The sequence below is a fragment of the Kitasatospora sp. NPDC015121 genome, from assembly GCF_055562955.1.
The window spans coordinates 1-53,067 of the sequence record NZ_JBVHEH010000035.1 but is presented as its reverse complement, the minus strand read 5'-3'; the positions used below and the strand labels follow the sequence as shown (position 1 = coordinate 53,067).

The 53,067-nt window shown below is 75.5% G+C and carries 56 protein-coding genes and 1 pseudogene (1 of these 57 only partly in view); 27 read left to right on the top strand and 30 right to left on the bottom strand.

Annotation, left to right across the window (positions count from 1 at the left end):
• A protein-coding gene (locus ACZ3J7_RS35245; protein WP_465627491.1) for a molybdopterin oxidoreductase family protein crosses the window boundary here: on the bottom strand, window positions 1-2,264 show its 5' portion. Its footprint begins 37 nt before the window's first position; only the first 2,264 of its 2,301 coding nucleotides appear in the window; it begins with the start codon at window positions 2,262-2,264; its stop codon lies beyond the left edge, outside the window.
• Window positions 2,261-3,400 (bottom strand): MFS transporter, encoded by a 1,140-nt coding sequence (locus tag ACZ3J7_RS35240; protein ID WP_465627490.1) that lies wholly within the window; start codon window positions 3,398-3,400, stop codon window positions 2,261-2,263. Before ACZ3J7_RS35240 ends, ACZ3J7_RS35245 begins: the two co-directional genes overlap by 4 nt.
• Before the next feature lie 213 nt (window positions 3,401-3,613).
• Between ACZ3J7_RS35240 and ACZ3J7_RS35235 the strand changes: the two genes are divergently transcribed.
• A complete protein-coding gene (locus ACZ3J7_RS35235; RefSeq protein WP_465627489.1) occupies window positions 3,614-4,174 on the top strand; it encodes a MarR family winged helix-turn-helix transcriptional regulator in 561 nt (186 codons plus the stop codon).
• A gap of 103 nt (window positions 4,175-4,277) precedes the next feature.
• Window positions 4,278-4,991, top strand: a complete 714-nt coding sequence (locus tag ACZ3J7_RS35230) for a class I SAM-dependent methyltransferase (protein WP_465627488.1) — start codon at window positions 4,278-4,280, stop codon at window positions 4,989-4,991.
• Window positions 4,992-4,994: 3 nt separating this feature from the next.
• Here ACZ3J7_RS35230 and ACZ3J7_RS35225 read toward each other — a convergent pair whose 3' ends face one another.
• From ACZ3J7_RS35225 to mptB, 3 genes are all read right to left on the bottom strand, one after another.
• Window positions 4,995-6,137, bottom strand: coding sequence for a DUF4037 domain-containing protein (locus ACZ3J7_RS35225; protein ID WP_465627487.1), 1,143 nt, complete (start codon window positions 6,135-6,137; stop codon window positions 4,995-4,997).
• Between the two features lie 68 nt (window positions 6,138-6,205).
• Window positions 6,206-7,492: a glycosyltransferase 87 family protein gene (locus ACZ3J7_RS35220; protein WP_465627486.1), complete on the bottom strand. Its 1,287-nt coding sequence runs from the start codon at window positions 7,490-7,492 to the stop codon at window positions 6,206-6,208.
• A complete protein-coding gene (gene mptB, locus ACZ3J7_RS35215; protein ID WP_465627485.1) occupies window positions 7,486-8,913 on the bottom strand; it encodes a polyprenol phosphomannose-dependent alpha 1,6 mannosyltransferase MptB in 1,428 nt (475 codons plus the stop codon). The genes ACZ3J7_RS35220 and mptB overlap by 7 nt, the downstream gene beginning before the upstream one ends.
• 333 nt (window positions 8,914-9,246) lie before the next feature.
• Here mptB and ACZ3J7_RS35210 point away from each other — a divergent pair, with 333 nt between their 5' ends.
• The 3 genes from ACZ3J7_RS35210 to ACZ3J7_RS35200 all read left to right on the top strand — a co-directional run bounded on the left by ACZ3J7_RS35210 (window position 9,247) and on the right by ACZ3J7_RS35200 (window position 11,558).
• Window positions 9,247-10,155 carry a GNAT family N-acetyltransferase gene (locus ACZ3J7_RS35210; protein ID WP_465627484.1) on the top strand — a complete coding sequence of 303 codons (909 nt, stop codon included), beginning with the start codon at window positions 9,247-9,249 and terminating at the stop codon, window positions 10,153-10,155.
• Entirely contained in the window at window positions 10,152-11,165 is a 1,014-nt protein-coding gene (locus ACZ3J7_RS35205; protein WP_465627483.1) for a lysophospholipid acyltransferase family protein, read from the top strand. The genes ACZ3J7_RS35210 and ACZ3J7_RS35205 overlap by 4 nt, the downstream gene beginning before the upstream one ends.
• Window positions 11,166-11,291: 126 nt before the next feature.
• Complete coding sequence (locus ACZ3J7_RS35200) at window positions 11,292-11,558, top strand: metal-sensitive transcriptional regulator (protein ID WP_359781452.1); 267 nt, start codon at window positions 11,292-11,294, stop codon at window positions 11,556-11,558.
• Window positions 11,559-11,657: 99 nt separating this feature from the next.
• Here the strand turns inward: ACZ3J7_RS35200 and ACZ3J7_RS35195 are convergent, their stop codons facing one another.
• Both ACZ3J7_RS35195 and ACZ3J7_RS35190 read right to left on the bottom strand, forming a co-directional pair.
• Window positions 11,658-11,924, bottom strand: a complete 267-nt coding sequence (locus tag ACZ3J7_RS35195; RefSeq protein WP_465627482.1) for a metal-sensitive transcriptional regulator — start codon at window positions 11,922-11,924, stop codon at window positions 11,658-11,660.
• A 182-nt stretch (window positions 11,925-12,106) separates the two neighbouring features.
• Window positions 12,107-13,480 (bottom strand): rhodanese-like domain-containing protein, encoded by a 1,374-nt coding sequence (locus ACZ3J7_RS35190; RefSeq protein ID WP_465627481.1) that lies wholly within the window; start codon window positions 13,478-13,480, stop codon window positions 12,107-12,109.
• 298 nt (window positions 13,481-13,778) lie between these two features.
• Here ACZ3J7_RS35190 and ACZ3J7_RS35185 point away from each other — a divergent pair, with 298 nt between their 5' ends.
• The 3 genes from ACZ3J7_RS35185 (at window position 13,779) to ACZ3J7_RS35175 (ending at window position 15,791) form a co-directional block, all read left to right on the top strand.
• Window positions 13,779-14,153: a rhodanese-like domain-containing protein gene (locus ACZ3J7_RS35185; RefSeq protein WP_465627480.1), complete on the top strand. Its 375-nt coding sequence runs from the start codon at window positions 13,779-13,781 to the stop codon at window positions 14,151-14,153.
• Window positions 14,150-15,085, top strand: a complete 936-nt coding sequence (locus ACZ3J7_RS35180) for a TSUP family transporter (RefSeq protein WP_465627479.1) — start codon at window positions 14,150-14,152, stop codon at window positions 15,083-15,085. Before ACZ3J7_RS35185 ends, ACZ3J7_RS35180 begins: the two co-directional genes overlap by 4 nt.
• Window positions 15,086-15,215: 130 nt before the next feature.
• Window positions 15,216-15,791 carry a rhodanese-like domain-containing protein gene (locus ACZ3J7_RS35175; RefSeq protein ID WP_465627478.1) on the top strand — a complete coding sequence of 192 codons (576 nt, stop codon included), beginning with the start codon at window positions 15,216-15,218 and terminating at the stop codon, window positions 15,789-15,791.
• A gap of 161 nt (window positions 15,792-15,952) precedes the next feature.
• Here ACZ3J7_RS35175 and ACZ3J7_RS35170 read toward each other — a convergent pair whose 3' ends face one another.
• The 5 genes from ACZ3J7_RS35170 to ACZ3J7_RS35150 all read right to left on the bottom strand — a co-directional run bounded on the left by ACZ3J7_RS35170 (window position 15,953) and on the right by ACZ3J7_RS35150 (window position 20,215).
• Window positions 15,953-16,192: a hypothetical protein gene (locus ACZ3J7_RS35170; RefSeq protein ID WP_465627477.1), complete on the bottom strand. Its 240-nt coding sequence runs from the start codon at window positions 16,190-16,192 to the stop codon at window positions 15,953-15,955.
• A 156-nt stretch (window positions 16,193-16,348) separates the two neighbouring features.
• Window positions 16,349-17,179 (bottom strand): pentapeptide repeat-containing protein, encoded by an 831-nt coding sequence (locus ACZ3J7_RS35165; protein WP_465627476.1) that lies wholly within the window; start codon window positions 17,177-17,179, stop codon window positions 16,349-16,351.
• A 181-nt stretch (window positions 17,180-17,360) separates the two neighbouring features.
• Complete coding sequence (locus ACZ3J7_RS35160; protein WP_465627475.1) at window positions 17,361-18,155, bottom strand: hypothetical protein; 795 nt, start codon at window positions 18,153-18,155, stop codon at window positions 17,361-17,363.
• Between the two features lie 157 nt (window positions 18,156-18,312).
• A complete protein-coding gene (locus ACZ3J7_RS35155; RefSeq protein WP_465627474.1) occupies window positions 18,313-19,038 on the bottom strand; it encodes a nucleotidyltransferase domain-containing protein in 726 nt (241 codons plus the stop codon).
• Window positions 19,039-19,129: 91 nt separating this feature from the next.
• Window positions 19,130-20,215, bottom strand: a complete 1,086-nt coding sequence (locus tag ACZ3J7_RS35150; RefSeq protein WP_465627473.1) for a hypothetical protein — start codon at window positions 20,213-20,215, stop codon at window positions 19,130-19,132.
• 180 nt (window positions 20,216-20,395) lie between these two features.
• Here ACZ3J7_RS35150 and ACZ3J7_RS35145 point away from each other — a divergent pair.
• The 3 genes and pseudogenes from ACZ3J7_RS35145 to ACZ3J7_RS35135 all read left to right on the top strand — a co-directional run.
• A pseudogene (locus tag ACZ3J7_RS35145) lies at window positions 20,396-21,526 on the top strand (glycosyltransferase family 4 protein); the annotation flags it as partial.
• Between the two features lie 266 nt (window positions 21,527-21,792).
• Window positions 21,793-23,022 (top strand): glycosyltransferase, encoded by a 1,230-nt coding sequence (locus ACZ3J7_RS35140; protein WP_465627472.1) that lies wholly within the window; start codon window positions 21,793-21,795, stop codon window positions 23,020-23,022.
• Between the two features lie 82 nt (window positions 23,023-23,104).
• Window positions 23,105-23,998 (top strand): SGNH/GDSL hydrolase family protein, encoded by an 894-nt coding sequence (locus tag ACZ3J7_RS35135; protein WP_465627471.1) that lies wholly within the window; start codon window positions 23,105-23,107, stop codon window positions 23,996-23,998.
• Between the two features lie 258 nt (window positions 23,999-24,256).
• Here ACZ3J7_RS35135 and ACZ3J7_RS35130 read toward each other — a convergent pair whose 3' ends face one another.
• A complete protein-coding gene (locus ACZ3J7_RS35130; protein ID WP_465627470.1) occupies window positions 24,257-24,793 on the bottom strand; it encodes a GNAT family N-acetyltransferase in 537 nt (178 codons plus the stop codon).
• A gap of 190 nt (window positions 24,794-24,983) precedes the next feature.
• On the opposite strand from ACZ3J7_RS35130, the gene ACZ3J7_RS35125 reads away from it, so the two are divergent.
• The 4 genes from ACZ3J7_RS35125 to ACZ3J7_RS35110 all read left to right on the top strand — a co-directional run bounded on the left by ACZ3J7_RS35125 (window position 24,984) and on the right by ACZ3J7_RS35110 (window position 28,816).
• On the top strand, window positions 24,984-25,853 hold the full coding sequence (locus ACZ3J7_RS35125) for an NAD(P)-dependent oxidoreductase (protein ID WP_465627469.1): 870 nt from the start codon (window positions 24,984-24,986) through the stop codon (window positions 25,851-25,853).
• A 229-nt stretch (window positions 25,854-26,082) separates the two neighbouring features.
• Window positions 26,083-27,174, top strand: a complete 1,092-nt coding sequence (locus tag ACZ3J7_RS35120; protein WP_465627468.1) for an SPFH domain-containing protein — start codon at window positions 26,083-26,085, stop codon at window positions 27,172-27,174.
• A complete protein-coding gene (locus ACZ3J7_RS35115) occupies window positions 27,171-28,070 on the top strand; it encodes an NAD(+)/NADH kinase (protein WP_465627467.1) in 900 nt (299 codons plus the stop codon). Before ACZ3J7_RS35120 ends, ACZ3J7_RS35115 begins: the two co-directional genes overlap by 4 nt.
• Window positions 28,071-28,585: 515 nt before the next feature.
• The gene (locus ACZ3J7_RS35110; RefSeq protein ID WP_465627466.1) at window positions 28,586-28,816 is read left to right on the top strand and encodes a DUF6296 family protein; all 231 of its coding nucleotides are present in this window, start codon (window positions 28,586-28,588) and stop codon (window positions 28,814-28,816) included.
• A gap of 91 nt (window positions 28,817-28,907) precedes the next feature.
• Here ACZ3J7_RS35110 and ACZ3J7_RS35105 read toward each other — a convergent pair whose 3' ends face one another.
• Together ACZ3J7_RS35105 and ACZ3J7_RS35100 are read right to left on the bottom strand one after the other, a co-directional pair.
• On the bottom strand, window positions 28,908-29,900 hold the full coding sequence (locus tag ACZ3J7_RS35105; protein WP_465627465.1) for an aldo/keto reductase: 993 nt from the start codon (window positions 29,898-29,900) through the stop codon (window positions 28,908-28,910).
• Between the two features lie 124 nt (window positions 29,901-30,024).
• Window positions 30,025-30,600 carry a TerD family protein gene (locus ACZ3J7_RS35100; RefSeq protein ID WP_465627464.1) on the bottom strand — a complete coding sequence of 192 codons (576 nt, stop codon included), beginning with the start codon at window positions 30,598-30,600 and terminating at the stop codon, window positions 30,025-30,027.
• A gap of 282 nt (window positions 30,601-30,882) precedes the next feature.
• Between ACZ3J7_RS35100 and ACZ3J7_RS35095 the strand changes: the two genes are divergently transcribed.
• Complete coding sequence (locus ACZ3J7_RS35095; protein ID WP_465627463.1) at window positions 30,883-31,245, top strand: UBP-type zinc finger domain-containing protein; 363 nt, start codon at window positions 30,883-30,885, stop codon at window positions 31,243-31,245.
• A gap of 102 nt (window positions 31,246-31,347) precedes the next feature.
• Window positions 31,348-31,698, top strand: coding sequence for a MazG-like family protein (locus tag ACZ3J7_RS35090; protein WP_465627462.1), 351 nt, complete (start codon window positions 31,348-31,350; stop codon window positions 31,696-31,698).
• Window positions 31,699-31,722: 24 nt separating this feature from the next.
• On the opposite strand, the gene ACZ3J7_RS35085 is transcribed toward ACZ3J7_RS35090, so the two are convergent.
• A complete protein-coding gene (locus ACZ3J7_RS35085) occupies window positions 31,723-31,875 on the bottom strand; it encodes a DUF6126 family protein (protein WP_465627461.1) in 153 nt (50 codons plus the stop codon).
• A gap of 188 nt (window positions 31,876-32,063) precedes the next feature.
• On the opposite strand from ACZ3J7_RS35085, the gene ACZ3J7_RS35080 reads away from it, so the two are divergent.
• A complete protein-coding gene (locus ACZ3J7_RS35080; RefSeq protein ID WP_465627460.1) occupies window positions 32,064-32,846 on the top strand; it encodes an SGNH/GDSL hydrolase family protein in 783 nt (260 codons plus the stop codon).
• 91 nt (window positions 32,847-32,937) lie between these two features.
• On the opposite strand, the gene ACZ3J7_RS35075 is transcribed toward ACZ3J7_RS35080, so the two are convergent.
• On the bottom strand, window positions 32,938-33,348 hold the full coding sequence (locus tag ACZ3J7_RS35075; RefSeq protein WP_465627459.1) for an organic hydroperoxide resistance protein: 411 nt from the start codon (window positions 33,346-33,348) through the stop codon (window positions 32,938-32,940).
• 211 nt (window positions 33,349-33,559) lie between these two features.
• Here ACZ3J7_RS35075 and ACZ3J7_RS35070 point away from each other — a divergent pair, with 211 nt between their 5' ends.
• On the top strand, window positions 33,560-34,039 hold the full coding sequence (locus tag ACZ3J7_RS35070) for a MarR family winged helix-turn-helix transcriptional regulator (protein WP_465627458.1): 480 nt from the start codon (window positions 33,560-33,562) through the stop codon (window positions 34,037-34,039).
• 39 nt (window positions 34,040-34,078) lie between these two features.
• Here ACZ3J7_RS35070 and ACZ3J7_RS35065 read toward each other — a convergent pair whose 3' ends face one another.
• Window positions 34,079-34,363: a DUF2630 family protein gene (locus ACZ3J7_RS35065; RefSeq protein WP_465627457.1), complete on the bottom strand. Its 285-nt coding sequence runs from the start codon at window positions 34,361-34,363 to the stop codon at window positions 34,079-34,081.
• Between the two features lie 184 nt (window positions 34,364-34,547).
• Between ACZ3J7_RS35065 and ACZ3J7_RS35060 the strand changes: the two genes are divergently transcribed.
• Window positions 34,548-34,937, top strand: coding sequence for an SCO5389 family protein (locus ACZ3J7_RS35060; protein WP_465627456.1), 390 nt, complete (start codon window positions 34,548-34,550; stop codon window positions 34,935-34,937).
• A gap of 81 nt (window positions 34,938-35,018) precedes the next feature.
• Here the strand turns inward: ACZ3J7_RS35060 and ACZ3J7_RS35055 are convergent, their stop codons facing one another.
• Entirely contained in the window at window positions 35,019-36,458 is a 1,440-nt protein-coding gene (locus ACZ3J7_RS35055) for an MFS transporter (RefSeq protein WP_465627455.1), read from the bottom strand.
• A gap of 406 nt (window positions 36,459-36,864) precedes the next feature.
• Between ACZ3J7_RS35055 and ACZ3J7_RS35050 the strand changes: the two genes are divergently transcribed.
• Window positions 36,865-37,446: a TetR/AcrR family transcriptional regulator gene (locus ACZ3J7_RS35050; RefSeq protein ID WP_465627454.1), complete on the top strand. Its 582-nt coding sequence runs from the start codon at window positions 36,865-36,867 to the stop codon at window positions 37,444-37,446.
• 7 nt (window positions 37,447-37,453) lie between these two features.
• Here the strand turns inward: ACZ3J7_RS35050 and ACZ3J7_RS35045 are convergent, their stop codons facing one another.
• Both ACZ3J7_RS35045 and ACZ3J7_RS35040 read right to left on the bottom strand, forming a co-directional pair.
• Complete coding sequence (locus ACZ3J7_RS35045) at window positions 37,454-38,059, bottom strand: TIGR03086 family metal-binding protein (protein WP_465627453.1); 606 nt, start codon at window positions 38,057-38,059, stop codon at window positions 37,454-37,456.
• 60 nt (window positions 38,060-38,119) lie between these two features.
• Window positions 38,120-38,686, bottom strand: a complete 567-nt coding sequence (locus tag ACZ3J7_RS35040) for a DJ-1/PfpI family protein (protein ID WP_465627452.1) — start codon at window positions 38,684-38,686, stop codon at window positions 38,120-38,122.
• Between the two features lie 278 nt (window positions 38,687-38,964).
• Between ACZ3J7_RS35040 and ACZ3J7_RS35035 the strand changes: the two genes are divergently transcribed.
• Entirely contained in the window at window positions 38,965-39,759 is a 795-nt protein-coding gene (locus ACZ3J7_RS35035) for a tyrosine-protein phosphatase (RefSeq protein ID WP_465627451.1), read from the top strand.
• Between the two features lie 6 nt (window positions 39,760-39,765).
• Here ACZ3J7_RS35035 and ACZ3J7_RS35030 read toward each other — a convergent pair whose 3' ends face one another.
• Both ACZ3J7_RS35030 and ACZ3J7_RS35025 read right to left on the bottom strand, forming a co-directional pair.
• On the bottom strand, window positions 39,766-40,263 hold the full coding sequence (locus tag ACZ3J7_RS35030; protein WP_465627450.1) for a VOC family protein: 498 nt from the start codon (window positions 40,261-40,263) through the stop codon (window positions 39,766-39,768).
• A gap of 222 nt (window positions 40,264-40,485) precedes the next feature.
• The gene (locus ACZ3J7_RS35025) at window positions 40,486-41,484 is read right to left on the bottom strand and encodes a PHP domain-containing protein (protein ID WP_465627449.1); all 999 of its coding nucleotides are present in this window, start codon (window positions 41,482-41,484) and stop codon (window positions 40,486-40,488) included.
• A 142-nt stretch (window positions 41,485-41,626) separates the two neighbouring features.
• Between ACZ3J7_RS35025 and ACZ3J7_RS35020 the strand changes: the two genes are divergently transcribed.
• Both ACZ3J7_RS35020 and ACZ3J7_RS35015 read left to right on the top strand, forming a co-directional pair.
• Window positions 41,627-42,553 carry an AurF N-oxygenase family protein gene (locus ACZ3J7_RS35020; RefSeq protein WP_465627448.1) on the top strand — a complete coding sequence of 309 codons (927 nt, stop codon included), beginning with the start codon at window positions 41,627-41,629 and terminating at the stop codon, window positions 42,551-42,553.
• An 83-nt stretch (window positions 42,554-42,636) separates the two neighbouring features.
• Window positions 42,637-44,145, top strand: coding sequence for an MFS transporter (locus ACZ3J7_RS35015; protein ID WP_465627447.1), 1,509 nt, complete (start codon window positions 42,637-42,639; stop codon window positions 44,143-44,145).
• Window positions 44,146-44,278: 133 nt separating this feature from the next.
• Here ACZ3J7_RS35015 and purB read toward each other — a convergent pair whose 3' ends face one another.
• A complete protein-coding gene (purB, locus tag ACZ3J7_RS35010; RefSeq protein WP_465627446.1) occupies window positions 44,279-45,709 on the bottom strand; it encodes an adenylosuccinate lyase in 1,431 nt (476 codons plus the stop codon).
• Window positions 45,710-45,882: 173 nt separating this feature from the next.
• On the opposite strand from purB, the gene ACZ3J7_RS35005 reads away from it, so the two are divergent.
• On the top strand, window positions 45,883-46,239 hold the full coding sequence (locus ACZ3J7_RS35005) for a DUF6204 family protein (protein ID WP_465627445.1): 357 nt from the start codon (window positions 45,883-45,885) through the stop codon (window positions 46,237-46,239).
• Between the two features lie 11 nt (window positions 46,240-46,250).
• Here ACZ3J7_RS35005 and ACZ3J7_RS35000 read toward each other — a convergent pair whose 3' ends face one another.
• The 4 genes from ACZ3J7_RS35000 to ACZ3J7_RS34985 form a co-directional block, all read right to left on the bottom strand.
• Window positions 46,251-47,198 (bottom strand): DUF2797 domain-containing protein, encoded by a 948-nt coding sequence (locus tag ACZ3J7_RS35000; protein ID WP_465627444.1) that lies wholly within the window; start codon window positions 47,196-47,198, stop codon window positions 46,251-46,253.
• A 29-nt stretch (window positions 47,199-47,227) separates the two neighbouring features.
• Window positions 47,228-47,704, bottom strand: coding sequence for a MarR family winged helix-turn-helix transcriptional regulator (locus ACZ3J7_RS34995; RefSeq protein WP_465627443.1), 477 nt, complete (start codon window positions 47,702-47,704; stop codon window positions 47,228-47,230).
• Window positions 47,705-47,810: 106 nt separating this feature from the next.
• Complete coding sequence (locus tag ACZ3J7_RS34990) at window positions 47,811-48,215, bottom strand: DUF3037 domain-containing protein (RefSeq protein ID WP_465627442.1); 405 nt, start codon at window positions 48,213-48,215, stop codon at window positions 47,811-47,813.
• The gene (locus ACZ3J7_RS34985; RefSeq protein ID WP_465627441.1) at window positions 48,215-48,970 is read right to left on the bottom strand and encodes a HipA family kinase; all 756 of its coding nucleotides are present in this window, start codon (window positions 48,968-48,970) and stop codon (window positions 48,215-48,217) included. Before ACZ3J7_RS34985 ends, ACZ3J7_RS34990 begins: the two co-directional genes overlap by 1 nt.
• 255 nt (window positions 48,971-49,225) lie before the next feature.
• On the opposite strand from ACZ3J7_RS34985, the gene ACZ3J7_RS34980 reads away from it, so the two are divergent.
• Complete coding sequence (locus ACZ3J7_RS34980; protein ID WP_465627440.1) at window positions 49,226-50,584, top strand: NAD(P)/FAD-dependent oxidoreductase; 1,359 nt, start codon at window positions 49,226-49,228, stop codon at window positions 50,582-50,584.
• An 80-nt stretch (window positions 50,585-50,664) separates the two neighbouring features.
• On the opposite strand, the gene ykgO is transcribed toward ACZ3J7_RS34980, so the two are convergent.
• Together ykgO and ACZ3J7_RS34970 are read right to left on the bottom strand one after the other, a co-directional pair.
• Window positions 50,665-50,787 (bottom strand): type B 50S ribosomal protein L36, encoded by a 123-nt coding sequence (ykgO, locus tag ACZ3J7_RS34975; RefSeq protein WP_014139854.1) that lies wholly within the window; start codon window positions 50,785-50,787, stop codon window positions 50,665-50,667.
• Between the two features lie 164 nt (window positions 50,788-50,951).
• Window positions 50,952-52,268 carry an aminotransferase class I/II-fold pyridoxal phosphate-dependent enzyme gene (locus ACZ3J7_RS34970; protein ID WP_465627439.1) on the bottom strand — a complete coding sequence of 439 codons (1,317 nt, stop codon included), beginning with the start codon at window positions 52,266-52,268 and terminating at the stop codon, window positions 50,952-50,954.
• A gap of 34 nt (window positions 52,269-52,302) precedes the next feature.
• Here ACZ3J7_RS34970 and ACZ3J7_RS34965 point away from each other — a divergent pair, with 34 nt between their 5' ends.
• Window positions 52,303-52,971: a pyridoxamine 5'-phosphate oxidase family protein gene (locus tag ACZ3J7_RS34965; RefSeq protein ID WP_465627438.1), complete on the top strand. Its 669-nt coding sequence runs from the start codon at window positions 52,303-52,305 to the stop codon at window positions 52,969-52,971.
• Window positions 52,972-53,067 lie beyond the last annotated feature (96 nt).

The window sequence follows — 53,067 nt, the reverse complement described above, 5'->3', positions numbered from 1 at the left end:
GTCGGCGGCAGCGGGTCGGTCCGGGATACCTGGGCCTCCGGGTAGGCCTCGCGGCCCGGCGGCACCGGCGGCGCGGGCACCGGGTCGATCGCCCCGGCCCGTTCGATCCGCACCGCGCACACCTTGTACTCGGGGATCTTCGAGCGCGGGTCGAGGGCGTCGATGGTCAGCGCGTTGGCGGCGACGGGGTACGGCCAGTGGTAGGGCACGAACACGTGGTCGGGGCGGATCGCCTCGGTCACCAGCGCGGGCAGCACCTCGCTGCCGCGCCGGGTCACCACCCGCACCGCCTCGCCGTTGCGGAACCCGTGCGAGGGGTGCACCTCGACCCACGGGCGGGGCGTCTGCTCGACCAGGCCGCCCAGGCGCCGGGTCTGGTTGCCGGACAGGAAGTGCGCGACGGTGCGCCCGGTGGTCAGCGCCATCGGGTACTCGTCGCTGTACGGGTCGGCCGGCGGGTGCCACTCCACCACCTGCATGTGCACCTTGCCGTCCGCGTGGTACGTCCGGCCGTCCTCGAACAGCCTCGGCGTTCCCGGGTGTTCGAGGCTCGGGCAGGGCCAGGCGATGCCGCCGGTCCGCTCCAGCCGTTCGTAGGTGATGCCGTAGTAGTCGATGACCGTGCCGGCCGAGGCGCGGCGCAGCTCGTCGAAGACGTCCTTGGAGCCCTCGAAGGCGAACTTGCTCCCCTCGCCGAGGCGTCGGGCGATCTCGCACATCACCCAGGTGTCGGTGCGCACGCCGGGGGGCGGCTCCTGGGCCTTGTTGTGCTTGACCACCCGGGCTTCGGCGTTGGCCATCACGCCCTCGTCCTCGGCCCAGGTGGTGACGGGGAAGACCACGTGCGCGTTGGCGGCGGTCTCGGAGAGGAAGAAGTCGAACTGGGCGTGGAACTCCAGCTTGTCGTAACCGTCCTTGACCACCGCGTAGTTGGGCAGTGAGACGAAGGGGTTGTTGCAGACGCCGATCAGGCCGCGGATCTCGCCGCGCTGCATCTGCCAGACCATCTCCATCATCGAGGTCCCGGCCTGCGGGAGTTCGGACTCCTCGATGCCCCAGATCGCGGCGACCTGGCGGCGGTGCGCCGGGTCGTTGATGGAGCGGCCGCCGGGCAGCAGGTCGGACTTCTGGCCGTGCTCGCGGCCGCCCTGGCCGTTGCCCTGGCCGGTGAGGGTGCCGTAACCGGCGCCCGGGCGGCCGAGGTTGCCGGTGGCGGTGCACAGGTTGATGACGGACAGGCAGTTCTCGACGCCCTGGGTGTGGTGCTCGATGCCGCGCGCGTGGCAGGCCATCGCCCGCTCCGCCCGCCCGAACACCCTTGCCACCTGGACGATCTGCTCCTCGGGGACGCCGCAGATCTCGGCGGCCCGGCTGGGCGGGTACGCCTTGACGGTGGCCTTGACCTCCTCCCAGCCGGTGGCGTGCGCGGCCAGGAACGCCTCGTCGGTCAGGCCCTCCTCGACGATGACGTGCAGCACGGCGTTGAAGAACGCCGAGTCGGTACCGGACTTGAGCGCGACGTGGATGTCGGCGGTGCGGGCGACCGCGGTCTCGCGCGGGTCGACGACGATCAGGGTGGCGCCCCGGTCGCGGGCGCCCCACACGTACTGGGTCAGCACCGGGAAGCACTCGCCGACGTTCGCCCCGGCGATCAGCAGGCAGTCGGTCTGCAGGATGTCGGAGAACGGGTTGCCCGCCCGGTCGATGCCGAAGGCCAGCTTGTTGGCGCCGGCGGCGCTCACCATGCACAGCCGGCCGTTGTAGTCGACGTGCCGGGTCTTCAGCGCGACCCGGGCGAACTTGCCCACCAGGTAGGTCTTCTCGGAGAACAGGCTGGCGCCGCCGAGCATCCCGAACGCGTCCCGGCCGTGCTCGCCCTGGATGCGGCGGATCTCGGCGACGGTGAGGTCCAGCGCCTCGTCCCAACTCGCCTCGCGGAAGGGCTCGTCACGGCTGCGGCGGACCAGCGGGGCGGTCAGCCGGTCGGGGTGGTTGACCTGCTGGTAGGCGTTGATCCCCTTGGGGCACAGCCGCATCCGGTTGATGTCGTGGTTGCGCGGCTCGACGCCGAACACGTTGCCGCGGCCGTCCACCCGCAGGTACATGCCGCACTGCACGCCGCAGAAGCAGCAGTGCGTGGGGACGAGGGTCTGCTCGGTCTGGTCGGCCCGCCAGGCGGCGGCGGGCAGGCCGCCGGCGTCGCGGAAGTCGCGGGTCCCGAGCGGGGCGACGCTCGGGTCCAACGGGACGTGCTCGTGGCTCACTTGAACCCCCGCTTGACGTTCGACAGGTAGGCGTTGCCGCGCAGCACCCGCTTGCAACGGGGGCAGTACTCGGCCCACTCGTCGAAGCCCAGGTGCAGGTCGCGCATGGTGGCGCGCAGGTTGTCCACGGCCGCGACGGTGTCGATCGGCCGGCCGCAGCGCTTGCAGGCCCGCAGCTCCTGGGCGTCCGAACCCTTGCGCCGGGCCGTGTACTTGAACAGCTGCATGCCGACGGCGGCCGGGCGCTGCACGATGTGGAAGAACTTGCCGAACGGCAGGTAGACCAGGGTGAGGACGACCGAGGCCATGTGCAGGATGGCCAGGAACTCGTAGCCGCCGCCGTGCAGGAACATCTCGGAGAAGGTGAGCAGCAGGCCGGTGACCGAGATGGTGAGCAGGGCCAGCAGTGGCAGGAAGTCGTAGCCGAAGCGCTGCCCGGTGGTGGCGGCGCGGTCGCGCATCCGCCGCCAGAGGAAGTACCCGGCGCCGCCGATCACCATCACGGCGGCCAGGTCGAGGCCGTGGTAGAGCGCCCAGCCGAGGAAGCTGCCGGAGTCGAAGCCGAACAGCTTGAAGCCCCACAGGCGCATCTCGTAGCCGGGGCCGGCCGCGCTGGCGGAGGTGAAGGTGAACCAGCCCCAGGTCAGCGGGAAGGTGATCGCGGCGGCCAGCAGGCAGCCCCAGAAGATGAGTTGGTGCGCGGCCCAGCGGGCGTGCGAGCGGGCGCCGAGGAACTTCTGGAAGCCCAGGTAGGTGGCGGCCATCTTGGGCAGCGCGGCGGGCGAGCGCTTGAGGTTCTCCCAGGAGAGCGCGGCCTTCCAGCCCTGTACGAAGAGCCGGCGGGCGGCGGGCGCGGAGACCCACACCACGTAGCGGTAGACCACGCCGAAGGTGAGGAAGACGCTGGCCACCGCGTACGGGACCAGGGCCGAGTCGAAGTCCCGCAGCAGCCTGCTGCCCAGCACGATCGCGACCACCAGGAGCAGGCTGGCGACGGCGGCGACGGCCGAGGCGCGCACCGCCGTCGACCTGGTCGCCGAGGCCACCACCCCGGCGGCCCCGTCCCCGCCCGGGCCGCCTCCCGCCGGACCGCCACCGATCGGTCTGCCCTCCCGGGGCGGCGCTGTTCCGGCCACGCCCACTCTCCTCAGCGCTCGACAACCACTCGATCCGACGTCCTCTCAGCCGGACGGTAGCGATCACCCCTGCGGGGTGCCCGCCCACTGCGCCGCCTGCGGCGCGTCGCTGAGCCGGACGGGTGAGCGGGCGGCGCGCCCGGCCCGGCGGCCGGGGCTGGACCGACGGCCGGGGCTGGACCGACGGGGCGTCAGCGATTACGGTAGTGCTTCATGTTGAAGGACGTACAGAATTCCGCCCCGGCCGAGGACACGGACGGCCACCTCTACGACCCCGGCGCGCGCGCCGCGATGGGCGCCTTCGCGCTCGGCGGCGACACCCTCGCCCTGGAGGCCGCCGCCTCCGTCCGCTCCGCCGCGCAGGCGATCGACCGGCTCCGCGCGCACGGCGCCGGCGGGCGCGGCCTCAGCTCCGGGGCGCTCGACGTGCTCGTCCGGCTCGGCAGCGCCGCGGAACCCGGGCTGAGCATCGGCGAGCTGGCCCGGGCCGGCGGCGTCAGCTCGCGCAACGTGACCGGGCTGGTCGACACCCTGGAGAACGAGCGGCTGGCCCGCCGCACCCAGGACCCGGACGACCGGCGCTCCGTCCGGGTCACCATCACCCCCGAGGGCCACGCCTGGCTGGAGTCCTTCCGGGTGCCCACCCAGCGCGCGATGGCGGCGGTCTTCCGCGGCTTCAGCCCCGAGGAGCTGACCGCCTTCCGGCACCTGTGCCTGCGCGTGGTCGCCAACCAGCGGCAGCTGGAGCAGCACCTGGGACAGACCGGGCAGTGAAACCGGGGGCCTCCCCCGTTTCCCTCCGCACCGGGCGGCCACCGCCCGACCCGCTCCGTCCACCGACTGGGCGGAGCTCAACCACGCCAACCGGGACGCCCGGGTGCCCGTCCGCGTCGGCGGGGCGTTCTACGACCTCCCGGGCTCCGTCGTCGGGGCGGACACCCTGCTCGACTTCGAGCCCGCCGAGGTCGGCGAGGTCACCGGCACGCACCTGCCGCACCTGCAGTGCCACCTCGGACTGGACACCCTCTCCTGGGCGCGGCGCGGCGCGCTGGTGACGGGGCTGGACTTCTCCGGGCCCGCGGTCGCGGAGGCCGCGAAGCTCGCGCGGCGGATCGGCGCCGACACCGCCCGGTTCGTCGTGTCGGACGTGTACGGGGCGATCGAGGCCCTGGAGGGCGAGGTCTTCGACGTCGTCCACACCGGCCGGGGCGCGCTGCCCTGGCCGCCCGACCTGGACCGCTGGGCGCGGACGGTCGCGGCGCTGCTGCGCCCCGGCGGGTTCGTGTACCTGGCGGAGTTCCACCCGCCGGCGGACCTGGTCGAGGAGGATCCCGGCGTCCTGGTGGAGGACTACTTCCAGCGGGCGCCCCACCTGGTGGACGCGCCGGGCAGCTACGCCGACCGGACGGCCGAGCTGGCCTCGACCCGGACGGTGCAGTGGCAGCACGGCGTGGGCGACGCGGTCAGCGCGCTCGCGGCGGCCGGCCTGCGGCTGGAGTTCCTGCACGAGCACGCGCACGGGCACTTCCGGCTCCCGGCCGGCCCGCGCCTCCCGCTGGTCCACTCGCTGCGGGCCACCCGCCCGTCCTGACGGTCAGCGGCCCGCGCCCAGCGCCTCGACGGCCGCCCGGGCGGCTTCCGGACGGGCGGGCAGGTCGGTGCCGTCGGCCCACTGGTCGACGGCACCGGTCAGCGGCCGGTCCCGCAACTCCGGTGCGGTGACGGTCTGTTGCAGGGCCCGGGCGAAGCGGTCGGCGTGCAGGACGAGGTACGGGCGGCCGTGGTAGCGGCGGCGGGCCGGGTCGACCGGCTCGGTCAGGCCGAGCGCGTTGTGGGCGCGGGCCGCGGCCTCGTACGCGTCGCACAGGTGCCGTTCGCGGGCGGCCGGGTCGGTGGCGGCCAGTGCGGCGCGCAGGTGCGGGGAGAGCTCCGGGGCGGCGGGCAGACGCTCGAAGGCGGTGCCGAGCCACTTGCCGTACGGGGCGTAGCGGCGGCCCATCAGGAAGGCGAGCCGGATCAGGTCGCGGACCAGGCGGGCGGTGAGCAGGGCGGCGCCGAGGTCGTCGCCGGTCTCGGCGCAGCGGCCGACGAAGGCCTCCTCCTGGGCGATCCGCTGCCACTGGCAGGCCAGGAGGTGGCGCCACACCTGGTCGGGGTACCAGTGCAGGCGGGCGCGGGCGGCGGTGAGGGTGCCGGGGCCGTCGTGGAAGACCGCGCCGGCGGTGAACTCGGCGAGGCGCTGCTGCGGGAGGGCCAGCCAGTCGGTGGGGCCGGGCCCGGTGGCGGCCCAGGCGGCGGCGGGCGGGCCGAAGTGGCCGGCGAGCCAGTTCGGCAGGTCGTGGACGGCGACGCGGTGGTCGACGGGCCCGGCGGGGGCCGGTTCCAGGTGGCTGACCGGGTCGTTCGGGTCGCCGGTGCGGCGGTAGTGGGTGGACCAGCCGCCGATCCGCCGGGGCAGTCGTTCGGCGAGCAGTTCGCGGATCGCGGGGCCGTGCCGGCGGGCGTCGGCCGGGTCCAGGAAGAGCAGCAGGCGCGGTCCCCAGTCGTGGTCGGTCGAGCGCGCGGTGTCGAAGCCGAGCACCTCCGAGCCGGGGCCGACCAGGGCGGCCGCGTGGCGCAGCCCCGGGTGGCTGCGGGCCAGGATCGGGCGGACGGCCTCCTCGTACAGCGCCCGGGCGAGGTCGATGCCGGGCAGGAAGGGCGGGTCGGCGGGGCCGGGCGGGTCGGTGGCGGTCATGCGGCCCACTGTGGCGGGGCGGACCGGGCGGGTCCACCGTTTATCCGCCCGTCCCGCACCGCCCCGGGTCAGCTGACGGGGGCCGGGCGCTTGCCGAGCGCCTTCGACGCCCGGGCGGACACGGGGACCGGGACGGTGGCGGTGGCGGTGGCGGATCCGGCGGGGGGTGCGGGCGGGCCGTCGGGTTCCCCGGGGCGTCGCCGGATCGGTACGGCGAGCAGCAGGCCAAGGGTGGCCAGGGCGTACGCGCTGCCGCCGAGCAGGGTGCCGAGGTCGCGTCCGTCGGGGTGCCAGAGCCACACCATGCCGCTGGAGACGACGAGTTGGAGCAGCCAGCAGAGGGTGAGCCACCAGCCTCGGCGCCGGGTGCGGTCGAGGGCGGCGTCGGCGAGGACGACCAGAGCGGGCAGCATCCACACCAGGTGGTGCACCCAGGTGATCGGGCTGACCAGGCAGCAGGCGAGGCCGGTGAGGCTGTACGCGGCGAGGTCGTCGCCGGCCCGGGTGGCGCGGCGCAGCCGGTACGCCCAGATCGCGAGGACGGTCAGCGAGGCGGCCACCCACAGGGCGCGGCCGGGCAGTTGGGGCCCGAGCCGGGCGATCAGTCCCTGCAGGGACTGGTTGGACATGTTGGCGAAGCCGCCGACCCGGTCGGTGTCCCACAGGGTGACGGTCCAGAACTGGCGGGAGACTTCGGGGCCGATCAGGAAGCCCGCGCCGGTGGCGCCGAGCGCGGTGGCGGTCGCGGTCGCGGCGGCCCGCCACTGTCGGGCGAGCAGCAGGTGGACGATGAACAGCGCCGGGGTCAGTTTGATCGCGGCGGCCAGCCCGGTGCCGACTCCGGCGAGCAACCTCCATCGTTTGTACGAGAGTTGACGAAAGGTCAGTTCGCGATCGGCGAAGACCAAGGCGACCAGCAGCAGGTTGACCTGGCCGAAGCTGAAGGTGTCGCGGACCGGGTTGGTGAGGCCGCACAGGCAGGCCGCCAGGCCGTAGGCGTACCAGCGGCACCAGCCCCGGCGGCGGGCGATCGGGTCGACCAACCAGTACAGCAGCAGCGCGGTGGCGACGGTGGAGAGCGCGACGCCGACGGCGATCGCCGGGTGCCAGCCGAACAGCCGCATCGGGAGCATGCAGACGGCGGCGAACGGCGGGTAGGTGAACCCGTAGACGGTGCCGGGCCGGACGTAGTCGTAGAGCTGCCCGGTGGCGGCCCAGTGGCGGACGGTGCCGTAGTACACGCCGACGTCGAACCAGCCCCGGTGGCCCGGGATGAACGCCAGGACCAGGGTGGTGGCGAGGACGGCGGAGGCGAGGACCGCGCTCCTGGCGGGGGTGGTGCCGCGGGTCAGCAAGCCGGCTGCCTTTCCAGGAAGGACATCTGACGTTCGGTCAGCAAGATGGCGGCCACTCCGGCCGCGATGCCGCCGGCGGCGAGCACCGTCTCGGCGGCGTCCGGCCCGAATCCGTCCGGCATCACGGTGAACGCCATTGCGGCGCAGCCGAGTTCGGTGGCGAGGCGGGCGGTCGCGGAGCGTGCGGCGTACGCGGCGGGCAGCACGCACCACAGCGCGTACCAGGGCCGGAAGGCCGGTCCGAGCAGGACGACCGCGCCGAACCCGAGCGCCAGGGCCGCCGTCGGTTCGAGTCCCCGGCGCGCCACCCTGGCCGCCAGCAGGCAGAGCGCGCCCGCCGCGACGGTCAGGCCGAGCAGCCGGACGGTGCCGACCAGCCGCTCCGGGTCGGCCCCGGCCAGGTGGGCGAGCAGCCGCCCCAGACTGCTGGTCGGCGACCAACTGCTCGCGGTGGCGGGGGTGGTGAGCGCGGCGACCCAGCCGTAGCCGGTGCCTGCGGCGGCGGTGACGGCGGCCGTGGTCGCGGCGGCGGCCAGCAGCGACGTCCCGGTGGTGAGCAGCCGCGTCCGGCCCGGCGCGGGGAGTGGCCCGGATCCGGCGCGCGGGGTGGTGGCGATCCAGCAGGCGACGGGGAGGGCGAGGGCGGCGGGGGCCTTGGTGAGGGCGGCGAGAGTGATCAGGGCGGCCGCGAGGTGCGGACGGCGGTGGACGGCCGCGAGCAGGCCGGCGAGCATCAGGGCGAGCGGGGCGGCGTCGTTGTGCGCGCCGGCCACCAGGTGCAGCAGGACCAGCGGGTTGAGCGCGCCCAGCCGCAGCGCGGTGGCGGGGTCGGTGCCGAGGCGGCGGGCGAGGACGGGCAGCAGGGCGGCGAGCGCGGCGACGGCCAGGACGGCGGCCAGCCGCAGCACCAGCGTTCCGGCGTACGGGTGTTCGGCGAGCGGGGCGACGGCCCGGGCCAGTAGCAGGAAGCCGGGCCCGTACGGGGCGGGGGTGTGCTGCCAGACCGGGGGGACCTGCTGGGCGGCGGGGCCGCCGAGCGCGGCCGGGCCGTCCGCGTAGACGTCGAACCCGCTTGCCAGCATGGCGCCTTGGGCGAGGTAGCTGTAGACGTCGCGGCTGAACAGCGGGGGCAGGAGCAGCAGCGGGGCGGCCCACCAGGCCAGGGTGGCGGTCAACCAGCGGGTGCCGGGCGGGCGGTGGCCGTCGGCGGGGCGGCCCAGCAGCAGCCAGGCGGCGGTGAGGACGGTCAGGCCGGCGAAGGCCAGGACGGTGCCGGCGCCGCCGGAGGCGCGCAGGGTGGGGCCGGTGGCGGCGGCGGGCAGGGCGCCGGAGGTGAGTCCGCCGGCGGCGAGGGCGAGCGAGCCCAGGAGTCCGAGCCACCGGTACCGGCCCGGGTAGGCGTTCGCGCCCGTGTTCGGCATGTCGGGAACGCTCGCAGAACGGCGTGGCCCGCGGGGGAAGAGTCGGCGTCCGCCGGGTGGCCGCGGGGCGTCCGGACCATGCCGTGCGCAGGCCGGGGCGGGTGTGCCCGCCGGGGCGCCCGGGGCGGGCCGAACCGGCCATTCAGCATGTGCACATCTGATCTCCCTCGGGCGTCCACCTGAGGGTTGTCCGGGTCGGGGAGACATACGGGGGCCGCCCGTGGCCGGTGCCGCCCGACCGGCGGTCCGGGTGCGAGCGCTCCTGTCGTTGCGTGTCGTCCCGTGCCGTCCGCCGCCACCCTATCGCGCCCCGAGAGACCGGAGAGTCCCGCCATGACCACCGCCCCCGCCCGCACCGGACAGATCCCCGCCCAGACCGCCTCCCGGCTGTCCTCGGGCCACCCCTCGAAGCCCGAACAGCCCTCGTACCAGCTGGTGTTCGCCCGGACCGCGGAGGAGGTGCGGGAGGCCCAACGGCTGCGCTACCAGGTGTTCGCCCAGGAGATGGGCGCGGTGCTGGACACGCCGGTGCCGGGGCTGGACGCCGACCCGTTCGACGAGTTCTGCGACCACCTGCTGGTGCGCGAGCAGCCCACCGGCGAGGTGGTCGGCACGTACCGGCTGCTGCGGCCCGAACAGGCGCGCCGCGCGGGCCGGTTGTACTCCGACAGCGAGTTCGACCTGGCCCGGCTGGGCGGACTGCGGGACGGCCTGGTGGAGGTCGGGCGGTCCTGCATCGCCGAAGCGCACCGCGGCAACGGCGCGGTGATCAACCTGATGTGGGGCGGCATCGCCCGCTACATGACCGCCACCGGCAACGCCTGGCTGGCGGGCTGCTGCTCGGTGCCGCTGGCCGACGGCGGCGCGACGGCCGCCGGGGTGTGGGACGCCGTCTCCGCCAAGCACCTGGCCCCGCAGCAGTACCGGGTCGCCCCGTTGCGCCCGTGGTCGGCGGAGGGCGTGACCCGGCAGGGCCGCACGCCCGTCCCGGCGCTGCTGCGCGGGTACCTGCGACTGGGCGCCTGGGTGTGCGGCGAGCCCGCGTACGACCCGGACTTCAACGTGGCGGACCTGTACGTGCTGCTGTCGCTGGAGCGCACCGACCCGCGCTACCTGCGGCACTTCCTGGCCGCCGCGGCGGACCTGCCGCTCTCCGCGATCACCGGCGGGACGGGGGCCGCCCAGGACGCCGGCTCCACCTCCGGCGGCGGGGCTTCGCACGGAACGGCGACCGCGGCATGAGTGCCTGGCTGCCGACCGCGCCGTGCACGCCCGACGACTGCGTGACGGTCGCCGGGCCCCGGGCGGGCCTGCCGCGGCGGGTGCTGCGGCTGGCCGCCTGCCTGACCGTGCTGACCGCCGGGGTGCTGGCGACACCGCTGGTGCGCGCGCTGGGCCGGCTGCCGGCGGAGCGGCTGGTGCGCTGCTGGGCGCGGCTGCTGCTGGCCGTGCTGGGCGTGCGGGCGCGCGCGCTCGCCGCACCGGCCCGGGGCCGGGCTCGGGGCCGGGCGCGGGCCCGGGCGGCGGGGGGCGCGCTGGTGGTGGCCAACCACGTCTCGTGGCTGGACATCCTGCTGGTGGCGTCGGTCCGCCCGGGCCGGATGCTGGCGAAGACCGAGGTCGGCCGCTGGCCGGTGCTCGGGCCGCTGACCTCCTGGGGCGGGACGATCCTGCTCGACCGGGACCGGCTGCGGGCGCTGCCGGGCACCGTCGAGGAGATCGCGGCGGCACTGCGCGCGGGTGGCCACGTGGTGGTCTTCCCGGAGGGCAGCACCTGGTGCGGACGCGGCGGCGGCCGGTTCCGCCCGGCGCTGTTCGAAGCGGCGGTCCGGGCCGACGCCCCCGTGCAGCCGCTGGTGCTGCGCTACCGCACCGCGGACGGGCGGCCCAGCACCGCACCGGCCTTCGTCGGCGAGGACGGTCTGCTGGCCTCGCTGTGGCGGGTGGTCTCGGTGCGGGAACTGACCGCGGAGGTCGAGTTCCTGCCGCAGCTCCCGCCCGCGCTGTTCCCGAGCCGCCGCCACCTCGCGGCGGCGGCCCAGCGGGTGGTGGACCGGCACCGCTACCCGGACGGCGTCCCCGGCGGCGCGCCCGACCCCGCCGCACCGGGCTGCGCGACCTGCGCCCACCCCTTCGAGGGCCCGGTGCGCGTCCCGGGCGAGGACCGTCCCGCCGGCCGACGGGTCCCGCAGCGGAGCGGCCCGGGGGCTCCTACGGTTCCGGCGGCCGTTCCGGTGGGGGCCGGACGGTAACCGGGCAGGTCGGGGCCGATCCGGCCGTCCGTTGCGCGCCGAGGCCGGGGGTGGCGGCCGGGGCGGGCCCGCGGAGCGCCTCCCGTATGATCGGGCGAGTTCAAGAAAAGGGCGAGGAGGTGCTCGATGCAGGTGGACGAGGAGGCCGTGGGCGCGGTGCTGAACCGGCTGCGCCGGGCACAGGGCCAGCTGGCCGGCGTGATCGCGATGATCGAAGCCGGACGCGACTGCAAGGACGTGGTGACCCAGCTCGCCGCCGTCTCGCGCGCGCTGGACCGCGCCGGGTTCAAGATCCTCGCCAGCGGCATGCGCCAGTGCCTCGCCGAGGCCGAGGAGGGGGCCGCGCCGATGAGCGAGGCGGAACTCGAGAAGATGTTCCTCACCCTGGCCTGACCGCCACGCGGCCGGTCGACCTCGCGCAACACGCATGACGCAACACCCATGACGCAACACGCACCGCGCTGGAGCGCGGTGCGTGTTGCGTCGCAGGGCTCAGGCGAGCGCCAAGAACAGCTTCTCCAGCTCGGCCTCGCTCATCGGCGCCGCGCCCTCCTCCGCCTCGGCCATGCACTGGCGCATGCCACTGGCCACGATCTTGAACCCGGCGCGGTCCAGGGCCCGGGACACGGCGGCGAGCTGGGTCACCACGTCCTTGCAGTCGCGTCCGGCTTCGATCATCGCGATCACGCCGGCCAGCTGGCCCTGCGCCCGGCGCAGCCGGTTCAGCACCGCGCCCACGGCCTCCTCGCCCACCTGCATCGGGTCTCCTCCTCGCTCTCGGCGGGTCGGCCGGTCACCGCCCGCCCCCGTGTTCCGTGCCGGATGCGGAACACCCGGCGAGGTCCTGCTCATACCCCCTCCCGTATCAACCTGTCCGGCGGACGGCGCATTCCCCCACGCTCCGGCGGCCCGCCGGCGGTCAGGCCGGGGTCAGTCCGGGGTCAGGCCGCTGCTTCCCAGGCGCCGTAGCCGCCGAGCAGGTCGGAGGTCTGCGGGTGGCCGTGGTGGCGCAGCAGGCTGGCGGCGATGGAGGAGCGGTGACCGCCGGCGCAGTGCACGACGACGGGGCGGTCCTGCGGTATCTCGGCGAGGCGGTGCGGGAGTTCGGCGAGCGGCAGGTGGACCGAGCCGGGGATGCGGCCGTCCGCGCGTTCGCCCTCGCCGCGGACGTCGAGGACCAACGGGGGCTCGGCGCCGGTGAGTTCGGCGCGCAGGTCGGCGACGGTGCGGCGGGGGGCCTGGCGCATCTGCTCGGGAACGGCGCGGAAGGTGGTCTCGGGGTCGGCGAGGTAGCCGGCGACGCGGTCGAAGCCGATCCGGGCGAGTCGGGTGACGGTCTCCTGTTCGCGGCCCTCGGGAGCGATCACCAGCAGCGGCCAGGCCGGCTCGAGGATGGTGCCGGCCTGTTCGGCGAAGCGGCCGTCGGCGGGCACGTTGATGGCGCCGGCCAGGTGTCCGGCGGCGAACTCCAGCGGGTCGCGGGCGTCGACCACGACGGTGCCGGCCTCGGCGCGGCGGCCCAGGAAGGCGTCGGCGTCGAGCGGGACGGCCGACACGGCGGGGTCGAAGAGTTCGCGGTCGCGGCGGTTGAGGTCGGCGTCGTAGCCGAAGTAGCCGGGGGCGGCGGGCTGTCCGGCCGTGACGATCGCCACGAACTCGTCCTCGGTCATCGGCGCGCAGGCGTAGTTGGTGGCGCGCTGCCGGCCGATGGTGGACTGCCGCTCGGTGGAGAGGTTCTTCCCGCACGCGGAGCCGGCGCCGTGCGCGGGGAAGACCCGGACCTCGTCCGGCAGCGCCATCAGCTTGTGCTGGACGCTGTCGTACAGCATCCGGCCGAGCTGGTCTGCGGTGACGCCGGTGGAGGCGAGCAGGTCGGGGCGGCCGACGTCGCCGATGAACAGCGCGTCGCCGGTGAGCACCCCGTACGGGACGGTGTCGTCGGCGTGCTCGCGGACCAGGACGCTGATCGACTCGGGGGTGTGCCCGGGGGTCTCGACGATCTCCAGGACGACGTCGCCGAGGCTGATCCGCTCGCCCTCGGCGAGCTTGCGGATCGGGTACTCGGTCTCGGCGCGGCGGCCGTAGCCGATCCAGGCGCCGGTGCGGTCGGCGAGTTCGAGGTGGCCGGAGAGGAAGTCGGCGTGGAAGTGGGTGTTGATGACGCCCTCGACCGTGAAGCCGCGGGCCTCGGCCTCCGCGAGGTACTCGTCCACGTCCCGGCGCGGGTCGACCACCACGGCACGGCCGGTGGTCTCGTCCGCGATCAGGTACGAGGCCTGGGACAGGCAGTCGAGGTAGTACTGGGCGAAGAACACGGGAGTCCTCTTCTCTGCGTTGGCTGCGTCGGCTGGGCGCGCCGCCGGGGCGCGCCGGAGGGGGTCCGCGGCCGGGGGCGTCCTGATCGGACGCCGCTCCCGGGCCGGGCGGTCTTGGATACCCCCCTAGGTATTATTGCAGGCAGTTTCCGGCGATCGGCCTGGCTGGTCGATACCGGCGGGGGTATATGCTCGACACCAACGATATACCCCCGCCGGTATCTTCCCCAGGACGGTCCGTCGTCCCGGAGCCCGCCGGAACCCCCCGCACCCTCACCCTCAGCCCCAGGAGGACACCGTGGCCTGGACCCCTCAGCCGCCCGCGCCCGCGCAGATCGACCCCGCCGAGGCGCACCGCCTGGCCGCCGCCGGCGAGGCGCTGCTGCTCGACGTCCGCGAACCCGAGGAGCACGCCGAACTCCACGCGCCCGGCGCGGTCCTCGTCCCGCTCGGCGAGCTGGGCGGCGGCGCGGGCCTGGAGGCCGTCCGGCTGGCGGGCGACGGACGCTTGGTGCTGGCGGTCTGCCGCTCCGGGAGCCGCTCGCGGACGGCCACCGAGCTGCTGAACGCGCACGGGCTGCCGACGGTCAACGTGGTCGGCGGGATGCGCGACTGGCTGCGGGCCGGGCTGCCCGTGCACGACGGCGCGTGTCGCTGCGGCGGCACGATATGAGCGTCGCCCTGCTCGCGCTGGCCGCCGGCGCGGTGGTCGGCATGGCGCTGGGCGGGCTCGGCGGCGGCGGCAGCATGCTGGCCGTCCCCGCGCTGATCTACCTGATCGGGCTGACGCCCGGCACCGCGACCACCGCCAGCCTGCTGATCGTCGCCGTGACCTCGCTCACCGGCCTGGTCGCCCACGCCCGGGCCGGACGCGTCCGCTGGCGCGAGGGACTGCTGTTCGGCGCGGCCGGTCTCCCGCTCGCCGCGCTCGGCGGCGCGCTCTCCCGCCACCTGCCCGGCGCCGCCCTGACCGGCGCGTTCGCCCTGCTGGCCGCGCTGGCCGCCTGGCGGATGCTGGCGGGCGGACGGCGGGCGGCGCAGGCGCACACCGGGCGGCTCCCCTCCGCGCTCGGCTCGCCGTCGGTCGCCGCGCTCGTCCCGGCGGGCGCGCCCGTCGGCGGCGCGGCGACGGCGGCAACGGCGCCGGTGCCGGCACCCGCGGCACCGGCGATCCCTCCGGACGCGGGCCCCGACGTGTGCCCGCTCCCGGCGGCTTCCGGGACGGCGGGCCGGGCGCCGGTGCCGGCCCGGCGGTCCGCGCTGGCGGGTGCCGGGCTCGGGGCGGCGACCGGGGTGCTGGGCGTCGGCGGCGGTTTCCTGGCGGTGCCCGCGCTGGTGTCCTTCCTGGCGTTCCCGATGGCCGAGGCGATCGGCACCAGCCTGCTGGTGATCACCCTGAACTCGCTGGCGGCGCTGCTGCCCCGGCTCGGCGCGGCCGCCGAGATCCCGTGGGCCACCGTCGGTCCCTTCGCGGCCGCGGCGGTCCTCGGCGCCTGGGACGGCAAGCGGCTCGCGTCGAAACTGTCCGGCCGCACGCTGCAGCGCCTGTTCGCCGGGGCCCTGCTCGCCGTCGCCGCCCTGATGCTGGTGGACGCCGTGCTCTGAGCACGCCGCCCGGACCCTCCGGCGCAGCGCCGCGCCCCGCTCCCCACACCTTCTTCCTCCCCCCACCCACCATGCCCGGCTCGTCCGCACGCGCCGGGTCCGCCTCCTCCCGAAGGGTTCGACCCGTTCCATGACCACTCCCCTGAGCGTCGACCAGCTCCAGCCCCGCCTGCACCAGCTGACCGTGATCGACGTCCGCTCCCCCGGCGAGTTCGCGGGCGGCCACATCCCCGGCGCCCACAACGTGCCGCTCGACCAGCTGGCGCGGGCCCTGCCCGCGCTGCGGGCGGCCGCCGGGCGCGGCGAGCTGGCCGTCGTCTGCGCGTCCGGCGCCCGTGCGCTGAACGCCTGCGAGCAGTTGTCGGCGGCCGGCGTACCGGCGCTGCTGGTCGACGGCGGGACGTCCGCCTGGAGCTCCAACGGCGGGACGCTGGACCGGGTGCCCGGTCAGAAGGTCCGCTGGGCGATGGACCGGCAGGTCCGGCTGGTGGCCGGTTCGCTGGTGCTGGCGGGCGTCATCGTCGACGTGGCCGTTCCCGGCGTGCGCTGGGTGTCGGCCGCGGTCGGCGGCGGCCTGCTGTTCTCGGCGGTCAGCAACACCTGCGCGATGGGCGCGATGCTGGGCAAGCTCCCGTACAACCGCCCGCGCGACTCGGGCGCCGCGCTGGAGGCGACACTCACCGCACTGCACGACGGCGACAAGTGACGTCCGGCGGTCAGCAGGTGGCCGACTGACGCGTCGGACACGGCGGCTCTGATCTGACGGTACGTCAATTCCTGCTGGCTTGAAGGCCTTTTGTGGCCCCTGGTGCCCGTCCCGACCGGGGTGGGCACCAGGGGGCTCCAGCCCGGGCGCCGCGCGGCGGCTCAGCGGCCGGCGGCCGCGCCCTGGGGGCTGGGGGTCGCCGTTCCGGCGGTGGGGGTGCAGGAAGCGGCGGGGGCTGCGGTGTCGTGGTGACTGGCCAGCCAGAAGCCGGCCAGCAGACCGGCCACGCCGAGTGCCTTGTGGCGGTTGCGCTTCCACCACGAGGGTGTGCCGGCGGCCATGAACCGCAGTTGGGTGAAGTCCGGATGCTCGCTGGGGGGTGCGTCCTTGAACATTCCCATCGCGGATGATCCTCCTCTCGCGTCGGGGAGTTCATGACCATACGCCCGGTTCCGCCCTGACCGCAGGCAATTAATCCCGTTTCACGGGTCTGCGCGCGCCCCCGCGCGCCCCCCTACGCGCCCGTCCCGCGCCGGCTTCGCGTCCGGTCGCCGGTCTCACCAGTGCGCGGGGCGGGCCAGTCCGGCGCTCAGGCGGGTCGCCGAGTCGCCCTTGGCGGCGTTGAGTTGGGCCTGGGTGAGGTACAGCGCCCCGGTCAGGTCGGCGCCGCGCAGGTCGGCGTCGCGCAGGTCCGCACCGATCAGGTCGGCGTCGCGCAGGTCCGCGCCGGAGAGGTCGGCCGCGATCAGGTAGGCGCCCCGCAGGTTGGCCCCGCGCAGGTCCGCCCCGCGCAGGCGGGCGCCGATCAGGTCGGCGCCGCGGTGGTTGCGCTTCTTGCCGGGCAGCGCGTCGCGGGTCAGTTCGCTGGCCCGGAGCAGGAGTTCGCTGGTCTCGGCCCGGATCGCGGGCACGTCGGCGGCGACCAGCTCGGCGGCGTCCCGGCGGGTCAGCTCCTCGATCCGGTCGAACGTCCGACGCAGTTCGGCGTGCACCGGTCGGGCCCTGGGGAGTTCCAGCGCCTCGGCCAAGTACCAGAGCAGTTCGTGCAGTTGGCGCACCACCGGGAACGCCTCGAACATCTGCCGGGCGGTGTCCGGGTCATCGCGCCAGCTGCGACCGCCGAAGGTGTGCCGGGAGATCTTCTGGCCGGCCCCGAAACAGTCGAAGACCGTGCAGCCCTGGTAGCCGCGTTCGCGCAGGACGGGGTGGATCCCGCAGCGGTCGTCCGCCTGGAGGTTGCGGCAGGGCGTGCCCGCGTTCTTGTTCGCCGCGAAGTCGGCGGACTTGGCGAAGGGCAGGGCGACGCAGCACAGCCCGAAGCAGGCGGAGCAGTCGGCGAGCAGGTCGAGTCGACGGCCGGTCGGGGCGGAGCGCTGCTGGTCGGTCACGGTGCGGGGTCTCCTACGGCAGGGGGTGGTCGCTCCATTCTCCCTCGCCCGGCCGACCGCTCCCGACCGGCCCGGCGAGGACCCGGAAGGCCTCGGCGGATCGGTCGACGGCGCGTCTCGGGTGGCGCGCAGCGCGGGTTCGCCGGAACCCGGGGACGAGGCGCCACGGGTGCGCCCCGGATCAGGCGGGCCGCGGGTCGGCGTCCACCGGCTGCGGTTCCGGGCGTCCCCGGCGCGCCCACGAGACCAGGGCGGCGATCAGCACGCCGAACGCGACGCCCCAGACGGCGAGGAAGGCGGTGGCCGACTCGTTGACGTGCCCGCCGTTGCCCTGCGGGGCGGGCGCGCCGCTGGACGTGACGAGCGGCAGCAGGAGCAGGGCCGCGCCGGTCAGGGCCAGCAGCGGCCGGTTCAGGGCGTTCGGCCGGGCGCGCCGGGCCGTGACCCGGGCGCCGACCGTGAGCAGGAGCGCGCAGGCCAGGGCGGGCAGCACGGTGTAGGTCAGCCACTCGGCGAGCAGCGGCGACCAGTACCACTCGGCGTCGGGGCGGGGCTGGTCGTAGGAGTACAGGGTTCTGGGCTGAGGCGTGCCGAGGAAGTCGCGGACGCTGCCCGGGGCGAGGCCGCCGAGCAGGGCGCCGACAGCCACCGGGGTGCTAGGCCGGCGCTCGGGGGTGGCGACCAGGCGGAGCGCCAGGGCCGCGCACCAGCCCGCCAGGGCGCCGAAGAGCACGCCCTTCACGGCGCCGTAGCCGATCGGGGTCCAGGTGTTCCACGGGTAGTTCGCCGTGTGGGCGGCGCGCCAGGCGCCCGCGAGGCCCCAGGTGAGCGCGCCCGCCGCCACTCCCCACGGCACCACGCCCGTGATCCGCTGCCGCGACCGGGGCCGGGGCGTTCCGGTCGGTGCGCCTTCCGGGGAGGGCCCCGGGGGACGCTCCGGGGAGCCGGTCTCGACGCCCTCCACCGTCTCGGCCATCGTCGGCCCCACCTGCCTCGTCTGCCTCGTCCGTTTGGCCTGCTCCGGCGCGCTCACGTGCTCGGCGGGTTCGCCGCGCCCGGTCCCCGGTAGCCGGGACGCGGTCGCCGGACCTCCGGTTCCGGCCGGTCGGAGGGTGTCGGGCGGCGGCGGGCCGCTACGCCCTGTCGGCGGCGGGCCAGTCGCGGCGGTAGCCGGCCGAGAGGGGGCCGCCGACCAGGGCGAGCACCTCGTCGGCGGCGGCCAGCAGGGCAGTGGGGTCGCCGGTCTCGGACAGGGTCCGGTGGGCGCCCAGGAGGCGGGCGCCGAGGTCGGGGTCGGCGGCGAGCAGGCGGCGCGGGAACCACTTGCCGGTGCCGGTCCAGGCCCGGTGGTGGTCGCTGAGCAGGTCGGCGGCGGTCCGGACGGTCTCGGCGGCGGTCGCCAGCGCCTCCAGGCGGTCCGGGGCGTCGTCGAGGTCCGCCAGCAGGTCGGTCAGCGCGTAGCGCAGGTCGTCGCGGCGCGCGTCCCCGAGCGGGACGGGGCCGGCCAGTAGTTCGGCCCGGCACTCTTCGACGAGCCGGGCGGCGTGGCCGTCGCGGTCCAGCAGGACCAGCCCGGTCGCGTACATCTGCTGGATCGGCGCGCGGCGGCAGGCCGCGTCGAAGGCCCGCAGCTCGCCGAGTCCGACCAGGGTGTGCGCGAACACCTCGACCGCTCTGCCCTCGTGGCGCAGCGTCTCACGGTGGGTGGGGTGCCCGTCCGGCAGCAGGACGGCCAGGTCGAGGTCACTGCCCGCCCGTTCGCGTCCGGCCGCCACGGACCCGGCCAGCACCACGGACCGCGCCTCCGGGTAGCGCTCGGCGGTGAGTCTTCTGGCCTGGTCGATCAGCGCGTCTCGCATCCGGGCAGTTTTCCATGCCGGCGTTGCCACGCTCGGCGGGCGGTACGGATCCCCGACCGGCGACGGATTCGGGAGTCGACCTGACCGATCGTCAGCCGGACGCCTCGCCCGCGCCGTCACCACCGCGCCCGCCCTTCGACCTTCGCGAGCCGTGCGGGCCCCGCGAGGCCCGGGGACCGCGCGCGCCCCGGGCGCGGCGGGCCCGGTCGGCGGCGAAGGCCGCGCCCGCCGCGAGGGCGACCAGGGCGGCGGTGGCCAGGCGTCCACCGGCGAGGTCGAGGCCGAGGAAGAGCACGAACAGGAAGGCCGCGACCGGGAGCAGCAGGGCGAGCAGGGTCTGGCCGAGGACCGCGATGGTGGCGGTGCGGGCGTACGCCTCCCGGGGCGGGGGTCCGGCGCCGGTCCGGTCGGCCTCCCCGGGCCAGTAGAAGGCGGTGGCGCGCTGGGCGAGGGCCGTGGTGGCGCGGACGTTGGCCCGGCCCATGACGGGGATCCACACCACGGGGAAGGCCAGCCCGAAGGCCACCAGGAGGGCGGTGCCGGTCCAGCCGAGGATCCGGCGGAACCGGCTGCGGTGGTCCTCGCCGATGGCGACCAGGCCGAGCAGGTAGACCATCCGCCGGACCATGTCGAACCGGGAGGCCCGGGACGCCTTGGGCGGCGGCCCGCTCCGGGGCGCGGCGGCCGCGGCGGCGGCGTCCTCGGCGGCGGTGGCGGCCAGGGCGGCGCGGGCGTCCGGGACGGTGGGGTGGACGCCCTGCAGGACGAGGAGTTCGGCGGCCCGGTCGTTCTGGTCGCCGTCCGCCCCGGCGAGGGCGGCGAGCGCGAGGACCATCCGGGCCTGGGCGAGCATTCCGGCGCAGAACGCCACGGGGACGAGCAGGATGAGCGGCCCGCCGACCACGCAGCCCTCGACCAGGGTCAGCCGGATGCCGTGGGTGATGACGGCGGTGCGCCGCTCGGCGACCGTGCCGGAGAGGGCCGCGACGGCCTTCGCGGCCGGAGCCGACTCCTGGTGCACCGCCAGCTCGGCCAGGTGCTCGGGCAGCCGCACGGGGTCGTGCCGGACGGCCCGCCACAGCTCGCCGGCCGCACCGCCGTTCGACGTCGTCGGCGGCGGCGATGTCGGCGACGGCTCGTCGGCGGGCCGGGCTGCCTCCCCTCCCGCATGGTCCATTCCGCCAGCCTACTCGGACAAAAGGTGACACAACACGCATCAGACATGATTTCGCCCGGTCTGCGGCGCCCGGGCCCGCTCCACCCCCTCCACACACCCGTGCGGAAATGGCGGCAGACGTTCGCCTGCGCGAAAGATCCCTTTGGCTGACCGCACGCCCGGATTGGCAACAACGTTGGCATGCGAGTCGCCATCGTCACCGAGTCCTTCCCACCCGAGGTCAACGGCGTGGCCCACAGCGTGCTGAGGGCCGCCGAACACCTGGTCCGGCGGGGTCACCAGCCCCTGGTGATCACCCCCGCCCCGGCCCGGGGCGCGCACTGCCCGCCGCAGTCCTTCGGCCCGGACCGGGAGCCGCTGCCGGTGGTGCGCGTCCCCTCCGTCCCGTTGCCGCGCTACCCGCAGGTGCGCATCGCGCTGCCCAGTCGCAAGCTGGCCGCCGCGCTGACCGCCCACCGGCCGGACGTGGTGCACCTGGCCAGTCCGTTCATCCTCGGCGCGCGGGCCGCCCGGCTCACCGAGCGCCTCGACCTGCCGACCGTGGCGGTCTACCAGACCGACCTGGCGGGGTACGCGCAGGCGTACCGGATGGGCCGCGGGGTCGGCTCGGCGATCGCCTGGGCGCGGATCCGCTCCGTGCACCGTTCCGCCGCCCGCACGCTCGCGCCGTCGACCCCGGCCGCGCAGGACCTGACGGCGCACGGGGTGCGCCAGGTCCGGATCTGGGCGCGCGGGGTGGACTCGGCGCGCTTCCACCCCGGGCACCGTGACGAGGCGCTGCACCGTGCGCTGGCCCCGGGCGGCGAGGTGCTGGTCGGGTACGTCGGGCGGCTCGCCCCGGAGAAGCGGGTGGACCTGCTGGCGGAGGCGTCCCGGCTGCCCGGGGTGCGGGTGGTGGTGATCGGGGACGGTCCGAGCACGCCCGCGCTGAAGGCGGCGATGCCCGGCGCGGTGTTCCTGGGCCGCCGCACGGGCGCCGAACTCGCCCGCTGCTTCGCCTCGTTGGACCTGTTCGTGCACACCGGCCCGCTGGAGACCTTCTGCCAGACCATCCAGGAGGCGATGGCCAGCGGCGTCCCGGTGGTCGCCCCGGCGGTCGGCGGTCCGCTCGACCTGGTCGGCCACCGGCGCACCGGACTGCTGGTCGCCCCCAGGGACGCGGGCGCCGTCGCCCGCGCCGTCGCCGAACTCGCCGTCTCCCCCGAACTGCGCGCCCGCTACGGCGCGGCGGGCCGGGCCGACGTCACCGACCGCACCTGGGAGGCGGTCGGCGACCAGCTGATCGAGCACTACGCGGAGGTGCTGGCCGAACACCGGAGCCACGGCCCGAGCCGCGACCGCTCCGCCGAGCCGTCCACCGCCGCCACCGCCACCGCCACCGCCACCGCCACCGCCACCGCCTCAACCGTCCCCGTCCAGGCCGCCTTTGACACCCCGCTCCCGGCGGCGGCCATCCCGACCGGGCAGCCGCTGCTCGGCTGCGTCCCCGCGCCCCGACCGGCCGAGGCCACGGAGAGCCTCGCGGCCCCCGTCCACACTCCCGTGCCCGTTCCGCTCTCGGTCGAGGAGCAGCCGGCGTGAAGCGTGGAACGGCCCGCACGGACGGCGGATTGTGCATCGTCCGGGTGGCGAACTTCGTCACCCCGGTGTCGGGTGGCCTGCGGACGGCGCTGCGGCACCTCGGCGCGGGGTACCTGGCGGCGGGCCACCGGCCCGTCCTGGTGGTGCCGGGGGCCGCCCACCGCGACGAGTGGACCGAGCAGGGCCGGGTGATCACCCTGCCCGGCCCGCGCGTGCCGGGCACCGGCGGCTACCGGGTACTCCGCGACAGGCGCCGACTCGCAGCGCTGCTGGAGGAGTTGGCGCCGGACCGGCTGGAGGTGTCGGACCGCGCCACGCTGCGCTGGACGGGCGCCTGGGCACGGGCGCACGGGGTGCGGTCGATGATGGTCTCGCACGAGAGCGCCACCGGCGTGCTCGGCGCCTGGGGCGTGCCGGCCGGCACCGCACGGCGGCTCGCGGACCGGCTCAACTCCCGTACCGCGCGGAACTACGACACGGTGCTGTGCACGACGGCCTGGGCGGCCGGGGAGTTCGAGCGGATCGGCGCCGGGAACGTCGAGCGGGCGCCGCTGGGGGTGGACCTGGCCGTGATGCGGCCCGAATGCCACGACCCTTCGCTGCGGGCCGGGTTGGCCGATCCGCAGCAGGTGCTGCTGGTCATGTGCTCGCGGCTGTCCGGTGAGAAGCGGCCCGAGCGGGCGCTGGAAGCACTGGCCGAGCTGCGCCGCCACCACCGGGTGCCGGCCGTGCTCGCCGTCGCCGGAACGGGGCCGCTGCGTGGCCGACTGGAGCGCCGTGCCGCCGAACTCCGACTGCCGGTGCGCTTCCTGGGCCATCTGGCCGAACGTTCCGAGGTGGCGGCCCTGTTGGCCACGGCGGACGCGGCGATCGCCCCGGGCCCGGTGGAGACCTTCGGGCTGGCCGCACTGGAGACACTGGCCTGTGGCACCCCCGTCGCGGTCAGCCGTTCCTCCGCACTGCCCCAGGTGATCGGCCGGGCCGGCCTCGCGGCAGCCGACACCGGGGCCGGATTCGCCTCCGCGCTGCGGGAGCTGCTGGAACGCCCGGAGGCGGAACGGCGGGCGGCGGCCCGCGCCCGGGCGGAGGAATTCAGCTGGGACGCCGCCACCGCCGCCTTCCTCGCTGCCCACCGAGCCAGTACCCCTGCCCCTGCCCCAGCCCCTGCCGCCGCCGCCCCGACCGGCGTGTCCGCGTCCGGTCCGACCGCGTCCACCGCCGGTTAACCGGCGACCTGCCCCCGCTCCCCCGCTCCCCCGCTCCCGCAGTCCAGTTCCAGGACCTTCCCAGCCCCACCGGAGGGACGTGATGACGGTTCGATTCGCTGCGCTCGGCGACTCCCTCACCGAGGGTGTCGGTGATCCGGTGCCCGGAGGGTGGCGGGGCTGGGCTGCGCTCCTCGCGCCCGCCCTGTCGCCGGAGCCCGTCGAGTTCCGCAACCTCGCCAACAGCGGTGCGCTCTGCCGCGATCTGCTGGTCTCCCAACTGCCCACCGCGCTCGCGCTGCGCCCGACGTTCGCGGGCGTGCTGGTCGGCGGCAACGATACCCTGCGGGCGTCCTTCGACATGGAGACGACGGCCCGACAGTTCTCTTCCGTGCTCCGCTCGTTGACCTCGGTCGGGACCGTTCCGCTGACTGCCTGCCTACCCGACCCGGGGCGACTGCTGGGCCTGCCCGCTCCGCTGGCCCGGCCGCTGGCCCGGCGGATGCGGGGCGTCAACGCGGTGGTGCACGCCCTGTCGGCGCACTACGGCGCGGCGCACCTGCACCTCGCCGAACTGCCTTGGACGGAGCAGCGGGCACTGTTGAGCGTGGACCGGCTGCACCCGAGCGCGGCGGGGCACCAGGTGATCGCCCGGGAGTTCCACGCCCTGCTCGCCGGGGCCGGACATCCGGTCGGGGCGGCGCCCGCCCCGCTGGCGGTACGGGTGCCCGGCCGCGGGGCGGACCTGTGGTGGATGGCGACCCAGGGCACCCGCTGGGTCGCGGCTCGTTCGACCGACCTCCTGCCCGGGCTGGTCGCGCTGGCCGCCCTGGAGGCACGCCACCTGCTGCGCGGCTCCGCCCGCCGACTCGACCTGGCCGAGGACCGGGCCACCGCCGCGCTCATCGCCCGCCTGACCGCCGAACCGCCCCCGCATCCGTCCCCCGCCACCACGGCGACTGCCGTGCCGACCGACGGGCACGCCCAGCAGCACTGAGCGTCACCACAGTGCGACCGCCATCGAAGTGTGCCGGCGGCGGCGCCGGCCTTGAAGGTGACGGTCACGGCGAGTGCGGGCTCGACCCGAAGCGTCCGGAGCTGGTCAGCGAGCGGCTGCTGGAGTCCTTCGCCTCCTGCCCCCGGGGCACGCCCCGCCGAGGCCGGGCCGGGCGCACCAGTCGGGCGCACCGGACGCGCGCACCGGACGCGCGCACCGGACGCGTGCGGGCGGAGTGCCTGGGCCGGGCGCCGCGGATCACCACAGCTCGCCCTCGCGCCAGTCGCAGACCAGGTCGGCTCCGGCGTCCAACTCCCGCTCGCCGCCCAGGAGGTAGATCCAGCCGTCCTCCTCCTCGGTGCGCTGCCGTCCGTCCGGGCCGAGTGCCCAGGTGGGGCCGGGCCAGGGGCGCCAGCCCCGGGCGAGGTAGAACGGGGCGCCGGCCTCGCTGGCGCCGAGCGCGCCGAGTTCGTGGGCGGTCCGGACGATCCGCTCCGCCTCGTCCATCAACTGTCCGCCGATGCCCTGCCGTTGGAGGTCTCGGCGCACGACCACGCCCTCCAGGTAGCCGGTGCGCAGGATGCGCGCGGCGTTCATCAGGCGGCGCTGGACGACCGCCGCGTGGCCGACCAACTCGCCGTCCTGCCAGGCGAGTACGTGGAGTCCGCCGAGGCAGTGCGACCAGTCCTGCTGGGTCATGTCGTCCGGGCCGAACACCTCGTACAGCAGCGCCCGGACCGCTCGCCGTTCCGCCGCGCCGAGGTCCGCCGTGTGTACCGTCCGCACCGTCGCCATGTCCGGCATCCTCGCAGAACCGGCGGCGCGGGACGACACCGTTCGCCGCGCGGACGGTTCCGAACTCCCGCCCGCGCGCGCCGTAACATCGCTCCCGAACCACCGGACAAGATCCACCGGACAAGGACCACGGGATCCATCGGCGGGGCCGCCCGGACGGGGTCCTGCCCGGAACTGGGAGGCAGTGCGCATGGACGTCGGTTTCATCGGTCTGGGAGGCATGGGACGGGCGATGGCCCGCCGACTGTTGGCGGCCGGGCACGCGGTGCGGGTGTGGAACCGCTCGCCGGGCCCGGTGGCCGAGTTGGTCGCCGCGGGCGCCTCGGCGGCCGGGACGCCCGCCGAGGCGTTCGGGGCGGAGGTGGTGGTGTCGATGCTCGCGGACGACCGGGTGGTCGAAAGCCTGCTGCTGGACGAGGGGTTGCTGTCCGGCGCGCGGGCCGCCACGCACGTCAACATGGCCACCGTCTCGCCGGAACTGGCCCGCCGGGCGGCCGAGTTGCACGCCCGGCACGGCATCGGGTACGTCGCGGCGCCGGTGCTGGGTCGCACCGATGTCGCGGAGGCCGGGAACCTGAACATCCTGGCGGCCGGTCCGGCCGCCGAACTCGACCGGCTGGCGCCGCTGTTCGAGGCGATGGGGCGCCGCACCTGGCCGCTCGGGGAGGATCCGGCGGCCGCCAACGTGGCGAAGATCAGTGCCAACTTCCTCCTGGTGTCGGCGATCGAGGCGTTCTCCGAGGCCGCCGCGCTCGCCGAGGCCAGCGGGCTGGACCCGGCGGCGCTGCTCGACGTGCTCACCAACTCGCTCTTCCCCGGCCCGGTGTACGCCGGCTACGGGTCGATGATCACCCAGCAGACCTTCGAGCCCGCCGGGTTCCGGCTGGCGCTGGGCCTGAAGGACGTGAACCTCGCCCTGGAGGCCGGCGCCGCCGCCCGCGTCCCGCTCCCGCTCGCCTCGCTGCTGCGCGACTCGCTGCTCCAGGCCGTCGCCCACGGCCGCGGCGAACAGGACCTGTCGGCGGTCTCCACCACCGCACGCACCCGCGCCGGCATCTGACCGGCCCACCACCTCGGGCGCCGGGCGGCCACTCCGCCCGGCGCCCGGCCCGACATCCCACCCGACACCCCCAAGGAAGCCCAGAGGAAGCCCCGAGGAAGCCCCGAGGGCGGCACCGACCACGCCGACGGCCCGCCGAGATCACCCCACTCCCTTTTCGTCGCATTGACGACAAGGGGGTCCTCTCGTTATCGTCATAGCGACGAAAAGAAAGGACGGCGTGACTCCCATGGCCGACATCACCCGCCGCTTCGGCTTCCGCCACCTGCGCTCCAACCCCACCAGCCACATCCGCCACCTGCGTGGCGGCCGGCTCGCCCACGAGGGCACCGGGCTGGCCTTCTGGTTCCGTCCGCTCAGCGCGGCGATATCGGAGGTGCCGGCGGACGACCGCGAGTTGGCGATGATGTTCCACGCCCGCACGGCGGACTTCCAGGACCTCGCGGTGCAGGCCACCGTCACCTACCGGATCAGCGACCCCACCACCGCCGCCACCCGGCTGGACTTCGGCATCGACCCGGACACCGGCAGCTGGCGCGCCGAACCGCTCGCCCAGCTCGGCGCCCTGCTGACCGAGACCGCCCAGCAGCACGCGCTCCAGCTGATCGCCCGGACCCCGCTCGCCGACACCCTGGTGGACGGCGTGACGGCCGTCCGCGAGCGGATCACCGAGGGCCTGGCGGCCGAACCCCGGCTGGCCGAGATCGGGGTGGCGGTCCTCGCGGTGCGGGTCACCGCCGTCCGCCCGGAGGCCGAACTGGAGCGGGCGCTGCGCACGCCGGCCCGCGAGCTGGTCCAGCAGGAGGCCGACCGGGCGACGTACGAGCGCCGGGCCGTCGCGGTCGAGCGGGAACGTGCGATCGCCGAGAACGAGCTCGCCAGCCAGATCGAACTGGCCCGCCGCGAGGAGGAGTTGGTCTCCCAGCAAGGCACCAACGCGCGGCGGGAGGCGGAGCAGAAGGCCGCCGCGGACGCGGTCCGCACCGACGCGGAGGCGGCCCGCCGCACCAGGATGGCGGTCGCCGAGGCCGAGGCCGCCGGTACGCTGGCCGCCCAACAGGCCGAGGCCACCCGGACGTTGGGCGAGGCGAAGGCCGCCGGCGAGGCCGCCTGGCTGGCCGCGCACCAGCAGGCCGGGCCGGAGGTGCTGCAGGCCCTGGCCCTGATCCGGCTGGCCGAGCACCTGCCGCGGATCGACAGCATCACCCTCACCCCGGACGTCCTCACCGGTCTGCTCACCCGCCTCGCCACCCCCGGCGCCGTCGGCGCCCCCACCACCCCCGCCGAGCCCGCCGACACCGCCGCGGGGAAGGGCCGGTGAGCCTGGCCCCGCGCGTGGTCCTGGTCCACCGGCGCACCGAGTACGAGGAGCTGATCGCGCGGCACGGCACCCGCGGCCAGGCCGAGTTCTTCCTCTCCCGGCGCGGCCGTTCGCTCGCCGAGGCCGAGCGGCGCCACCACCTGGCCCGCGCCGCGGTCGCGGCGGTGTCCGCGGCGGTGCCGCTGGACTGGCGGCAGACCCGGGTCGAGCGCGCCGACCTGGACCGGTTCCTGTTCGGCCCGGAGGACGTGGTCGTGGTGGTCGGCCAGGACGGCCTGGTCGCGAACGCCGCGAAGTACCTGGCCGGCCAACCGGTGATCGGCATCGACGCCGAGCCGGGCCGCAACCCGGGCGTCCTGGTCCGGCACCGGGCCGAGCAGGCCGGGGCACTGCTGCGGGCGGCCGTACTGCCGGGCGCGGAGCGGCGGCTGGAAGCGCGCACCATGGTCGAGGCGGTCGCGGACGACACCCAGCGGCTGTTCGCGCTGAACGAGGTCTACCTCGGGCAGCCGGGCCACCAGACCGCCCGCTACCACCTGGCGGCGCCCGGTGGCGCGGCCGAGTCGCAGGCCTCCTCCGGGGTGCTGGTCGGCACCGGCACCGGCGCCACCGGCTGGTGCCGCTCGGCCTGGCTGGAACGCGGCAGCCGGCTGGAGCTGCCCGCGCCGACCGCGCCGCGCCTGTCCTGGTTCGTCCGCGAGGCCTGGCCGTCCCCGGTGACCGGCACCTCCCGCGTGGAGGGCCTGCTGGACGCCGACCAGCACCTCGCGCTGACCGTCGAGTCCGAACTGCTGGTCGCGTTCGGCGACGGCGTCGAGTCGGACGCCCTGCACCTCACCTGGGGCCAGACCGTCCGGATCGGCCCGGCCGCGCAGCGCCTGCACCTGCTCGTCTGACCCCCGGCACCACCCTGTGCCAGGTTCCGGCCCCGTGGAGCTCCCCCCTCCCTGTCCGACCTCGACCGGGTCGACTGGTCGCGCCCGCGGCACCCCGACCGGAACGCACGCCGACCGCCCCACGGACACCGACCGACACACCGACGCCGCCCCGGACGCAGGCACCGACCTGACCTCGGCCGCCGCCCGGAGCGCCGCGCCGGACCTGCCGGCGTCCGTCGCGGCGAGCACCGAGGAGTACGGCCTGCCCGCCCCGGGCGCCGGCGGCCGTCGAACCGCTCACCCCGCCCCAGCCGGCCGTCATGCGTCGGGTGGCCACCGACGACGCCCGGGCCGCCCGCGCCCGGCCCGGACCGAGCTGAACCCGGGCCCCCGCCCGCCCCGCCGTCACGCACCGTCACGCACCGTCACCCACCACCAGGCCGCCGGTTCGCGACCGCCCGCCGCCGCTCCGCCTACGATGGAACGGCGCCGACGTGGCGCCGACGAACGCACGACGGGAAGAAGGCCCGGCCATGACTCGACGATTCGCACTCACGTTCCCCGGCGAGACCGGCGGCCACGCCGAGCAGGACGTGGTGGTGGTCGAGGCGACCGGCGCCCGGGGCCCGGGCGGCCACCCGGTGTACGCGGACCCGTCCGGCATCGTGCAGGCCGAGATCAGCGACCTGGGCGAGGTCCGGATGCTGGCCAGCGGCGGCCACCAGACCCCGCGCACCCCGCTGCACGCCGAACCACTCCCCTAGCACCAGAAGCACCAGGAGCAGCAGCACCAGAACGCGACGCGGCGGGGCCCCCGTCACCGGGTGCCCCGCCGCGACCGCGTGCCCGCCGCGCCTACCAGCGCGCGTGCACCTGGGCCCGCAGCCGCCGGTCGTACAGGTCGCGGACGGCCCGCAGGGTCGGCTCCGGCAACGGCGGCAGCGCCATCGTCTCGGCGTTCGCCCGGGCCTGCTCGGGGGTGCGGGCGCCGGGGATGACGGAGGTGACGCCGGGCTGCTGGACGATCCAGCGCAGTGCGGTCTGCGCGGCACTGGCGCCGGGCGGGGCGAGCCGGGCGAACTCGTCGGCGGCCTCGACGCCCGTCTCGAAGTCGATGCCGGAGAAGGTCTCGCCCTGGTCGAACGCGGCGCCGTCCCGGTTGTAGGTGCGGTGGTCGTCCGCGCCGAACAGGGTGTCCTTGGTGTACTTGCCGGACAGCAGGCCGGAGGCCAGCGGCACCCGGGCGATGATGCCGACGCCCGCCTTCTCGGCGGCGGGCAGCACCGCGTCGAGCGGCTTGAGCCGGAACGGGTTGAGGATGATCTGCACGCTGGCGACGCCGGGCCGGGCGATCGCGGTCAGCGCCTCCTCGCAGGTCTCCACGCTGACGCCGTACGCGGCGGTGCGGCCCTCCTCGACCAGGGTGTCGAGCGCGTCGAACACCTCGTCGCTGGCGTAGACGGCGGTGGGCGGGCAGTGCAGCTGCACCAGGTCGAGCCGCTCGACGCCCAGGTTGCGGCGCGAACGGTCGGTCCACTCGCGGAAGTTGGCGAGGGTGTAGTTCTCCGGCAGCTGCGGCAGCCGGCGGCCGAGCTTGGTCGCGACCAGCGGGACGTCACCGCCGTCGGCCCGGCGTTCCTTCAGGAAACGGCCGATCAACTGTTCGCTGCGGCCGTCGCCGTACACGTCCGCGGTGTCGAAGAAGGTCACCCCGGCGTCCGCCGAGGCGTTCAGCACCGCGAGCGCGTCGTCCTCCAGCACCACGCCCCAGTCGGCGCCGAGCTGCCACGTTCCGAGACCGATCACCGAGACCGGGCGGCCGGTCCTGCCAAGTACACGCTGTTCCATGCGCCGAGCCTGCCACAGCCCCGCGCGCCGCTCGAACGCCGACACTCCCGGACGGCCGCGCGCCCGGGCCGCCCCGGCCGCGTGCGCGGGGCGGGACGGCCCGGGCGGGCGGAAGCGCGGCAGGTCAGACGTTGACGCCGTAGTCGAGGGCGATGCCCCGCAGGCCGGAGGCGTAACCCTGGCCGATGGCACGGAACTTCCACTCGGCGCCGTGGCGGTACAGCTCGCCGAAGACCATCGCGGTCTCGGTGGACGCGTCCTCCGAGAGGTCGTAGCGGGCGACCTCGCCGCCGTCGGCCTCGTTGACGATCCGGATGAACGCGTTGCGGACCTGGCCGAAGCTCTGGTGGCGGTTCTCCGCGTCGTAGATCGACACCGGGAAGACCACCTTGGCGACCTGCGGCGGGACGGCCGCCAGGTCGACCTTGATCTGCTCGTCGTCGCCGTCGCCGCCACCGGTCAGGTTGTCGCCGCTGTGCTCGACCGAACCCTCGGGGCTGCGCAGGTTGTTGTAGAAGACGAAGTGCTGGTCGCCGAGCACCCGGCCGTTCTCGCCGCACAGCAGCGCGCTGGCGTCCAGGTCGAAGTCGGCGCCCGTGGTGGCCCGGACGTCCCAGCCCAGGCCGACGATGACGTTGGTGAGCCCCGGGGCCTCCTTCGTCAGCGAGACGTTTCCGCCCTTGGCGAGCGAGACTCCCATGTGTGCCCTCCTGTGTTCTCCCCGTACCGGGCCCGGTGGTTCGGCCGGTTTCGGCGCGGCGGCCGTCACCCGGCCCCCTCGGTCGGGCTCGGCCCCGAGCTGAATCTACAGCACTGTAGATCGGGACGGAATCCGCCTCCGCACCGAGGGTTTCCTTCCCCCGGAACGGCCCGTCACCCCCTCCCGGGCCGTCTCCGCGCCGCCCCGTCACCGCGCCGCGCCGGACCGGCTTCCGCCGCGCGCGCACCGCCCCGGGCATACCCTGGCCGGGGAGGTTCCACGATGAGCGACGACACGACGATCCCCGGTATCGACCCCAGCGTCCCGCCGAGCGGCGACGGCTGCGTGGAGTGCCTGGCGGGCGAGGGCCAGGGCTGGTGGTTCCACCTGCGCCGGTGCGCGGCCTGCGGGCACATCGGCTGCTGCGACTCCTCGCCGTCCCAGCACGCCACCGCGCACGCCCGCGCGGCCGGGCACCCGTTCCTCACCAGCTTCGAACCCGGCGAGGACTGGTTCTGGAACACCGAGACCGAGCAGTTCTACGAGGGCCCGGCGCTGACCGGCCCCACCGCCCACCCGGTCACCCAGCCCGCTCCCGGCCCGGCCGGCCACGTCCCGATCGACTGGCAGCAGCGACTGCGCTGACAGCGCGTCGACCCCGCCGGTACGGTCGGTCCGGTCCGGCGCGCGGACGGGTCGCCCGGCCCGCCCGCGGACGGCCGGCCACGGGACGAGGCGGCGGTGCGGGTGGACGAGCGGCAGTGGGCGACGGTGCGGCGGCTGGCCGACTGGCTGGCCGAGGGCAGCACCCAACCCCCGGAGATGCAGCGGGTGTTGCAGTGCCTCAAGCTCTCCGAGGAGGCCGGCGAGGTCGCCGAGGCGGTGATCGGCGCCCTCGGCCAGAACCCGCGCAAGGGCTTCTCGCACACCTGGGACGACGTCGCGGACGAGCTGTGCGACGTGGTGATCACCGCGCTGGTCGCCCTGGTCCGGGTCCACCCGGACCCGCCCGCCGCGTTCGACGCCCACCTGGCGAAGGTCGCCCGCCGGGTCCTGCCGCCGCAGACCCCGGTCCAGCCGACACAGACCCCGGCCTAGCCGGCGCAGGCCCGGCCCCGACCGTCAGTGCCGGCCGCCGACCGCGAACAGCAGGATCACGAACCCGGCGAACAGGTGGGTCCCGGCGATGTAGATCAGCGCCCGGACCAGCATCTGCCTGCGGCGCGCGCTCTCCTCGCGCACCCCTTCGCCGGTCGCCGCCGCCTCGCCCGCCATCGCCGTCCTCCCTTCCCGTCGCGTCCCGTCGTGTCCCGTCGTGTCCCGCCCGGTGGCCGGTCACGGTCCCGCTCGGCCTGCCGGAGCCCTTGCAGGGTACCGGCCGCGGGCCCCGTGGCGGAGATCACGCTGCGCTACCGGGCACCTACGGTGGCGTAAGTCACTTCACAAGGTGAAACATCTCCTGCATGGCCGACTACCAGGAGACCCTCGACCTCAGTTCGTACGCCGCCCTCGGTGACAGTTTCACCGAGGGCCTCAACGACCCCGGCCCCGGCGGCCGGCACGCCGGCTGGGCCGACCGCCTGGCCGGGATGCTGGCGGAGCGCCGGCCGGAGCACGACTTCCGGTACGCCAACCTGGCCGTCCGCGGCCGGCTGCTGGACCAGATCGTCAGCGAACAGGTCCCGAAGGTCCGCGTGCTCCGGCCCGACCTGGTGACCCTGTGCGCGGGCGGCAACGACATCCTGCGCCCGGGCAGCGACCCGGACCTGATCGCCGAGCACTTCGAGGCGGCCGTCCTGGAACTGCGCGAGAGCGCCGGGAGGGTGCTGATCTGCACCGGCTTCGACACCCGCAACGTCCCCGTGCTGCGCCACCTGCGCGGCAAGATCGCCACGTACAACGCGCACCTGCGGGCGATCGCCGACCGCAACGGCCTCGCGGTCGCCGACCTGTGGTCGCTGCGGGCGGTGCACGACCGGCGGGCCTGGTCCGAGGACCGGCTGCACCTGTCGCCGGAGGGCCACCAGCGGGTCGCACTGCTGGCGGCGCGCGCGCTCGGCCTGCCCGTGGACACGGACCCGGAGGCCGCCTGGCCGCCCGCGCCCGTCCTCACCGCGGCCGACCAGCGGCGGGAGAACCTGCTGTGGGCCCGCACCTTCCTGCTGCCCTGGGTGGGCCGTCGGCTGCGCGGCGAGTCCTCCGGCGACCACGTGGAGGCCAAGCGCCCGGAGCTGCTCCCGCTCTGATCCGGCGCCCCGCGGCGGACAGCGCTGCGGGCCGCCTCCACCCCCACGTGGACGCGGCCCGCAGACCCCGGGTGAGACCCCCTGCCTCGCCCTATTCGACGACCAGCTCCACCGGAATGTTCCCGGCGGTGGCCCGCGAGTACGGGCAGACCTGGTGGGCCTGCTTGACCAGCAGCTCACCGGTCTCGCCGGCCAGCTCCTGCGGCAGCTCGACCCGCAGCACGACGGCGAGGCCGAAGCCGCCCTCGTCCTTGCCGATGGTGACCTCGGCGGTCACCGAGACCTCCGAGACGTCGACCTTCTGCTGCCGGGAGACCACGCCGAGCGCGCCCGCGAAGCAGGCCGCGTACCCGGCGGCGAACAGCTGCTCGGGGTTGGTGCCCTCGCCGTCGCCGCCGAGCGCGGGCGGCGGGGAGAGCTTGAGGTCGAGCCTGCCGTCCGAGCTGACGGCGCGGCCCTCGCGGCCGTTCGCGGTGGCGACCGCGGTGTAGAGCGGGTTCATCCCGGTTTCCCCTTACGTCTTCCTGGTGCGTCTTCTCGGTCGTGGTCCTGCGTGCCGTCGGCGCGCGGACCCGGCTCCCGTCGGGGGTGCGTCTCCGTACGGGTCCGGGCGCCGCGTGCCGTCCGGTCCTGCTTCGCCCACAACTACAGCACACAATTAAATTGCGCACAACTGAATGGGCCGCGCGGCGCCCGCTTGCTACCCTTGCCCCATGACCAGGCACGGCGAGGACCCCCGCCCCCCGCACGGCGAGGACGCGGACCTGCTGCTGCTCGACCAGCAGATCTGCTTCTCGCTGAACGCCGCCTCCCGCGCGTTCGGCGGCGTCTACCGCACCGCGCTCAAGGACCTCGGCCTGACCTACCCGCAGTACCTGGTCATGCTGGTGCTCTGGGAGGACGGGGCGGTGCCCGTCAAGCAGCTCGGCGAGCGCCTGCGCCTGGACTCCGGCACCCTCTCGCCGCTGCTCAAGCGCCTGGAGGCGGCCGGCCTGGTGACCCGCGAGCGCAGCCCGGAGGACGAGCGCTCGGTGATCGTCGCCGCCACGGCGGCCGGACGCGAGCTGCGCGAGGGCGCGCTGGCCGTCCCGCGCCGGATCCTGGCCGCCGCCGGCCTGCCGCTGGACGACTTGCGGGCGCTGCGCGGGCTCCTCGACCGCGTCACCGCCAACCTGGACGCCGCCGGGGCCTGAGGCCCGCCGCCCGGCGTCCGGGGGCCGCGCCCCGCGCCGCTACGACTCGTAGCGCTCGACCTCGTCGACGCTGCGCACGCTCGCCCCGTCCGGGTCGTCGCCCGCGCGGACCCGGGCGCGGCGCTGGCGGAGCAGGTCCCAGCACTGGTCGAGCTGCTCCTCGATGTCCTTGAGTTCGCGGTGCTCGGTGGACTGGTCGATGCGGCCCTCAGCGAGGGCGGCGCGCAGGCCGCGTTCGGCCTCGACCATCTCGCTGATCCGCTCCAGGATGCGGCGGTCGGTGCCGCTTCCCTCGCCGTGCCCGGTGTTCGGGGACTCGCTCATCGAAAGGTCTCCTCGCGGTCGTCCTGCCCTCCACTCTAGGAAGGGGCGGGGGCGACCGCGAGCCGGGCGGCGCGGGGACGTTGGGCCGAACGGGGGAGGGTGTTTGACAGGGCGTCAGGGGGGCGCCAGGATCACTTATTGAAAACGACTACCAGTATCACCCACTCGGAAGGCCCGGTCCCCCATGTCGCTGGACGTCTCCCCCTCCCTGCTGGCCCTGGCCGAGCGCGACGAGGTCGCCGACGCCGACTTCCTCGCCACCGTCCGCACCTCGCTGCCCTACGCGTACCGCCTGGTCAACGACCTGACGGCCGAACTCGCCGTCACCGACGCCGAGTTCGCCGACAACACGGTGGCCCCCAGCGAGGCCGAGCGGGCCCAGCTGCTGCGCGCGCTGGCCAGCGACTCGATCCGCGGCGCGCTGGAGCGGCACTTCTCGGTGAAGCTCGCCTTCCAGAACTGCCACCGCCTCGCGGCCTTCCACCCGCACGCCGAACACACCGCCGCCTACCGGGAGTTCACCTCCGCGCGGGCGCAGCTGCTGAACCAGTCGCCGGAACTGCGCGACTGCTGAGCCGCCCCGGACGAGCGCGTGCGAGCCGGGCCCGGAGGACCGCGCGGTCCTCCGGGCCCGGCTCGCACGCCGCGGGGGCGGTCAGCCGCCGACCGGCTCCGGCCGCGCCTCGGCGCGCTCGGCCGCCGGTGCCTCCACCGGCGCGGGCCCGGTGGCCCGGCGGGCCGGGACGAGCAGCGCGGCGAGCGCGGCGGCCAGGCAGAACGCGGCGAGCAGCGCGAACCCCTGGGTGTAGCCGGTCTCGGCGGGGCGCCCGCCGGCCTGCAGGTGGCCGGAGACCAGCCCGGTCATCAGCGCGACGCCGATCGAGCCGCCGATGGTGCGGATGTTGGCGTTCATGCCGGTGGCGGCGCCGGTCTGGGCGGCGGGGACGGCCTGCACGATGAGGTTGCTCATCGAGGCGAAGGCGAGTCCGATGCCGAGGCCGAACACGCCCGCGGCGACGGCCACGTCGGCGGAGCTGCCGTGCCGGGCGGCGAGCAGCCCGCAGGCGACGGCGCCGAGCAGGGCGCCGGTGGTGAGCTGGGCCTTGGCGGGGAAGCGCCCGGCCAGCCGGCCGCCGAGCACGCCGGCCACGAACATCGCGGCGACCATCGGCAGCATCAGCAGCCCGGCGCCGGTGACGCTGGCGCCGAAGCCGTAGCCGGCGCCGGTCGGAGCCTGCACGAATCCCGGAAGGAAGGCCCACACCGCGTACATGCCGGCGCCGAACAGCAGGGCGGCGGTGTTGGTGGTCCACACGGCGGGCAGCCGCATCACCCGCAGGTCGATCAGCGGGTTGCGGGAGCGGGACTCCTGGAACAGCCAGAGCGCGAACAGCACGACGGCGACGGCGAGCAGGCCGAGCACCTTGGGCGAGCCCCAGCCCCAGTGGGCGGCCTGGCTGACCGGCAGGAGCAGGGCGACCAGCCAGCCGGAGAGCAGTGCGGAGGAGAGCCAGTCCACGCCGCCCTCGCCGCGGGTGGGCGACTCGGGGACGTAGCGGTGGGCGAGCAGGACGGTGCCGGCGAGCACGATGACGGGCAGCCAGAACAGCCAGCGGTAGTCGAGCGCGCCGACGATCGGTCCGGCCAGGACCATGCCGAGGCCGCTGCCGACGGCGATCAGGGCGGACATGTTGCTGATGCCGCCGGCCACCCGTCCGGGCGGGAACTCGTCGCGGATGATGCCGAAGGAGAGCGGGAACAGCGCGCCGGCGATGCCCTGGATCACCCGGGCGACGATCAGCACGGTGATGTTGGGCGCCAGCGCGGCCACCAGGCAGCCGACCAGCAGGGCGACCAGCGCGCCGACCAGGGTGCGCTTCTTGCCGACCAGGTCGCCGATCCGGCCGAGGATCGGGGTGAAGACCGAGGCGGAGAGCAGGTAGGCGGTCATCACCCAGGTGACGGTGGACTGCGAGGTGTGCAGTTCCCGCTGGACGACCGGGAGGGCGGGCGTGATCAGCGACTGGAGCAGCGCGTACACGCCGGCGCCGGTGGCGAGGACGCCGAAGGTCAGGCGGGGGGAGTGGCGGTTCATCGGACCCTCTCGGGGGTTCGGGCGGGCACGCGGGCAGCACGGGGCGCGCCGCGGCGGCGTGGCGACGGAACGGCAGGACGGCAGGACGGGCGGACGGGCGACGGGAGGAGCGGGCGCGCGGGCGGTGCCGCGCGGGCGCCCGGCGGTGTGGTCGGGCGGGCGGGCGGTGTGCGGGCGCGCCGGCGCGGGGCACGGCGGAGCGGCGGATCCTGCCGGTGGTCGGCAGGCCGGAGTTCACGCCCCGGTGCTAAAGTCGAGGCATGCCTCCAGATTAGCGGAGGCACACCTCCGGTTCAATCCGGTTTCCCGGATCGTCCGGAAGCGGCCCCGCCGGCCGACCCCGCCGGCCCCACTGCTCCCCCCAGTCCCGCCAACCCCGCCCGGACGTGTCGAGAACGAGGTCCCCGTGTCGGATCAGATCGTGGTGAGCGAGTTCCTCGCCGCCCAGCGCCCGCGCCGCGCGGACGCCGCCCGCAACTTCGACGCGCTGCTGCTCGCCGCCCGCGAGGCCTTCGCCGAGCACGGCGCCGAGGCCTCGCTGGAGGACGTCGCCCGCCGGGCCGGGGTCGGCATCGGCACCCTCTACCGCAACTTCCCCACCCGGCGGCACCTGTTCGAGGCGGTGTACGCCGCCGAGGTCGACGACCTGTGCCGGGTCGCCGCCGAGGTCGCCGACCTGCCGCCGTGGGAGGCGCTGGCCGCCTGGCTGCGCCGCTTCGTCGAGTACGCGATGACCAAGCGGGCGATCCGCGAGGCCATGGCGGGCGAGGAGTCCGGCATCTTCGCGGCCTGCCTGCAGAGCATGTACGCGGGCGGCAGCCCGCTGTTCGTCCGCGCCCAGGAGGCCGGTGAGGTCCGCCCCGACATGGGCATCGACGACCTGCTGCGGCTGGTCTCCGGCATCACCTCGGTGAGCTACCCGGAGGAGGGCCAGCGCGACCGGGTGCTCGCCATCGCGCTGGACGGGGTGCGCGGCCCGCGCCGCTGAAGCACCCTCAGCGCCGCCCCAGCGGGTGGGCCGGGTCGCGGCCGACCAGGCCCAGCAGCCGGGTCGCGGCGTCCGCGTCGGCGGGCACCGGCACGGGGTCGGCGAACAGCCCGGAGGCGGCCAACGCCTCGGTCTGCGGGGCGACTTCGGCGAGCGCGAACTCGGCGGCGGCCGGGTCGACGGTGGCGTCCGCGCCGATCCCCTGGGCCAGGTCCCAGGCGTGCACGATCGCGTCCATGGTCATCTCGCGGACGTACCCGGCGGCCTCCCGGTCCCCGTACGAGAGGTGCACGGTGCGTTCCAGCGCGCCCGGTTCGGCGAGCACGGCCAGCGCGTCGGTCGCGGCGGCGGCCCAGGCGGCGGGCGGGTCGTCGCCCAGCACGTCGCCGTCGAAGCGGTCGCCGATCTCGGCGACGGTGGCCCCGGCCAGCAGCGCGGGCACCCACAGCTGCTCGGAGGTCAGGTGGGCGACCAGCTGCCGGACCGTCCAGTCGGTGCACGGGGTGGGCGCCTGCCAGGCGTCGTCGGGGACGGCGCGGACCAGGTCGCCGAAGTGCGCCAGGGCCCGGGCGTGCAGCGCGAGCAGGGCCGGTCCGTCGAGGTGAGCTGCCATGGGTACACGCTTGCCCGCCCGGGGCCGGGCGGGCAAGGCGACACCCCGGCGCGGGGGCGGTTATTCGACCGGGGCCTTCTCGCGCAGCAGCTTGACGAAGGCGCGCATCCAGGACGGGTGGTCCGGCCAGGCGCGGGCGGAGACCACGGTGCCGTCGACCACCGCGTCGCCGTCCACGAAGTCCGCGCCGCCCGCGGCCACATCCGGCTCCAGCGCCGGGTAGGCGGCGGTGCGCCGGCCGGCCAGCGAGCCGGTCCGCAGGGTGATCAGCGGGCCGTGGCAGATCTGCGCGAGCGGCTTGTCCTCCTCGACGAACGCGGCGACGATCCGCTGCACCTCCGGGTCGTTGCGCAGGTACTCGGGCGCCCGGCCGCCGGGCAGCACCAGCGCCACGTACTGCGCCGGGTCGACGTCCGCGAACGCCAGGTCGGCGGGCCAGGTGTAGCCGGCCTTCTCGGTGTACGTGTCGTAGCCCGGGACGAAGTCGTGCACCACGAACTGCAGGGTCTTCCTGGTCGGCGCGGCGATGTCGACCTGGTAGCCCTCCTCCAGCAGCCGCTGGTACGGGTAGAACACCTCCAGCGACTCCGCCGCGTCACCGGTGATGATCAGGATCTTCGCTGCCATCCGGGGGTTCCGTCCCTCTCCTCGTGCCGGGCACCGCCCGCGCCCCCGCGGGGCCGGGCGCAGCCCACCCTGCCCGCTGACGCCGTGTCAATCAAGGGGCGCGCGGGGCGCGGCGCGCCGCCGGGGCGTGCGCTCCCCCGGCCGGGGGTGCCCGCTCCCCCGTCCGGTGCGGCGGTCCGCCCGGGCGGGGGTACTCCGGGGGCGACCCGCCCGGGGCGCGCCTAGCGTGCTGGCAGGGTCCGCCCGTTCGCACGGGTTCCAGCACCAGGGAGGCCGTCATGCAGCACTCGCACCTCGTGGACGCCGCCACCGTCGCCAACCTGCGCGACCTCGGCGGCATCGACCTGCCCGGCGGGGCCCGGGTCCGGTCCGGAGTCGCCCTGCGCTCGGGCCAGTTGGACCGGCTCGACCCGGCCGCCGACCCGTTGTTCGACGCGCTGGGCGTGCGCACCGTGGTCGACCTGCGCACCGCCGCCGAGCGGGCCGCCTTCCCCGACCGCGTCCCGGGCGGGGCGCACCTGCTGGTCGCGGACGTGCTGGCGGACGGGGCGGGCAGCGGCGCGACGGCCGCGCTCGCCTCGGCGCTCGCCGACCCGTCCGGCGCGAACCGGGCGCTGGGCGGCGGCCGGGCGGCGGGCGCGCTGCGCGCGGACTACCGGGCGTTCGTGACCTCGGCCTCGGCCCGGCAGGCCTACAAGCAGCTGCTCACCGCGCTCGCCCACCAGGGCGGCGGGCCGGTGCTGTTCCACTGCACGGCCGGCAAGGACCGCACCGGCTGGGGCGCCACCCTGGTCCTGCTGCTGCTCGGTGCGGACGAGGAGACCGTCCGCACCGAGTACCTGTCGGTCGACCCGGCGGTCCGCACCCGGTACGCCCCGCTGGTGGAACGTTTCGTCGCCGCGGGCGGCGACCCGGAGATCGCGGAGGCGGTGTTCTCCGTCCGCGCCGAGTACCTGGCCGCCGCGCTGGAGGCGCTCGCCGAGCAGTGGGGCGACGTCGAGAGCTACGCCCGGGCCGGGCTCGGGCTCAAGGACGACACCCTGGACAGCCTGCGCGAACGCCTGACCGCCTGAACCCCCTCACCCCGCGGCGCCCGCCGCGCCGACGCAGGCCTCGTTGCCCTCCGGGTCGGCCAGCACCCAGTGGTTGGGGGCGTGCTCGTCGGTGACCAGGCGGCCGCCGGCGGCGATCGCGGCGGCGATCCGGGCCTCGGCAAGGTCGTGCGGGACCCACACGTCCACGTGCACCCGGTTGCGCTGCGGGCGGGGCTCGTCCATCCGCTGGAAGTAGAACGGGGCGCCGCGCCGGGCCGGGTCGATCAGGTCCTCCGGGCTGCCGGAGCGGTCCCGGTAGCCGAGCAGCGCCTGCCAGAAGGCGACCACGGCGGGCACGTCCAGCGCGTCGACCGTCACCTGGACGGTCTGCAGGCCGGCCGGGTCCGCGACCGCGCCGAGCTCCCGGGCGGTGGCCGAGACCAGCCGGGCCAGCTCGACGTGCCGCTCGGTCAGGCCGTAGTACTCCGCGCCGACCTCGATCAGCCGGACGGTCACGCCCTCCGGCCGCAGGTCCGCGTCCACCGTGCCGACGCCGGCCAGCGCCTCGCCGATCGCCCCGACCAGCCGGGCCCCGGCCTCGAACGACCCCGTCCGGAAGAAGGCGCAGGCCCCCTACCCCAGCACCCGCCAGTCCTCGGTTCCGCCCGCCGCGTGGAACGCCAACGGCCTGATCCCCACCACTTCGTGCACATCAGTCATCCGGGCAGCGTACCGACCGGCGCTGACAGCACGTCACCCCCGGTCTCAGCGCGCGCCCGCCCACGCCAGCAGGTGGTCCACCGACCAGGCCGTGATCACCCGCTCCGCGTCCAGCCCCAGCGCCGCCGCCCGGCCGCAGCCGTCGAGCTGCCGGTCGAGCTGGCCCGGGGCGCGCGCGTCGGTGTCGATCGCGAACAGGCAGCCGAGGTCGGCGGCGCGGGCCAGCAGGTCGTCGGGCGGGTCGCGGCGGTCGGGGTGGCAGTTGATCTCGACGGCGGTGTCGTGTTCGCGGCAGGCGGTGAAGACCGCGTCGGCGTCGAACTCGGCGGGCGGGCGGGGCCGTTCGCCGAGCCGGCGGCCGGTGCAGGAACCGAGGACGTCGACCAGCGGGTTGCGGGCGGCGGCGAGCAGCCGCCGGGTCGTCGCGTCCGGGTCCGGGTCCGGGTCGGGGTCCTGGTCCTGGTCGGGGTGGGCGGTGGCGACGACCACGTCCAGGCGGGCGAGCAGGTCCTCGTCCTGGTCGAGCGTGCCGTCCGGGCGGATCGCGCACTCGGTGCCGGTGAGCAGGCGGAACGGGGCGAGCCGGGGGTTGAGCTCCTCGATCAGGTCGAGCTGCGCGCGCAGGCGGTCGGGGGCGAGGCCCCGGTCGGTGAGGACGGCCCAGTGGTGGCCGAGGGCGCGGGCGGTGCGGGCCATCCGTTCGACCGGGGCGGTGCCGGCGGACCAGTCGGAGTGCAGGCGGCAGTCGCCCTGGAGCTTCTCGCGCAGGCGGATCGCGCCCGCGGTCGGGGCGGGTCCGGCGGCGGCGCGGGCCTCGGTCTCCAGCAGGTACCGGGGGGTGCGGCCGACCGAGGCGTCGGCGATCACCCGGGCGGTGACGGCGTCGACGCCGGGGAGGCGTTCGGCCCGGGCCGCGTCGATCGGTTCGGCCGGCAGCGCGGCGGCGGTCTCGGCGGCGGTGCGGAAGGCCTCGATCCGCCGCGGGGCGGCGAGTTCGCGTTCCAGCAGGAAGGCGATGCGTTCCAGGGCGGTGACCGGGTCCATGCGGCCAGTCTGCGCGGGGCCGGGCGGGGCCGCACCCGGACGGGGCGCGGCCGCTGATCTGCCCGAACCCCTTGTTGACACTCTGTCTCATTGGTTTACTCGTCCCGGAGCCCCACCGCCCCCCACCCTCCGGAGCCCGCCCGTGTCCGACACCGCCGTACCGCCGCAGACCCCCGCCCGGCAGCGCAACGCCGACCGCGAGCTGAACGCCGCCCGCCTGCTGCGCGCCTCCGCCCGGCACTCGTACGACCCGCTCACCGAGATCGACTGGTCCGCCCCCGTCGACCCGGACCACTACGCGCTGCCCGCGCACCGCGTCGCGCTGTACGGCACCCCGCTGTGGGAGCGGCTGGACGAGCGCGGGCGGGCCCGGCTGAGCACCCACCAGTTCGCGTCCACCACGGCCGCCGGGATCTGGTTCGAGCTGGTCCTGATGGAGGGCCTGATCCGGCACGTCTACGCGGGCGACCTGACCACCGGGCACGCCCAGTACGCGCTGACCGAGGTCGCCGACGAGTGCCGGCACTCCACCATGTTCGCCCGCTACATCACCGCGACCGGCTACCCCTCGGCCCGGCCGACCCGGCGCGCGGACCGGCTCGGCCGGCTGCACTTCCTGCTCAACGACACCACCATGACCTTCGCCGGGGCGATCTTCGTCGAGGAGTTCACCGACGCGATGCAGCGCGAGATGGTCCGCGACGAGTCGCTCCAGCCGCTGGCCCGCTCGGTGGCCCGGATCCACGTGGTCGAGGAGGCCCGGCACATCGGCTACGCCAAACCGGAGCTGGAGCGCCGCTGGTCCGCGATGACCCCGGCCCGGCGGGCGCTGTTCCGGCGGGCGCTGGCGCTGCTGGCCCGGCAGGCGGTCGCCGAACTGGTGCACCCCCGGGTGTACGCGCTGTCCGGCCTCGACCCGGCCGAGGCCCGCCGCGCCGCCGAGGCCAACCCGCACTGGCGGCAGGCCCGGATCGACTGGGCCCGCAAGGCGCTGGAGTTCTTCGCCGACCTGGGCGTCCTCACCCCGGCCACCGCCCGCGCCTGGCGCCGCGCCGCACTGCTGCCCTGAGCCCGCCCGCCCCGCCTGCCCCGGCCGCCGGCCGCCCGCGCGCCGCCCCTCCTCCCCCGGCCCCGCTGCCCGAGACTCGGAGCGTGAGCGACAACGGGAACGGCAGCGGGAACGGCGGCTCGATCCGCCTCGGCACGGGCCGCGGCCGGTGGGTGGTGGCGGCGACGGCGCTGGGCTCCGGCATGGCGATGCTGGACGGCACGGTGGTGAACGTCGCGCTGCCGCGGATCGGCGAGGAGCTGGGCGCGGACCTGTCCGCCCTCCAGTGGACGGTCAACGCGTACATGCTGACGCTGGCCGCGCTGATCCTGCTCGGCGGCTCGCTCGGCGACCGGTACGGGCGGCGGCGGGTGTTCCTGCTGGGGGTGGGCTGGTTCGCCCTCGCCTCGGCCGGCTGCGCGGCCGCGCCGAACGTCGAACTGCTGGTGCTGGCACGGGCGTTGCAGGGCGTGGGCGGGGCGCTGCTGACGCCGGGTTCGCTGGCGATGCTGCAGGCGGTGTTCGCCGAGGAGGACCGGGCGGGCGCGGTCGGGGCCTGGTCGGGCCTGGGCGGCGTCGCGGCGGCGGTCGGGCCGTTCCTGGGCGGCTGGCTGGTGGACGGCCCCGGCTGGCGGTGGATCTTCCTGCTGAACCTGCCGCTGGCCGCCGTGGTGGTCGCGGTGACGGCCCGGCACGTCCCGGAGAGCCGGGACCCGGACGCCTCCGGCCGCTTCGACGTGCTCGGCGCGCTGCTGGCGGCGCTCGCGCTGGCCGGGATCACCTACGCGCTGACCGAGGCCGGCTCCGGCCTGACCCCGGGCGCGCTGGCGGCCGGCCTGGCGGGCCTGGCGCTGACCGGGGCGTTCGTGCTGGTCGAGCACCGCTCGCCGAACCCGATGCTGCCGCTGTCGCTGTTCCGCTCCCGGCTGTTCACCTCGGTCAACCTGGTCACGCTCTGCGTGTACGGGGCGTTCAGCGCGGTGTTCCTGCTGCTGACCGTGCAGTTGCAGATCGTCGCCGGGTTCACCCCGCTGCTGTCGGGCGTGGCGCTGGTGCCGATCACCGTGCTGATGCTGCTGTTCTCCGGCCGGGCGGGGAAGCTGGGCCGGGCGGTCGGGCCGCGGCTGCCGCTGACCGCGGGACCGCTGCTGGTGGCCGCCGGGGTGCTGCTGATGCTGCGGATCGGGCCCGGCGCGAACTACTGGCTGGACGTGCTGCCCGCCGTCACCGTGCAGGGCGCCGGGATGACGCTGCTGGTCGCCCCGCTGACCGCGACCGTGCTGGCCGCCGTGGACGTCCGCCGGGCCGGCATCGCCTCCGGCGTCAACAACGCGGCCGCCCGCGCGGCCGGCCTGTTCGCGGTCGCCGCCATCCCCCCGCTGGCCGGTCTGACCGGCGACGCCTACCGCGTCCCGGCCGAGGTCGACTCCGCCTTCACCACCGCCATGCTGATCTGCGCCGCCCTGCTCGCCACCGGTGCCGTCCTGGCCTTCGCCACCGTCCGCGCCGACGCCCTCACCCCGCCGCACCCGGTCGCCGAACCGGACTGCGACTGGTACTGCGCCCCGACCACGCCCCCGATCCACCCGCAGCAGGGCGGCGACGCGCGCTGAACGGCGGCGAGGCCCGAACGGCGGCGAAGCCCGGACGGCGGCGCGCGCTGAACGGCGGCGCGCTGAACGGCGACGGCCCGCCCCGGAGGAGTTCTCCGGGGCGGGCCGACCGCGGCTCACCGCTGACGGATCGTCAGAGGATGTCGCCGGGAGCGTACTTGGCGGCCTCCGGGTGGGCGGCGGCCACCTCCTCGATGCGGCGGACGAGTTCGCCGACCTGGGCGGCCGCGGCGCCGGTGAAGGAGAGGCGGTCGGCCAGCAGCGCGTCGAGCGCGGCGTGGTCGAGCGGGATGCGCGGGTCGGCGGCCAGGCCCGGGACGAGGGTGTTCTCGCGGGCGCCCTCGCGCATCGCGAGCGCGGCGGCCACCGCGTGCTCCTTGATGACCTCGTGCGCGGCCTCGCGGCCGACGCCGGCCCGCACCGCGCCCATCAGGACCTTGGTGGTGGCCAGGAAGGGCAGGTAGCGGTCGAGCTCGGCCTCGATGACGGCGGGGAAGGCGCCGAACTCGTCGAGGACGGTCAGGAAGGTCTCCAGCAGGCCGTCGAAGGCGAAGAACGCGTCCGGCAGCGCGACCCGGCGCACCACCGAGCAGGAGACGTCGCCCTCGTTCCACTGGTCGCCGCCGAGCTCGGCGGTCATCGAGGCGTAGCCGCGCAGGATGACGGCGAGGCCGTTGACGCGCTCGCAGGAGCGGGTGTTCATCTTGTGCGGCATCGCCGAGGAGCCGACCTGGCCGGCCTTGAAGCCCTCGGTGACCAGCTCGTGGCCGGCCATCAGGCGGATGGTCTTGGCCAGGCTGGACGGGCCGGCGGCGAGCTGGACCAGGGCGGAGACCACGTCGTAGTCGAGCGAGCGCGGGTAGACCTGGCCGACCGAGGTGAAGACGTTCTCGAAGCCGAGGTGGCCGGCCACCCGGCGCTCCAGCTCGGCGAGCTTGTCGGCGTCGCCGCCGAGCAGGTCGAGCATGTCCTGGGCGGTGCCGACCGGGCCCTTGATGCCGCGCAGCGGGTAGCGGGCGATCAGCTCCTCCAGCCGGACGTAGGCGACCAGGACCTCGTCGGCGGCGGTGGCGAAGCGCTTGCCGAGGGTGGTGGCCTGCGCGGCGACGTTGTGCGAGCGGCCGGCCATGACCAGCTCGCCGTACTGGGCGGCGAGGCGGCCGAGGCGGACCAGGACGGCCACCGTGCGGTCGCGGACGTGCTCCAGCGACTGGCGGATCTGCAGCTGCTCGACGTTCTCGGTGAGGTCGCGCGAGGTCATGCCCTTGTGGATCTGCTCGTGCCCGGCGAGCTCGGAGAACTCCTCGATCCGGGCCTTCACGTCGTGCCGGGTGACCTTCTCGCGGTTGGCGATGGACGCCAGGTCGACCTGGTCGACGACCCGCTCGTAGTCGGCGATCGCGGTGGGCGGCACCTCGATGCCGAGGTCCTGCTGCGCCTTGAGGACGGCCAGCCACAGGTGGCGCTCCAGGACCACCTTGTGCTCGGGGGACCACAGCTGGGCCAGGGTCGCCGAGGCGTACCGGGAGGCCAGGACATTGGGGATCTTGGGCTTCGCGCTCACGTTTCGCAAGCCTAACAGTCGAGGTCGGGCCAGCACGAAGCGCGTCCGCCGGGCGGACGGCCGCGGGTCGCGTCCGGGCGGACGGCGGGAGGCGGGTCCGGGTGGGCGGCCTCGGGTCGCGCGGACCGGAAACCGGGGTGAGCGGCGGGGGGCGGGCGGGTTAGGGTCCGGGCATGACCAAGCGCACTTTCCGGATCACGGTCCGCGGATCCTTCGACGCCCTGACCGACGGGCAGCGGGCCGAGCTGCAGGCCGCGGCCGCCGAGCACGACGTGCTGCGCGCGGAGTTCACCGAGGAGGGGCACCTGACGTACGACCTGGCGGCGCGCCCGTTCTTCACCTTCCGCTTCCTGGAGCACGGCGAGGCGGAGGAGGACGTGGTGGCGGCGTCGGTACGGGCCGAGACCGCGGCGGAGCTGTGGCTGACCGACCGCGGCTACGGCTACAAGAACCTGAAGTCGCAGGCGCAGGACATGGCGCTGGCGGCGCCGGGGGCGCGGCAGAAGCAGGAGGCCCGCAGGAAGGGCTGAGGCCGCTCGGTTCAGAACAGGGTGTCCTGCTCGGCGGCGGGCCTGGTCCTGGGAACCAGGGCGAGGCCGTCGCAGCCGGGGGCGTCGGGGGCGTCGGGTTCCGCGTGCAGCGTCCAGCCGGTGAGCAGGCGGGTGTCGAGCAGCAGCGGGGGGCCGTCGGGGCGGTCGACGAAGAGGTGGCCGCCGATCGGGCGGCGCAGGCGGCCGGTCAGCCGGGCGCCGTCGGTGAGGGCCTTGACCTGCTGGTAGTGGTCGGGGGCGCCGTCGGTGAGGCCGTAGAGCTCGACCTGGTCGGTGACGGGGTGGTCGGTCAGCAGGGTGAGCTGGTCGTGGCCGCGTTCGGTGAGCAGGTGGTGGGCGCGGGCGCGGGCGGCGGTGAGGTCGGCGTGCCGCTGCCCGGGGGCGGGCAGGCTCCACCAGGCCGGGTACTTGGCGGCGGCCGGGATCCGTTCGCGGGCCAGTTTGGCGTGCGCCAGGGCGAGTTCGGCGCGGCGGACGGCGGGCAGCGGGCCGTGCGCGATGAACGTCCAGGTGAGGGCGGCCTGTTCGAGCAGGCGGACGGTACCGCGCTCCTCGGCGGTGAGGCCGACCTTGAGCAGGCCCTCGCCGAACCAGGCGAGGTAGAGGCGGTAGGCGCGGCCGTCGTCGAGGATCCGGTCCCGGGCGAGTTGCAGGCCGCGGTCGGCGTTCTGGCAGCCCGGGCACTGGCTCACGGTGCCCTCGGCCGGGACGGTGGCGCGGTGCGGGCAGGGGCGGTGGCCGCGCTCGGTGTGGGCGCCGGTGCAGCGGCGCGGGCCGGTGATCCGCCAGGCGACGGGGGTGCCGTCGGCGACCGGCCGGTCGTGCCGCTCGCGGCCGTCGGTGGCGGTGAGCCGGGGCGTGCCGTCGTGCCAGCGCAGCCCCGTGGCGGTCCAGCCGTTGCCCTGCTCCCGCTGCTCCTGCTGCTGCTCCTGGTGCATCCGGTGAGCGTACGGCACGCCACCGACAGTCACTGCGGCGGTGGGGCGCAGGGGCGCAGCAGCAGCGGCAGCACCTGGTCGCAGAGGCCGACCAGGGCGGTGCGCTGCCCGGGGTCGAGGCTGTCGAAGGCGGCGCGGGCCCGGGTCATGTCCTCGCGGATCAGGTCGAGGACGGCGCGGCCCTGGTCGGTGATGGTGGCGATCTTGACCCGGCGGTCGGCGGTGGCGGCTTCGCGGCGGGCGTAGCCGAGCGCTTCGAGGCGGTCGACGATGCCGGTGACGTTGGAGGCGTCGCAGCCGAGCCGACCCGCCAGGGCGCGCATCGGGACGGGTTCGAGGACCGCCTTGAGCGCCTTGGCCTGCGAGGAGTTGAGGCCGTGGCGGGCCGCGGCGGCGGCGAAGTCATGGAAGTAGGCGGTGCCGACGGCGGCGATGCGTTCCATCAGTTCGTCGGTGGAGGTGGAGGGTGCGGTGCCGGCGGTGCCGGTGCCTGTGCTGCTGCCCATGGCGGTCAGGGTACGCCCATTCGTTTCAGTGACTCCAGTGTTGAGTCGGGCAAGTAGTTTGCCGGTCCGGTGGCCGACCGGTGCGCGGCGGGTGGCCGGCGCGCGCTCAGAGCACCAGCCGGTCGAACAGATGGTGCAGTTCCACGTCCGGGTCGGCGGTCAGTCCGGTGTGCACGGGGCCGGGCTGGACGACGGCGCTGCGCGGGGCGGTGAGCCAGCGGAAGCGCTGTCCGGCGCTGTCCCGGGCGGCCGGGCCGGCGGCCTCGCCGCCCGCGCAGACCGCCTCGATGCCGCGCAGCGCGCGCCGCACCCCGGCGACGTCGACGAGCGCGTCCAGGGCGAGCAGCCGCCCCTGGTCGAGGTGGGTGCGGGCGCCCAGGTACTCGGCGCCCCGGCAGTAGAGCAGGACGCCGATGTTGACGCACTCGCCGCGCTCGACCCGGGGGACGGCCCGGATCAGCGCGTACTCGTAGTCGTGGCGGGGTCGTTCGGGCGCGGTCCGGTCCTCCATCAGGACGCCACCTCCGGGAGCCAGTCGCGGGGCCCGGCGAGGCGGGCGGTGAGCTGTGCGGTGTAGGCGGCGCGGACGTCCGCGGGCGTGGCGAAGCCGGGCTCGTCGGTCAGCCAGACGTCGGGGACGGCGGCGACGGCGGCGGGCAGCGCGCGCTCGGCGAGCGCGGCGAGTTCGGCGTCGACGGCCGGCAGCCGGCCCGCGGCGTGCCGCAGCGCGTGGTCGGAGGCGTCGTACGGCTTGCGGCGCCACTTCTCGGCGCCCGGCCAGCTGTGGTGGAAGATCAGGCTGGCGCCGTGGTCGATCAGCCGCAGGCCGCCGGCCGCGACCAGCAGGTTGGGGTTGCGCCAGGAGCGGTCGACGTTGCCGATCAGGGCGTCGAACCAGAGCACCCGGGCGGCGAAGTCGGGGTCGACCTCGAAGCAGAGCGGGTCGAAGTTGAGCGCCCCGGAGACGTGCGCCATGCCGAGGTTGGTGCCGCCGCTGGCCCGCATCTGGTCCTGGATCTGCACCTCGGGCTCGCTGCGGGCGAGCACCGGGTCCAGGTCGACCAGGGCGAGTTCGGGCACCGGCAGGCCGAGCCCGCGGCCGAGTTCGCCGGCCAGCACCTCGGCCACCAGCGCCTTGCGGCCCTGGGCCGCGCCGACCCACTTCAGGACGTACAGGCGGCGGTCGTCGGCCTCGACCAGGCCGGGCATCGAACCGCCTTCGCGCAGCGGCGTCGCGTAGCGGACGGCCGTCACCTCGGAGAGCATCCGGACAGCCTAGCGGCCCTCACGGCGGGGCACGGCCGGGGTCGTCGCCGGGCGGCGGGCGGGGCGCGCTCCGGCGCCGGGCGGGGCGCGGGCGAGCGACGGGCGGGCAGCGGGCGGGGGCATGGTCCGGCGCCGGGCGGGCAGGCGCCCGGAGACCGTTGGAGATGCACCCGCCGTTACCCCGTGCGAGTGTGGCCAACAGTCGTCCTTGCCACTCACGGACCTGCTCGGACCCGCACACAGTAGGGGATGAAGATGGAACGACCTCGGATCCTGATCATCGGCGGCGGCTTCGCCGGACTGGAGTGCGCGCGCCGCCTGGAGCGCAAGCTCGCCCCCTCCGAGGCGGAGATCTCCCTGGTCACGCCGTTCTCGTACCAGCTGTACCTGCCGCTGCTGCCGCACGTCGCGGCCGGGGTGCTGACCCCGCAGTCGGTGGCGATCTCGCTGCGGCGCACGCTGCGGCGCACCCACATCGTGCCGGGCGGGGCGATCGGGATCGATCCGCGGTCGAAGGTCGCCGTGGTCCGCAAGATCACCGACGAGGTGGTCGCGCAGAAGTACGACTACCTGGTGCTCGCGCCGGGCAGCGTCACCCGGACCTTCGACATCCCGGGGCTGACCGACTACGCGCGCGGCATGAAGACGCTCGCCGAGGCCACGTACATCCGCGACCACGTGATCGCCCAGCTCGACCTGGCGTCCGCGTCGATGGACGAGCACGAGCGGGCCTCTCGGCTGCAGTTCGTGGTGGTCGGCGGCGGCTACGCGGGCACCGAGACGGCGGCCTGCCTGCAGCGGCTGACCACGGCCGCGGTCAAGCGCTACCCGCGGCTGGACCCGCAGCTGATCAAGTGGCACCTGATCGACATCGCGCCGAAGCTGATGCCCGAACTCGGCGACAAGCTCGGCACCACCGCGATGGAGATCCTGCGCAAGCGCGGCGTGGACGTCTCGCTGGGCGTGTCGGTGGCCGAGGTCGGCCCGGAGAGCGTCAAGTTCACCGACGGGCGGTCGCTGCCCTGCCGGACCCTGATCTGGACGGCCGGCGTGGCCGCCTCCCCGCTGGTCGGCACGCTGGACGCGGAGACGGTGCGCGGACGGCTCGCGGTGACGGCGGAGATGCGGGTGCCGCAGTTCGAGGGCGTGTTCGCGCTCGGCGACGCGGCGGCCGTGCCGGACCTCGCCAAGGGCGACGGCGCCGTCTGCCCGCCGACCGCGCAGCACTCGGCCCGGCAGGGCAAGCGGGTCGCCGAGAACCTGGTCGCGGCGCTGCGCAACCAGCCGCTGGAGCCGTACTTCCACAAGGACCTGGGCCTGGTGGTCGACCTCGGCGGCAAGGACGCGGTCTCCAAGCCGCTGGGCGTGGAGCTGCACGGCGCGCCCGCCCAGGCGGTGGCCCGCGGCTACCACGTGATGGCGATGCGCACCAACGCCGCGAAGTACCGCACGGCGGCGAACTGGCTGCTCAACGCCACCGCGGGCGACGACTTCGTCCGCACCGGCTTCCTGGCCCGGCAGCCGGCCCGGCTGCGCGACTTCGAGTACACCGACGCGTACCTGTCCCGCGACCAGGTCCGCGAGCACGCGCAGGCGCTGCTGGCCAAGGGCTGAGCGCGCGGCGGAGACAGCGGCGGAGGGGGCCACCACAGGGAAGTGGTGGCCCCCTCCGCTTCGTCCTCCGCGCGGGCCGGTCAGCCCTGGCGGGCCTTGAAGCGCGGGTCCTTCCGGTTGATCACGAAGGTGCGCCCGCGCCGGCGGACCACCTGCGCGCCGGGCTTGGCCTTCAGCGAGCGGAGCGAGTTTCGGATGCGCATGGGCCGTCCTCTCCTGGTCGTTCGTCCCCCGGGGACTGCAACCGGGGTGGACCGCCGGTTATTCCACGCGGACATGACACCCGACAGGGCCGACCCGGGCGCGGGCGCCGACTCGGGCCCGGGCGCGGGCGCAGCAGGTGGATCGGCGCGGGGGGCCTGGGCGCTCAGGTGAGCCGGGAGCCGGCCGCCGGGGCGGTCAGGACGGCGGCGACGGCGGCGGCGAGGGCGGGGGCCTCGTCGGGGGCGAGGGTGGAGACGGTGATCCGGATGCCGGGCGGGGAGTCCTGCCGGAAGCGGGCGCCGGGGGCGGTGACCCAGCCCCGGTGGAGCAGGGCGGCGGTGGCGGCGGTCTCGTCGGGGACCGGGATCCAGACGTTCAGGCCGCTGGCGCCGTGGGCCCGGACGCCGTGCGCGGCGAGGGCGGTGAGCAGGGCCTCGCGGCGGGCGCGGTAGACGGGGGCGGGGGCGGGGCGGTGGCGGCGCAGTTCGAGGACGGCGCGCTGGAGCAGGTGGCTGACCCAGCCGGCGTCCAGGCGCTGGCGGCCCAGCACCCGGGCGACGGTGTCGGCGTCGCCGACGCAGACGGCGACCCGCAGGTCGGGGGCAAGCTCCTTGGCGGCGGAGCGCACCAGCGTCCAGTGCGCGACGGTGCCGGTGGCGAGGGACTGGAAGGGCTGGTCGACCATGCCGTGGCCGTGGTCGTCCTCGATCAGGAGGGTGGCGGGGCGGGCGGCCAGCACGGCGCGCAGGGCGGCGGCGCGCTCGGGGGTGAGGGCGGCGCCGGTGGGGTTCTGGGCGCGGCTGGTGACGATCAGGGCGCGGGCGCCGTGGTCGAGGGCGGCGGCGGCCGGGCCGGGCAGCGGGCCCTGGTCGTCGACCGGGACGGGGACGGCGCGCAGGCCGAGCGCGGGCAGCAGGTCGAGCACGCTGCCCCAGCCCGGGTCCTCGACGGCGACCGCGTCGCCGGGGCGCAGGTGGGCGGTGAGGACCCGGGCGATGGTGTCCAACGCGCCGGAGCAGACCGCGAGTTCGCCCTCGGGCGCGCCGTCGGCGCGGAACTCGGCGCGGTAGGCGGCGAGCAGTTCGGGCTCGGCGACCGGGTCGCCGTACAGGACCGGGGGGCCGGCGGCCGCGGCGGCCAGCGCCGGGCCGAGCGGGGGCAGCAGGGCGGGGTCGGGGTTGCCGTCCGAGACGTCCCGGGCGCCGGGCGGGACGGGCAGCCGGGCCTGGTCCCGGGGCGCGGTGACGGGCCGGGGGCGGATCCGGCTGCCGCGCCGCCCGGCGGTCTCGATCACGCCGCGTTCGCGCAGCAGGCGGTAGGCGGCGGCCACCGTGTTGGGGTTCACCCCCAGCTCGGCGGCCAGGTCGCGCAGCGGGGGCAGGGCCGCTCCGGGGGCCAACTCCCCTGCGGTGACGGCGCGTTCGACGTCGGCGGCAATCTCGCTGGCCCGCCGACCGGTGATCCGATACTCTCCTAGCACAAAGTAGATTATGCACTAGTGCAGAGGATTTGTCATGTCGGACCGCACCGGCGGGTCGTACACCCGCGACGAGCTCACCACCCCCACCCGCTCCAGGGAGCGCGCCGCCTGGGACGAGGAGACGGTGCACGCGATCCTGGACGCTGGCTACCTGTGCCACCTCGGCTTCGTCCGGGACGACGCCCCCGTGGTGCTCCCCACCCTGTACGCCCGGGTCGGCGACCGCCTCTACCTGCACGGCTCCACCGGCAGCCGGCCGCTGCGCGGCGCCCGGGACGAGCAGGGCCTGCCGGTCTGCGTGACGGTCACCCACGTGGACGGGCTGGTGCTGGCCAAGTCCGCCTTCCACCACTCCGCCAACTACCGCTCGGTGGTGGCCCACGGCACCGCGTACCAGGTCACCGACCCCGAGGAGCTGCGCCTGGCGCTGGACGCGATCGTCGACCAGGTGGTGCCGGGCCGCTCGGCCGACTGCCGCCCGGGCAATGCCAGGGAGGTCGCGGCCACCGCGGTGATCCGGCTGGAGCTGGACCGGGTCTCGGCCAAGACCCGCACCGGTGGCGTCAACGAGGAGCCCGAGGACCTCGACCTGCCGTACTGGGCGGGCGTCGTCCCGGTCACCCTCGCGTACGGCGCGCCCGTCGCCTCGCCGCACACCGCCGCCGGCGCCGAGCCGCCCGCGTACCTGTCGGCGGCGCGCTAGCTGTACTGACCACGGAGGTTGGTGACGGGGTTCACGGTCTGGCGATCTTGAAATGAGTGAGGGCCTTCTGGCTCGGTGTGGATTGCGACATCTGCA

Bases quoted from the DNA above. Each gene is read 5' to 3' on its own strand.
- ACZ3J7_RS35235 (WP_465627489.1), top strand. From the start codon at position 3,614: ATGTTGAAGGACGTACAGAATTCCGCCCCGGCCGAGGACACGGACGGC.
- ACZ3J7_RS35225 (WP_465627487.1), bottom strand. From the start codon at position 6,137: ATGACCGCCACCGACCCGCCCGGCCCCGCCGACCCGCCCTTCCTGCCC.
- mptB (WP_465627485.1), bottom strand. From the start codon at position 8,913: ATGCCGAACACGGGCGCGAACGCCTACCCGGGCCGGTACCGGTGGCTC.
- ACZ3J7_RS35210 (WP_465627484.1), top strand. From the start codon at position 9,247: ATGACCACCGCCCCCGCCCGCACCGGACAGATCCCCGCCCAGACCGCC.
- ACZ3J7_RS35205 (WP_465627483.1), top strand. From the start codon at position 10,152: ATGAGTGCCTGGCTGCCGACCGCGCCGTGCACGCCCGACGACTGCGTG.
- ACZ3J7_RS35200 (WP_359781452.1), top strand. From the start codon at position 11,292: ATGCAGGTGGACGAGGAGGCCGTGGGCGCGGTGCTGAACCGGCTGCGC.
- ACZ3J7_RS35195 (WP_465627482.1), bottom strand. From the start codon at position 11,924: ATGCAGGTGGGCGAGGAGGCCGTGGGCGCGGTGCTGAACCGGCTGCGC.
- ACZ3J7_RS35180 (WP_465627479.1), top strand. From the start codon at position 14,150: ATGAGCGTCGCCCTGCTCGCGCTGGCCGCCGGCGCGGTGGTCGGCATG.
- ACZ3J7_RS35175 (WP_465627478.1), top strand. From the start codon at position 15,216: ATGACCACTCCCCTGAGCGTCGACCAGCTCCAGCCCCGCCTGCACCAG.
- ACZ3J7_RS35170 (WP_465627477.1), bottom strand. From the start codon at position 16,192: ATGGGAATGTTCAAGGACGCACCCCCCAGCGAGCATCCGGACTTCACC.
- ACZ3J7_RS35160 (WP_465627475.1), bottom strand. From the start codon at position 18,155: ATGGCCGAGACGGTGGAGGGCGTCGAGACCGGCTCCCCGGAGCGTCCC.
- ACZ3J7_RS35155 (WP_465627474.1), bottom strand. From the start codon at position 19,038: ATGCGAGACGCGCTGATCGACCAGGCCAGAAGACTCACCGCCGAGCGC.
- ACZ3J7_RS35150 (WP_465627473.1), bottom strand. From the start codon at position 20,215: ATGGACCATGCGGGAGGGGAGGCAGCCCGGCCCGCCGACGAGCCGTCG.
- ACZ3J7_RS35135 (WP_465627471.1), top strand. From the start codon at position 23,105: ATGACGGTTCGATTCGCTGCGCTCGGCGACTCCCTCACCGAGGGTGTC.
- ACZ3J7_RS35130 (WP_465627470.1), bottom strand. From the start codon at position 24,793: ATGGCGACGGTGCGGACGGTACACACGGCGGACCTCGGCGCGGCGGAA.
- ACZ3J7_RS35125 (WP_465627469.1), top strand. From the start codon at position 24,984: ATGGACGTCGGTTTCATCGGTCTGGGAGGCATGGGACGGGCGATGGCC.
- ACZ3J7_RS35120 (WP_465627468.1), top strand. From the start codon at position 26,083: ATGGCCGACATCACCCGCCGCTTCGGCTTCCGCCACCTGCGCTCCAAC.
- ACZ3J7_RS35110 (WP_465627466.1), top strand. From the start codon at position 28,586: ATGACTCGACGATTCGCACTCACGTTCCCCGGCGAGACCGGCGGCCAC.
- ACZ3J7_RS35105 (WP_465627465.1), bottom strand. From the start codon at position 29,900: ATGGAACAGCGTGTACTTGGCAGGACCGGCCGCCCGGTCTCGGTGATC.
- ACZ3J7_RS35100 (WP_465627464.1), bottom strand. From the start codon at position 30,600: ATGGGAGTCTCGCTCGCCAAGGGCGGAAACGTCTCGCTGACGAAGGAG.
- ACZ3J7_RS35095 (WP_465627463.1), top strand. From the start codon at position 30,883: ATGAGCGACGACACGACGATCCCCGGTATCGACCCCAGCGTCCCGCCG.
- ACZ3J7_RS35085 (WP_465627461.1), bottom strand. From the start codon at position 31,875: ATGGCGGGCGAGGCGGCGGCGACCGGCGAAGGGGTGCGCGAGGAGAGC.
- ACZ3J7_RS35080 (WP_465627460.1), top strand. From the start codon at position 32,064: ATGGCCGACTACCAGGAGACCCTCGACCTCAGTTCGTACGCCGCCCTC.
- ACZ3J7_RS35075 (WP_465627459.1), bottom strand. From the start codon at position 33,348: ATGAACCCGCTCTACACCGCGGTCGCCACCGCGAACGGCCGCGAGGGC.
- ACZ3J7_RS35070 (WP_465627458.1), top strand. From the start codon at position 33,560: ATGACCAGGCACGGCGAGGACCCCCGCCCCCCGCACGGCGAGGACGCG.
- ACZ3J7_RS35065 (WP_465627457.1), bottom strand. From the start codon at position 34,363: ATGAGCGAGTCCCCGAACACCGGGCACGGCGAGGGAAGCGGCACCGAC.
- ACZ3J7_RS35060 (WP_465627456.1), top strand. From the start codon at position 34,548: ATGTCGCTGGACGTCTCCCCCTCCCTGCTGGCCCTGGCCGAGCGCGAC.
- ACZ3J7_RS35055 (WP_465627455.1), bottom strand. From the start codon at position 36,458: ATGAACCGCCACTCCCCCCGCCTGACCTTCGGCGTCCTCGCCACCGGC.
- ACZ3J7_RS35045 (WP_465627453.1), bottom strand. From the start codon at position 38,059: ATGGCAGCTCACCTCGACGGACCGGCCCTGCTCGCGCTGCACGCCCGG.
- ACZ3J7_RS35040 (WP_465627452.1), bottom strand. From the start codon at position 38,686: ATGGCAGCGAAGATCCTGATCATCACCGGTGACGCGGCGGAGTCGCTG.
- ACZ3J7_RS35035 (WP_465627451.1), top strand. From the start codon at position 38,965: ATGCAGCACTCGCACCTCGTGGACGCCGCCACCGTCGCCAACCTGCGC.
- ACZ3J7_RS35025 (WP_465627449.1), bottom strand. From the start codon at position 41,484: ATGGACCCGGTCACCGCCCTGGAACGCATCGCCTTCCTGCTGGAACGC.
- ACZ3J7_RS35005 (WP_465627445.1), top strand. From the start codon at position 45,883: ATGACCAAGCGCACTTTCCGGATCACGGTCCGCGGATCCTTCGACGCC.
- ACZ3J7_RS35000 (WP_465627444.1), bottom strand. From the start codon at position 47,198: ATGCACCAGGAGCAGCAGCAGGAGCAGCGGGAGCAGGGCAACGGCTGG.
- ACZ3J7_RS34995 (WP_465627443.1), bottom strand. From the start codon at position 47,704: ATGGGCAGCAGCACAGGCACCGGCACCGCCGGCACCGCACCCTCCACC.
- ACZ3J7_RS34990 (WP_465627442.1), bottom strand. From the start codon at position 48,215: ATGGAGGACCGGACCGCGCCCGAACGACCCCGCCACGACTACGAGTAC.
- ACZ3J7_RS34985 (WP_465627441.1), bottom strand. From the start codon at position 48,970: ATGCTCTCCGAGGTGACGGCCGTCCGCTACGCGACGCCGCTGCGCGAA.
- ACZ3J7_RS34980 (WP_465627440.1), top strand. From the start codon at position 49,226: ATGGAACGACCTCGGATCCTGATCATCGGCGGCGGCTTCGCCGGACTG.
- ykgO (WP_014139854.1), bottom strand. From the start codon at position 50,787: ATGCGCATCCGAAACTCGCTCCGCTCGCTGAAGGCCAAGCCCGGCGCG.
- ACZ3J7_RS34965 (WP_465627438.1), top strand. From the start codon at position 52,303: ATGTCGGACCGCACCGGCGGGTCGTACACCCGCGACGAGCTCACCACC.